At 67.7% G+C, this 54,528-nt stretch carries 58 protein-coding genes and 2 pseudogenes (2 of these 60 cut by a window edge); 36 read left to right on the forward strand and 24 right to left on the reverse strand.

Going from position 1 to position 54,528, the window contains the following annotated elements:
• A protein-coding gene (locus ABL308_10840) for a DUF308 domain-containing protein (protein XBQ15449.1) crosses the window boundary here: on the forward strand, positions 1 to 362 show its 3' portion. It extends 199 nt beyond the left edge of the window; the window shows 362 of its 561 coding nt (coding positions 200-561); its start codon lies beyond the left edge, outside the window; its stop codon occupies positions 360 to 362.
• Between the two features lie 8 nt (positions 363 to 370).
• Here ABL308_10840 and ABL308_10845 read toward each other — a convergent pair whose 3' ends face one another.
• From ABL308_10845 to ABL308_10855, 3 genes are read right to left on the reverse strand one after another with little or no spacing between them, the layout of a single operon-like run.
• Positions 371 to 697 (reverse strand): hypothetical protein, encoded by a 327-nt coding sequence (locus tag ABL308_10845; GenBank protein XBQ15450.1) that lies wholly within the window; start codon positions 695 to 697, stop codon positions 371 to 373.
• 22 nt (positions 698 to 719) lie between these two features.
• The gene (locus tag ABL308_10850) at positions 720 to 2,033 is read right to left on the reverse strand and encodes an aminotransferase class I/II-fold pyridoxal phosphate-dependent enzyme (GenBank protein XBQ15451.1); all 1,314 of its coding nucleotides are present in this window, start codon (positions 2,031 to 2,033) and stop codon (positions 720 to 722) included.
• 3 nt (positions 2,034 to 2,036) lie between these two features.
• The gene (locus tag ABL308_10855; GenBank protein XBQ15452.1) at positions 2,037 to 2,666 is read right to left on the reverse strand and encodes a TetR/AcrR family transcriptional regulator; all 630 of its coding nucleotides are present in this window, start codon (positions 2,664 to 2,666) and stop codon (positions 2,037 to 2,039) included.
• Between the two features lie 253 nt (positions 2,667 to 2,919).
• On the opposite strand from ABL308_10855, the gene ABL308_10860 reads away from it, so the two are divergent.
• The 4 genes from ABL308_10860 to ABL308_10875 all read left to right on the forward strand — a co-directional run bounded on the left by ABL308_10860 (position 2,920) and on the right by ABL308_10875 (position 5,531).
• Positions 2,920 to 3,717, forward strand: a complete 798-nt coding sequence (locus ABL308_10860) for an outer membrane beta-barrel protein (protein XBQ15453.1) — start codon at positions 2,920 to 2,922, stop codon at positions 3,715 to 3,717.
• 117 nt (positions 3,718 to 3,834) lie between these two features.
• A complete protein-coding gene (locus ABL308_10865) occupies positions 3,835 to 4,809 on the forward strand; it encodes an NADPH:quinone oxidoreductase family protein (protein ID XBQ15454.1) in 975 nt (324 codons plus the stop codon).
• 66 nt (positions 4,810 to 4,875) lie between these two features.
• Positions 4,876 to 5,136 (forward strand): type II toxin-antitoxin system prevent-host-death family antitoxin, encoded by a 261-nt coding sequence (locus tag ABL308_10870; protein ID XBQ15455.1) that lies wholly within the window; start codon positions 4,876 to 4,878, stop codon positions 5,134 to 5,136.
• Positions 5,137 to 5,141: 5 nt separating this feature from the next.
• Positions 5,142 to 5,531, forward strand: a complete 390-nt coding sequence (locus tag ABL308_10875) for a type II toxin-antitoxin system VapC family toxin (protein ID XBQ15456.1) — start codon at positions 5,142 to 5,144, stop codon at positions 5,529 to 5,531.
• Here the strand turns inward: ABL308_10875 and ABL308_10880 are convergent.
• A complete protein-coding gene (locus tag ABL308_10880; GenBank protein XBQ15457.1) occupies positions 5,528 to 6,517 on the reverse strand; it encodes a LysR family transcriptional regulator in 990 nt (329 codons plus the stop codon). The genes ABL308_10875 and ABL308_10880 overlap by 4 nt on opposite strands.
• Before the next feature lie 103 nt (positions 6,518 to 6,620).
• On the opposite strand from ABL308_10880, the gene ABL308_10885 reads away from it, so the two are divergent.
• From ABL308_10885 to ABL308_10895, 3 genes are read left to right on the forward strand one after another with little or no spacing between them, the layout of a single operon-like run.
• Entirely contained in the window at positions 6,621 to 7,205 is a 585-nt protein-coding gene (locus ABL308_10885; GenBank protein XBQ15458.1) for a hypothetical protein, read from the forward strand.
• Between the two features lie 3 nt (positions 7,206 to 7,208).
• Positions 7,209 to 7,883: a GNAT family N-acetyltransferase gene (locus tag ABL308_10890; protein XBQ15459.1), complete on the forward strand. Its 675-nt coding sequence runs from the start codon at positions 7,209 to 7,211 to the stop codon at positions 7,881 to 7,883.
• On the forward strand, positions 7,883 to 8,446 hold the full coding sequence (locus tag ABL308_10895) for an isochorismatase family protein (GenBank protein ID XBQ15460.1): 564 nt from the start codon (positions 7,883 to 7,885) through the stop codon (positions 8,444 to 8,446). Before ABL308_10890 ends, ABL308_10895 begins: the two co-directional genes overlap by 1 nt.
• Here ABL308_10895 and ABL308_10900 read toward each other — a convergent pair whose 3' ends face one another.
• Positions 8,447 to 9,190, reverse strand: coding sequence for a hypothetical protein (locus ABL308_10900; protein ID XBQ15461.1), 744 nt, complete (start codon positions 9,188 to 9,190; stop codon positions 8,447 to 8,449).
• 122 nt (positions 9,191 to 9,312) lie between these two features.
• Between ABL308_10900 and ABL308_10905 the strand changes: the two genes are divergently transcribed.
• Positions 9,313 to 10,365, forward strand: a complete 1,053-nt coding sequence (locus tag ABL308_10905; protein XBQ15462.1) for an isoaspartyl peptidase/L-asparaginase — start codon at positions 9,313 to 9,315, stop codon at positions 10,363 to 10,365.
• Positions 10,366 to 10,372: 7 nt separating this feature from the next.
• On the opposite strand, the gene ABL308_10910 is transcribed toward ABL308_10905, so the two are convergent.
• Positions 10,373 to 10,612, reverse strand: coding sequence for a hypothetical protein (locus ABL308_10910; protein XBQ15463.1), 240 nt, complete (start codon positions 10,610 to 10,612; stop codon positions 10,373 to 10,375).
• Between the two features lie 128 nt (positions 10,613 to 10,740).
• Between ABL308_10910 and ABL308_10915 the strand changes: the two genes are divergently transcribed.
• Together ABL308_10915 and ABL308_10920 are read left to right on the forward strand one after the other, a co-directional pair.
• Positions 10,741 to 11,886, forward strand: a complete 1,146-nt coding sequence (locus ABL308_10915; GenBank protein ID XBQ15464.1) for a homogentisate 1,2-dioxygenase — start codon at positions 10,741 to 10,743, stop codon at positions 11,884 to 11,886.
• A 167-nt stretch (positions 11,887 to 12,053) separates the two neighbouring features.
• Complete coding sequence (locus ABL308_10920; GenBank protein ID XBQ15465.1) at positions 12,054 to 13,067, forward strand: fumarylacetoacetate hydrolase family protein; 1,014 nt, start codon at positions 12,054 to 12,056, stop codon at positions 13,065 to 13,067.
• A 23-nt stretch (positions 13,068 to 13,090) separates the two neighbouring features.
• On the opposite strand, the gene ABL308_10925 is transcribed toward ABL308_10920, so the two are convergent.
• A complete protein-coding gene (locus ABL308_10925; protein XBQ15466.1) occupies positions 13,091 to 13,300 on the reverse strand; it encodes a hypothetical protein in 210 nt (69 codons plus the stop codon).
• Positions 13,301 to 13,557: 257 nt separating this feature from the next.
• Positions 13,558 to 13,884 (reverse strand): heat shock protein HspQ, encoded by a 327-nt coding sequence (hspQ, locus tag ABL308_10930; protein XBQ15467.1) that lies wholly within the window; start codon positions 13,882 to 13,884, stop codon positions 13,558 to 13,560.
• Positions 13,885 to 14,104: 220 nt separating this feature from the next.
• On the opposite strand from hspQ, the gene ABL308_10935 reads away from it, so the two are divergent.
• The 3 genes from ABL308_10935 (at position 14,105) to ABL308_10945 (ending at position 19,243) form a co-directional block, all read left to right on the forward strand.
• Positions 14,105 to 15,226, forward strand: coding sequence for a Ppx/GppA phosphatase family protein (locus ABL308_10935; GenBank protein ID XBQ15468.1), 1,122 nt, complete (start codon positions 14,105 to 14,107; stop codon positions 15,224 to 15,226).
• Positions 15,223 to 15,951 (forward strand): RlmE family RNA methyltransferase, encoded by a 729-nt coding sequence (locus ABL308_10940; protein ID XBQ15469.1) that lies wholly within the window; start codon positions 15,223 to 15,225, stop codon positions 15,949 to 15,951. Before ABL308_10935 ends, ABL308_10940 begins: the two co-directional genes overlap by 4 nt.
• A gap of 349 nt (positions 15,952 to 16,300) precedes the next feature.
• Complete coding sequence (locus ABL308_10945; GenBank protein ID XBQ15470.1) at positions 16,301 to 19,243, forward strand: TonB-dependent receptor; 2,943 nt, start codon at positions 16,301 to 16,303, stop codon at positions 19,241 to 19,243.
• Between the two features lie 313 nt (positions 19,244 to 19,556).
• Here the strand turns inward: ABL308_10945 and ABL308_10950 are convergent.
• Positions 19,557 to 19,817 (reverse strand): annotated as a pseudogene (locus tag ABL308_10950) (SH3 domain-containing protein).
• A 171-nt stretch (positions 19,818 to 19,988) separates the two neighbouring features.
• On the opposite strand from ABL308_10950, the gene ABL308_10955 reads away from it, so the two are divergent.
• The 9 genes from ABL308_10955 (at position 19,989) to ABL308_10995 (ending at position 27,185) form a co-directional block, all read left to right on the forward strand.
• Positions 19,989 to 20,753, forward strand: a complete 765-nt coding sequence (locus tag ABL308_10955) for a Coq4 family protein (GenBank protein ID XBQ15471.1) — start codon at positions 19,989 to 19,991, stop codon at positions 20,751 to 20,753.
• A 72-nt stretch (positions 20,754 to 20,825) separates the two neighbouring features.
• On the forward strand, positions 20,826 to 22,298 hold the full coding sequence (gene guaB, locus ABL308_10960) for an IMP dehydrogenase (protein ID XBQ15472.1): 1,473 nt from the start codon (positions 20,826 to 20,828) through the stop codon (positions 22,296 to 22,298).
• Positions 22,299 to 22,314: 16 nt separating this feature from the next.
• Positions 22,315 to 23,631 (forward strand): RsmB/NOP family class I SAM-dependent RNA methyltransferase, encoded by a 1,317-nt coding sequence (locus ABL308_10965; protein ID XBQ15473.1) that lies wholly within the window; start codon positions 22,315 to 22,317, stop codon positions 23,629 to 23,631.
• A 98-nt stretch (positions 23,632 to 23,729) separates the two neighbouring features.
• Positions 23,730 to 25,298 carry a glutamine-hydrolyzing GMP synthase gene (gene guaA, locus ABL308_10970; protein XBQ15474.1) on the forward strand — a complete coding sequence of 523 codons (1,569 nt, stop codon included), beginning with the start codon at positions 23,730 to 23,732 and terminating at the stop codon, positions 25,296 to 25,298.
• A 5-nt stretch (positions 25,299 to 25,303) separates the two neighbouring features.
• Positions 25,304 to 26,227 carry a restriction endonuclease gene (locus tag ABL308_10975; protein ID XBQ15475.1) on the forward strand — a complete coding sequence of 308 codons (924 nt, stop codon included), beginning with the start codon at positions 25,304 to 25,306 and terminating at the stop codon, positions 26,225 to 26,227.
• 109 nt (positions 26,228 to 26,336) lie between these two features.
• Positions 26,337 to 26,570 (forward strand): hypothetical protein, encoded by a 234-nt coding sequence (locus ABL308_10980; GenBank protein ID XBQ15476.1) that lies wholly within the window; start codon positions 26,337 to 26,339, stop codon positions 26,568 to 26,570.
• Positions 26,567 to 26,716, forward strand: a complete 150-nt coding sequence (locus ABL308_10985; protein ID XBQ15477.1) for a hypothetical protein — start codon at positions 26,567 to 26,569, stop codon at positions 26,714 to 26,716. The genes ABL308_10980 and ABL308_10985 overlap by 4 nt, the downstream gene beginning before the upstream one ends.
• Positions 26,717 to 26,956, forward strand: a complete 240-nt coding sequence (locus ABL308_10990; protein ID XBQ15478.1) for a type II toxin-antitoxin system VapC family toxin — start codon at positions 26,717 to 26,719, stop codon at positions 26,954 to 26,956.
• Between the two features lie 19 nt (positions 26,957 to 26,975).
• The gene (locus ABL308_10995) at positions 26,976 to 27,185 is read left to right on the forward strand and encodes a SlyX family protein (protein ID XBQ15479.1); all 210 of its coding nucleotides are present in this window, start codon (positions 26,976 to 26,978) and stop codon (positions 27,183 to 27,185) included.
• Positions 27,186 to 27,189: 4 nt separating this feature from the next.
• On the opposite strand, the gene ABL308_11000 is transcribed toward ABL308_10995, so the two are convergent.
• The 3 genes from ABL308_11000 to ABL308_11010 all read right to left on the reverse strand — a co-directional run bounded on the left by ABL308_11000 (position 27,190) and on the right by ABL308_11010 (position 28,400).
• A complete protein-coding gene (locus tag ABL308_11000; protein XBQ15480.1) occupies positions 27,190 to 27,606 on the reverse strand; it encodes a PIN domain-containing protein in 417 nt (138 codons plus the stop codon).
• Positions 27,603 to 27,857 (reverse strand): Arc family DNA-binding protein, encoded by a 255-nt coding sequence (locus ABL308_11005; protein ID XBQ15481.1) that lies wholly within the window; start codon positions 27,855 to 27,857, stop codon positions 27,603 to 27,605. The genes ABL308_11000 and ABL308_11005 overlap by 4 nt, the downstream gene beginning before the upstream one ends.
• 75 nt (positions 27,858 to 27,932) lie before the next feature.
• A complete protein-coding gene (locus tag ABL308_11010) occupies positions 27,933 to 28,400 on the reverse strand; it encodes a DUF4126 family protein (protein ID XBQ15482.1) in 468 nt (155 codons plus the stop codon).
• Positions 28,401 to 28,539: 139 nt separating this feature from the next.
• Between ABL308_11010 and ABL308_11015 the strand changes: the two genes are divergently transcribed.
• The 4 genes from ABL308_11015 (at position 28,540) to ABL308_11030 (ending at position 32,586) form a co-directional block, all read left to right on the forward strand.
• Complete coding sequence (locus ABL308_11015) at positions 28,540 to 29,784, forward strand: putative DNA modification/repair radical SAM protein (GenBank protein XBQ15483.1); 1,245 nt, start codon at positions 28,540 to 28,542, stop codon at positions 29,782 to 29,784.
• Complete coding sequence (locus tag ABL308_11020) at positions 29,781 to 31,211, forward strand: UdgX family uracil-DNA binding protein (protein XBQ15484.1); 1,431 nt, start codon at positions 29,781 to 29,783, stop codon at positions 31,209 to 31,211. The genes ABL308_11015 and ABL308_11020 overlap by 4 nt, the downstream gene beginning before the upstream one ends.
• 85 nt (positions 31,212 to 31,296) lie before the next feature.
• Positions 31,297 to 31,980 (forward strand): guanitoxin biosynthesis heme-dependent pre-guanitoxin N-hydroxylase GntA, encoded by a 684-nt coding sequence (gntA, locus tag ABL308_11025; protein XBQ15485.1) that lies wholly within the window; start codon positions 31,297 to 31,299, stop codon positions 31,978 to 31,980.
• Positions 31,981 to 31,983: 3 nt separating this feature from the next.
• A complete protein-coding gene (locus tag ABL308_11030) occupies positions 31,984 to 32,586 on the forward strand; it encodes an urea carboxylase-associated family protein (protein ID XBQ15486.1) in 603 nt (200 codons plus the stop codon).
• Here ABL308_11030 and ABL308_11035 read toward each other — a convergent pair whose 3' ends face one another.
• The 4 genes from ABL308_11035 to ABL308_11050 all read right to left on the reverse strand — a co-directional run bounded on the left by ABL308_11035 (position 32,587) and on the right by ABL308_11050 (position 39,828).
• A complete protein-coding gene (locus ABL308_11035; GenBank protein XBQ15487.1) occupies positions 32,587 to 33,495 on the reverse strand; it encodes a sterol desaturase family protein in 909 nt (302 codons plus the stop codon).
• A 56-nt stretch (positions 33,496 to 33,551) separates the two neighbouring features.
• A complete protein-coding gene (gene pyrC / locus ABL308_11040) occupies positions 33,552 to 34,589 on the reverse strand; it encodes a dihydroorotase (GenBank protein XBQ15488.1) in 1,038 nt (345 codons plus the stop codon).
• Positions 34,590 to 35,123: 534 nt separating this feature from the next.
• Positions 35,124 to 37,403 (reverse strand): heavy metal translocating P-type ATPase, encoded by a 2,280-nt coding sequence (locus ABL308_11045; GenBank protein ID XBQ15489.1) that lies wholly within the window; start codon positions 37,401 to 37,403, stop codon positions 35,124 to 35,126.
• A 241-nt stretch (positions 37,404 to 37,644) separates the two neighbouring features.
• Complete coding sequence (locus tag ABL308_11050; GenBank protein ID XBQ15490.1) at positions 37,645 to 39,828, reverse strand: M3 family metallopeptidase; 2,184 nt, start codon at positions 39,826 to 39,828, stop codon at positions 37,645 to 37,647.
• Positions 39,829 to 39,980: 152 nt separating this feature from the next.
• On the opposite strand from ABL308_11050, the gene ABL308_11055 reads away from it, so the two are divergent.
• Positions 39,981 to 40,718, forward strand: a complete 738-nt coding sequence (locus ABL308_11055) for a hypothetical protein (protein XBQ15491.1) — start codon at positions 39,981 to 39,983, stop codon at positions 40,716 to 40,718.
• On the opposite strand, the gene ABL308_11060 is transcribed toward ABL308_11055, so the two are convergent.
• The gene (locus ABL308_11060) at positions 40,715 to 40,972 is read right to left on the reverse strand and encodes a hypothetical protein (GenBank protein XBQ15492.1); all 258 of its coding nucleotides are present in this window, start codon (positions 40,970 to 40,972) and stop codon (positions 40,715 to 40,717) included. The two genes, ABL308_11055 and ABL308_11060, sit on opposite strands and share 4 nt — an antisense overlap.
• Before the next feature lie 110 nt (positions 40,973 to 41,082).
• Between ABL308_11060 and ABL308_11065 the strand changes: the two genes are divergently transcribed.
• The 8 genes and pseudogenes from ABL308_11065 (at position 41,083) to der (ending at position 47,704) form a co-directional block, all read left to right on the forward strand.
• Positions 41,083 to 41,667 (forward strand): NnrU family protein, encoded by a 585-nt coding sequence (locus ABL308_11065; GenBank protein ID XBQ15493.1) that lies wholly within the window; start codon positions 41,083 to 41,085, stop codon positions 41,665 to 41,667.
• A 45-nt stretch (positions 41,668 to 41,712) separates the two neighbouring features.
• The gene (locus ABL308_11070; protein ID XBQ15494.1) at positions 41,713 to 42,111 is read left to right on the forward strand and encodes a DUF6249 domain-containing protein; all 399 of its coding nucleotides are present in this window, start codon (positions 41,713 to 41,715) and stop codon (positions 42,109 to 42,111) included.
• A gap of 64 nt (positions 42,112 to 42,175) precedes the next feature.
• The gene (locus tag ABL308_11075) at positions 42,176 to 42,718 is read left to right on the forward strand and encodes an RNA polymerase sigma factor (protein ID XBQ15495.1); all 543 of its coding nucleotides are present in this window, start codon (positions 42,176 to 42,178) and stop codon (positions 42,716 to 42,718) included.
• Complete coding sequence (locus tag ABL308_11080; GenBank protein XBQ15496.1) at positions 42,715 to 43,086, forward strand: hypothetical protein; 372 nt, start codon at positions 42,715 to 42,717, stop codon at positions 43,084 to 43,086. The genes ABL308_11075 and ABL308_11080 overlap by 4 nt, the downstream gene beginning before the upstream one ends.
• Positions 43,087 to 43,167: 81 nt before the next feature.
• Positions 43,168 to 43,992 (forward strand): 3-methyl-2-oxobutanoate hydroxymethyltransferase, encoded by an 825-nt coding sequence (gene panB, locus ABL308_11085; GenBank protein XBQ15497.1) that lies wholly within the window; start codon positions 43,168 to 43,170, stop codon positions 43,990 to 43,992.
• Positions 43,993 to 44,070: 78 nt separating this feature from the next.
• Complete coding sequence (locus ABL308_11090) at positions 44,071 to 44,832, forward strand: tetratricopeptide repeat protein (GenBank protein XBQ15498.1); 762 nt, start codon at positions 44,071 to 44,073, stop codon at positions 44,830 to 44,832.
• Positions 44,832 to 46,232, forward strand: coding sequence for a PQQ-binding-like beta-propeller repeat protein (locus ABL308_11095; protein ID XBQ15499.1), 1,401 nt, complete (start codon positions 44,832 to 44,834; stop codon positions 46,230 to 46,232). Before ABL308_11090 ends, ABL308_11095 begins: the two co-directional genes overlap by 1 nt.
• Positions 46,233 to 46,315: 83 nt before the next feature.
• Positions 46,316 to 47,704: pseudogene (der, locus tag ABL308_11100) on the forward strand (ribosome biogenesis GTPase Der).
• A gap of 11 nt (positions 47,705 to 47,715) precedes the next feature.
• Here the strand turns inward: der and ABL308_11105 are convergent.
• The 7 genes from ABL308_11105 to alr form a co-directional block, all read right to left on the reverse strand.
• Positions 47,716 to 48,402: an SDR family NAD(P)-dependent oxidoreductase gene (locus ABL308_11105; protein ID XBQ15500.1), complete on the reverse strand. Its 687-nt coding sequence runs from the start codon at positions 48,400 to 48,402 to the stop codon at positions 47,716 to 47,718.
• A 26-nt stretch (positions 48,403 to 48,428) separates the two neighbouring features.
• The gene (gene purF / locus ABL308_11110; GenBank protein XBQ15501.1) at positions 48,429 to 49,895 is read right to left on the reverse strand and encodes an amidophosphoribosyltransferase; all 1,467 of its coding nucleotides are present in this window, start codon (positions 49,893 to 49,895) and stop codon (positions 48,429 to 48,431) included.
• A complete protein-coding gene (locus ABL308_11115; protein ID XBQ15502.1) occupies positions 49,892 to 50,476 on the reverse strand; it encodes a CvpA family protein in 585 nt (194 codons plus the stop codon). The genes purF and ABL308_11115 overlap by 4 nt, the downstream gene beginning before the upstream one ends.
• A gap of 27 nt (positions 50,477 to 50,503) precedes the next feature.
• Positions 50,504 to 51,871, reverse strand: a complete 1,368-nt coding sequence (gene radA / locus ABL308_11120; GenBank protein XBQ15503.1) for a DNA repair protein RadA — start codon at positions 51,869 to 51,871, stop codon at positions 50,504 to 50,506.
• Between the two features lie 399 nt (positions 51,872 to 52,270).
• The gene (locus tag ABL308_11125; protein ID XBQ15504.1) at positions 52,271 to 53,017 is read right to left on the reverse strand and encodes an ATP-binding cassette domain-containing protein; all 747 of its coding nucleotides are present in this window, start codon (positions 53,015 to 53,017) and stop codon (positions 52,271 to 52,273) included.
• Positions 53,018 to 53,021: 4 nt separating this feature from the next.
• A complete protein-coding gene (locus ABL308_11130; protein XBQ15505.1) occupies positions 53,022 to 53,789 on the reverse strand; it encodes an ABC transporter permease in 768 nt (255 codons plus the stop codon).
• A protein-coding gene (gene alr, locus ABL308_11135) for an alanine racemase (protein ID XBQ15506.1) crosses the window boundary here: on the reverse strand, positions 53,786 to 54,528 show its 3' portion. 349 nt of this gene lie beyond the right edge of the window; only the last 743 of its 1,092 coding nucleotides appear in the window; its start codon lies beyond the right edge, outside the window; it ends in the stop codon at positions 53,786 to 53,788. Before alr ends, ABL308_11130 begins: the two co-directional genes overlap by 4 nt.

Consider the following 54,528-nt stretch of genomic DNA (forward strand, 5'->3'; position numbering starts at 1 on the left):
GCTTCCGCCGCCGCGGTTCGGGCGACGCCCTGCCGGAGGCGCTGTTCGGCGTGCTGGGCGTGTTCGCGGGCGTTCTGATCCTGGTCTCGCCGGGCGTGGGGGCGCTCTCGCTCACCGTCGTGCTGGCGGTCTATTTCGCGATCGATGCGATCACGCGGACCGGCTTCGCCTTTCGCGGCCGCTCGTCAGGCCGGAGGGGCTGGCTGATCGGTGGGGCGATCCTCAGCGCGCTGCTGGCGCTGATCATCCTTGCAGGCCTTCCCGGCAGCGCGGCCTTCGTAATCGGCCTGCTGTTCGGCGCGCACGCCCTGTTCGCCGGCGCGGTGCTCCTGGTCACCGGATTTTCGGGACGCGCGCGCTAGCGCCGCGCTCAGCCGCCGTTGATCTCGCGCCAGATCAGGATGATGATCGCGCCCTGAACGAACAGGCCGAGCGCGAACCCGCCTGCGCCGACTGCAGAGGCGGCGACATGGGCCATGACCCTGAGCGGGATCTTGCTGAGCGTGTCGAAGCGCTCGCGCGGCGTGGCGTAGCGGCTGCGAGCGACCTCGAACAGGTCCTCGAACCCGCCGCGGCTCAATGAGAAGAACACCCAGGCCCAGAGCGCCAGGAAGCCCCAGACGCAGATCCGCATCCAGGTGGCGAATTCCGGACCGGTGAAGATCCGGACCCAGAAGTCCTCGCCGGTGAAGTCCATGGCGCGCCTCGCTCTCGCGCGCTCAGCTCTCCGCCCAGCGCGCCATCGCCTCGATCCCCTCGATCACCCTCGGACAATGCCGTCTCAGGAAGGCTTCGTCGAGCGGCTGGGACTGGTGCAGGCCTGAAAGCGCGGCCTCGCCGTCGAAATCGACGAAGGCCAGTCGCAGCGACAATTCGTGCGGCGGCCGGCCGAAGGCCGAGCCGGGCAGGGTGGCCACGCCCGTCTCCTCCAGCAGGCGGGTGCACAGCTCGGCGCTGGTCTCGATCCCGCGCGCAGCGAATTTCGCGGCCATCGGATCGAAATTGGGAAAGGCGTAGAACCCGCCCTTGATCGGGTTCACCACTGCGCCCGCTTCGCTCAGCCGGGCGTGGACATGATCGGCGAGCGCCTTGAGGATCGCCCGGCTGCGGTCGAGATAGAGCTCCATCTCCGGGCCGCCTTCGAAGGCGGCGATCGCGGCGTGCTGTATGGGTGCGGAGACCGAGGTGTAGGTCTCGCTCGCCGCGGCGGCGACGGCCTTTCTGAGCCAGGCCAGCGATTTGGGAAAGGCGAAGAAGCCCAGCCGCCAGCCGCCCGCGCCGGCCCATTTCGAAATCCCGTCGGAAATGATCGTCCCGCCGCGGTAAAACCGCGCCATCGACGTGTGCCGGCCGTCGAACTGCACCCCGCCGTATATCTCGTCTGACAGAAGCAGCATGCGGCAGTCGCGCGCCACCTCGGCGACCTCGCGCAGATGCTCGACAGTGTAGGCGGTGCCGGTGGGGTTGCCGGGCGAATTGAGGATCAGAAGACGCGGGCGCATCGGATCGTCGCCGCACACCTTGTGAAGCGCCTTGGCGGTGACGCCCAGGCCGGTTTCAGGCTCGGTCGGAAGCCAGGTGATAGGCCGGCCCAGGATCTGCGCCTGGGGCGCATAACTCACCCAGCTGGGCGTCGGGATCACCAGATCGCCGTAATAGACCAGCTGGACCAGGAACATCAGCTCCTTCGTGCCCGGCCCGATCAGGATGTCCTCGGCGTCGAAATTGAGCCCCTGGGTGCGGTTGAGATATCCGCAGATCGCCTCGCGCAGCGCCCGGAGGCCCTGAACGGGCAGGTAATCCTTCTGATGGGTGTTCTCCGCCAGACGGCGCTGCATGATGTCGGGCACGGGGAAGGGCGACTGGCCCAGCCCGAGCTTCGACACCGCGCGGCCCTGCGCGATCAGCTCGGCGGAGCGCTCGTTGATCTCCAGCGTGGCCGAAAGACCGAGGCCGCGAATGTTCAGATTGAGCTGAACCGAGGGGCAGAACGCCTGAAGCTCGTCCTGCGGGGCGGGTGTGGGATCATCCATGGATCAGGTCTCGTCCGGCCGGGTCAGCCCGGAGGTGAACAACCGGGTGAGGTCCTCGAAAAACCGGTCCATGCTGAGCGGACGGGTGTCTTCGCCCGCCAGAAGCCGCTGATGCAGCACCGCCACAAGAACCGGAGCGTAAAGGAAAATCGCGCCGTGACGGACGCGTTCCGGATTGGACCCAGCTGGATCCACGCCCGGTCCGAGCCGCGCTTCGAGCGCGGTCAGCGACGGCTCCACGATCAGTTCGAGATAGGCCCTGGCCACCTCGCGGTCGTGAATGGACTCCACGAAGGCGAAGGCGTGCGCCTGGGCGAAGAAATCGCTGCGCGCGCCGTCCATGGCGAGCGCGCCATATTCCTTGACCGACGCCTCGAGCGTGGCGGCCGGCTCTGCGGAACGGGCGAGCCAGGCGCGTGCGCCCTCGGCGAAATGGCCGATGATGGCGATCACCACCCCGCGCCGGTCTGTGAAGTAGTGGCGCAAGGTGGGTTCGGACACGCCCGCCTTGATCGCGAACTGGCGCAGGCTCACCGGCGCGCTGCGCTCGGCGATGGCCGTGCGGGCGAGGATGTCGAGAAGTTCGCGTTTGCGATCCGTCGCCGGTCCGCGCGCCTCAGCCGTGCTGCTCATCGATCTCCAACGTCCCCATTGCGTGGACCGGCCCGGCTGCGCCCGCGCCGCCGACTCGATCCGTTCACCATAACCCCGTCCGCCGCAGACGGAAGCCGCGCGGCGGCGATCCGGTCCAGCCGTCCTGCGCGCCTGCGCAGGCCTCCGAACGCCTGCTCGCGCCCTGCGCCTTGATCAGACTTTGTACTATCGTATATACGATACGCGATAGCGCCGGGCAGGCCGGCGCCGTCGCAACACGGGAGTTTTCACAATGAGCCTCATTACGCGTCTCGCCGCCGGCGCTGCGCTTGCGGCCTTCGCCGCCGCGCCGGGCTTCGCCCAGCAGTACGTGTCCGCTTCCGCCGGGCTGAACATGCAGTCCGACAGCGACAATTCGGGCCGCTTCACCAGCGACTTCACCACCGGCGACGGCGTCGCCGTCCCGCCGGGCACGGTGCTGCCTTCGGGCACGTCGCTGGGCTGGACGACCGAGTTCGACTCCGGGCTCTTCCTGTCGGCGGCCTATGGCTATCGTTTCCAGACCGACATGGCCTATGGCGGCGCGTTCCGGATCGAAGGCGAAATCAGCTACGCCAACTCCGACGTGGACACTCACACCGGCGTGACCGCGGGCGGCAATCCGCTCGGCGCGGCGGACGCGGCGGTTCTGATCACCGGCTCGGCGCCGCTGGGCGTCACCGTCGCCGATCTGGTCGCCGACGGTCAGGGCGAAATCAAGTCGGTGGGTTACGCGATCAACGGGTATTACGACCTGCCGATCCAGGACACGCCCTTCACCGCCTACGCCGGGCTCGGCGTCGGCCTGATGGAGGTCGACATCGATTACAGCCCGTCGAACACGCCGATCATCGACGACTCCGATACGGTGGGCTTCTACCAGGTGATGCTCGGCGGCTCGTACGCCTTCGCCGAAAGCACCGAACTGTTCGCCGGCTATCGCTGGCGGCAGAGCGGGGATCTCGAGACCGAGTCCGTGCTGGTTCCGGCGAGCCTGGATATCGAGAACAAGTCCCACGTGCTCGAGCTGGGCGTGCGCTACAGCTTCTAGCGCCCGCACGACTCCCTCACCGAAAGGCCTCGCGTCGCAGGGCGCGGGGCCTTTCTTGTGTCACGGCGCGAACCTCTTATCGTGGCGCGCAATTCATCGCATCGCACGGAGACTTCAATGCGCGCTCTCGTCTGTCAGGACTTCGCCCCCTACGACCAGCTCAAGGTCGAGGACGTGCCCGAGCCCCAGCTCGGCGAAGGCATGGTGATGATCGACGTGAAGGCGGCCGGGGTGAACTTCCCCGACATCCTTCTGGTCGAGGGCAAGTATCAGATGAAGCCGCCCACCCCGTTCGTGCCCGGGATGGAGGCCGCCGGCGTCGTCTCCGCGATCGGGGAGGGCGTTCAGGGCGTCAAGGAGGGCGAACGCGTCATCGTCGCGACGATGCTGGGCGCCTTCGCCGAGAAAGTGCCCGCCCATTTCACGCAGCTCGTGCCGATGCCGAAGACGATGACCTTCGAGCAGGGCGCGGCCCTGACCACGATCTACGGCACCAGCTACCACGCTCTGAAGGACCGCGCGCAGCTCAAGGCGGGCGAGACCGTGCTCGTGCTCGGCGCGGCCGGCGGGGTCGGGATCGCCACGGTCCAGCTCGCCAAGGCGATGGGCGCGAAAGTGATCGCGGCCGCCTCCAGCGACGAAAAGCTTAAATTCGCCAAGGACAACGGCGCTGACGAGACGGTGAACTACACCACCGAGGACCTCAAGGCGAAGGTCAAGGAGCTGACCGGCGGCAAGGGCGTGGACGTGGTCTACGATCCTGTCGGCGGGGAGTTTTCCGAGCCCGCCCTGCGCGCCTCGGGCTGGAACGCGCGCTATCTCGTGATCGGCTTCGCTTCGGGCCCGATCCCGAAGATTCCGCTCAATCTCGCGCTTCTGAACAGCCGCAACATCATGGGCGTGTTCTGGGGCGCCTGGGTGGGCCGGGAGCCGCGGGCGAACGCGCAGAACCTCAAGGAAATCTTCGACTTCTTCGAAGCGGGCAAGATCGATCCGCAAGTCAGCGCCAGCTATCCGCTGGAGGAATACACGAAGGCTTTCGAGGACCTGATGGGCCGCCGCGTCAAAGGCAAGGTCGTCCTTACGCCCTAGGTCTTCGCCTCACGGCGGGCTTGCCTGTATGATGCGCGCCGAGCCCGCCGCGAGGGAGACCGCCGAATGAAGATCGATCTGTCCGACGCCGAAGGCCGGCTGCTCGACCTCGTCCGCCGCGCCGAAGCCGGCGAAGATGTGCTCCTGACCCGCGACGGCGCCGTCGTCGCACGCATCAGCGTCGGCGAACCGCCGGCGAAATCGCCTGAAGAGCGGCGCGCGCTGATCAAGCGGGTGCAGGAAAGCGCGAGACGCCACGCCCTGGAGGGGCCGGACGCCGCGCGTAGCCAGGACTTCCTCTACGATGAGGACGGGCTGCCGAAGTGATCGTAGTGGACACTTCCGCGCTGGTCGCCGTGGCTCTCGAAGAACCTGAAAGCGTGGCCTGCACCGAGGTGCTGACGGGCGCGGCGCATCTTGCGATCTCGGCCGGGACGTTCGCCGAAGCGATGATCCTGTCGGGACGGCGGGGTTTCAGTCGCGACATGAAGACGCTGATCGACGGTCTTGCGCTCGAGATCGTACCCGTCGACGCGAATTTCGCGGAAGAAGTCGCCGACGCCTACGCGCAATGGGGCAAGGGCGTGCATCCCGCCCGGCTTAATTTCGGCGACTGTTTCGCTTACGCCCTGGCGCAGCGGCGGAACTGCCCGCTTCTGTTCGTCGGGCGCGACTTTGCTCAGACCGATGTCAGACGCGCGCTCGACGCGCCGGCGCCCTAGACCGGCTTGGGCTTGGGCCGTTCGCCGCGGACCTGCACGGTTTCGGTGCCGGCGAAGTCGGCGGGCGGGACGTAGTCGCGGCGGAACCAGGGATAGCGCGCGCTGTCGAAGATCTCCCGCAGCCAGTCGAGCGCCTTCCTCACCCGCGTCACCCGGCGCTGGTCGGGGTGGTAGACCATCCACAGCGTGATCGGCACGGTCAGGCCGATGTCGACATGCACCAGGCCGGGCTCCACCTCGGCGGCGTAGGTCGGCATCACCGTGATGCAGGCGCCGGCCTTGGTGGCTTCAGTGAGCACCACCGAGCTGTCGGTGTTCAGCGAGGCCTTCATCATCTGCTTGATGGCGCCGGCTTCCTTCGGCCAGTGATCCTGCTGCTGGCGGAAGCTGGAAAGATCGCCGATGCGGTGATTGAGCACGTCGGCGAGCCCCTTGGGCGGGCCGTACGTGTCCAGATAGCGCCGCGCGGCGAAGGGCACGTAGTGCAACGTGGCGAGCTCGTTCGCCACATGGCTCATCCGTTTTGATTCAAGCATCTGCAGCGAGATGTCGACGCTGTCGGGCGGCGCTTCGCCCTCGACCTGGGTCAGGATTTCGAGGTTGATGTTCGGGTTCGCCTCGACAAAGCCGGGCAGGTGCCGGCCGATCCAGTAGCCCGCGATCCCCTCCGGCGCGGCCAGGCGCACCGTGCCCGCATCCGCCCGGTCGGCCTGGTGGGCGACGCGTTCGATGTCCACGGCGGTGGACTGCATGATCTGCACCTGGGTCCAGATCCGCTCGCCTACGTCGGTGAGCTCCACCCCGTCCGCCCCGCGGGTGACCAGGCGCGCGCCGATCCGGCCTTCCAGCGACTCCAGGCGCCGACTCACGGTGGGCTGTCCGATACCCAGCCGCCGCGCCGCCCCGCTCATCGAGCCTGCGGAGACGAGAGCATGGAAGATTCTGAGGTCGTCCCAGTCGAAGACCTGGGGTTTGGAGGGCGTCATCGGGCGGGCTCTGACGATTTTCGCATAGGGGTCATTCCAACATCGCTGAGGCGTGGGAGGCCCCGGGAAAGTAAACAAATTCCTAACGTTGCGTGGGGCTGAGATGTACGACCATAGTCTGCAGGACCCGTCCGTCACGCCCGAAAGCGTCCGGACCGGAAAACTCCGTGAAATTCTAGCCCGTAGAGGGTTTGTCTCGTCAAGCGAAGCTGACGATATCGCCGAGGCGCTCGCGCTCGGCGAGAGTGCGCTGGGCGGCGGTCTTGTACCGCAGAACGTTGTTCAGGCATGTGAAAATCGCACTGGGCGATGCTTTTTCATCCGCCGCGCCGAAACCGGCGAGGCGGAGGGCTTCATCGCGCTTCTGTATCTCAACAAGGCCGGATACGAGGCGCTGATGTGGGGCCGGTTCCGGCCCGAGGCGCCGGATCTCGACCATCTGACGGTTCCCGGCGAGCGCGCGACGGCCATCTATGTCTGGTGCCTGGCGGGCTCGACCGACGAGGCGCGCTTCGCCTGCGTGCGCGCAGTGACCGAGGCGCGGCGCAAGGCTTTCCCCGACATCGCCCTGTTCGCCCGGCCGATGAGCCGGGAAGGGCGGATGATGACCGCCGCACTCGACGCCCCCGGCGCCGGCGCGGCCTGGCTGGGCTGGGTGCCTGTTCAATCCGGTGAAGAGGAGGGCTGAGCGATGGACGGCGCCCGGCTCGACGAGTTCGAACCGCGCATTGAAGTGCGCGTCGCCCGGACCCTGGACGATCTTCAGCGCGTCGCCGTGGTGCGTGCGCTCGTCTACATGTCCGAACAGGACTGCCCCTACGAAGAAGAATACGACGGCAACGATTTCGCCGGCGCCACTCATCTGATCGTCGAGATCGGCGGCGAGCCGGCCGGCTGCCTGCGCCTGCGCTGGTTTGCGGGCTTCGCCAAGGTCGAACGGGTCTGCGTGCGCAAGGGCGCGCGCTCGGGCCGCGCGGCGCGGGCGATGATGACCCACGCCATCGAGATCATCCGGCGCAAGGGCTACACCCGCTTCATCGGCCAGGTGCAGGAGCATCTGATCCCCTACTGGAAGCGCTACGGCTTCATCCATCGCGCCGAGCGCGGCGTCTTCGTGTTCTCTGATCGCGCCTATGCGGAGATGGAGGCTCGGCCCGAGCCCCATCCGCGCGCGCTGACCATGGACACAGATCCGCTTGTGCTCGACCGGCCCGAAGGCGACTGGGACCGGCCCGGCCCGCTCGACCGGTCGGTGTTGCGCGGCGCCTCGCCGACCCAGTTCGATCGGGTGCGCGAGCAGGCGGCGAAAACCGAACGACCCACAGAACAAGAACAGCCCGAACGGGCGGTGGAGGAGACGCGCTGATGCTGCTTGGTATACCGGTCCTCGTCTGCATGGACCTTCAGATGGAGTTCGTCGCCCCCGGCCGGCCCTTCGCCGACCCCGACGGCGAGGAGATCGCGGCGCTTTGCGCGGACCTGATGGTGCGGGCCCGGGAGGCCGGCTGGTCGCTGGTCCACGCCCATCAGCACCAGGGCGGCGCCTTGATGCCGGGCATGGGGCTGAGCCAGCCCGCTCCGGGCTGCGAGCCGCGTCCTGGTGAAGTCCTGCTGCGACGCGCCGGGGTTTCAGCCTACGCCCACCCCGATCTCGACGGCATTCTTGAAGGCTCGATGGATGCCGGCGCCTATCTGATCGGCTTCTCCGCGCCGACCTCGCTCACCACCACGCTTTACGACGCGCAGGATCGCGGCCATCGCCTGACCCTGATCGAAGAAGCGATCGGCGGCGCCGACGTCGGTGAATGGTCTGCCGAGCACACGCGCGCGCTGTGCGTGGACTCCGCTCGGAAGATGGGCCGTTCGGCCGGGATCGAGACGGTCCCCGGGCTCGCTACGCGGTGGCCAGCGGCCGCCGCTCACGGCTGATCATTTCCGCGCCCGGAAGCGGCGGGCGTAGACGCTTTCGACGGTGTGCTTGAGCCGGGTGTGCTCGGCTTCTTCGGCGCGCTCGCTGTCGCGGGCGGCGCGGATCTCGGCTTTCAGCGACAGCCCGTCCCGGCTCAGCGGCACGATCTGGGCGATCGGCGTGCCGGCGGGCAGCACGAACCGTCCCGCGCCGCCGCGCCAGACGAAGGGCACGTTGACGCGCGCGGCGAAGCGGTCGGCGTCCACCAGCCCTGTGAAGTTCTGGAACGGCAGTTCGAAATGGTTGAACGGCTGGGTGAACAGAAGCGACACGCCGGCCGGCGCGGCGACCCGCCAGGGCAGGGTCCATTTCAGCGGATGGGCGTAGCCGAAGGGCGGGTTCGGTCCGCCGATCTGGCCGGGATGATGCCGCGTGACCTGCTCGAACCCCGCGGACGGATCGTCCTGATAGAGCACCTGTCCGTGCGCGTCGGCCTCGATGAAGACGTTCGCGGCGAGCGGCACGATCCACCCGGCGGCGAACGCGTCGGTCACCGGCATGCAGGCCTTCACCGTCAACGCGGGCAGGCCGTCAGCGCCCGGCATCCCCATCTCGCGCGGCAGGTTGCGCATCCAGTCGGGCAGGAAGCGCCCGGCGGGCTGGGGTTTGGGCAGGCGCGCCTCGTCTTCGGCGGCGCACAGAAAGCGGACCACGCCCGCGCCGTCTTCTAGGTCCGCCTCGCCCGTTTCGGTTTCAGCCGTCATGCGCCGCCTCCCTTTTCCGGGGGCATTTAGCGCAGGCGCGCACGCCGAAGTCGAGGGGAGAAGGGCTTGCATCGCGGCGCTGATCGCGGTCCCATCCCGTTCAAACGGAAGGGAGACCCGCCATGATCCGCACCGCCGCCGCCCTGATGCTCGCGCTCGCCGCAACCGCAACCGCCAACGCTCAGGACGGCGAACGGCCGCGCTGGTCGATCGTGGTGCATGGCGGCGCCGGCGTGATCGAGCGCGGCGCGCTGGATGCTGCGACCGAGGCGGCCTATCGCGCCGCGATGCAGGACGCGGTGGTCGCCGGGGGCGAGATCCTCGAAGCGGGCGGCGACGCGATGGACGCGGTCGAGGCGGTGATCCGCGTGCTCGAGGACGACGAGAAATTCAACGCCGGGCGCGGGGCGGTCTTCACCTCCGAAGGCCGGATCGAGCACGACGCCTCGATCATGCGCGGCTCGGACCTGCAGGCCGGCGCGGTGGCCGGGGTCACCGGCGTACGACACCCGATCAGCCTGGCGCGCGCGGTGATGGAGCACAGCCCGCACGTCATGCTGCAGGGCGCCGGGGCGGAGAGCTTCGCCGACGAACAGGGCCTGGAGCGCGTGCCGGAAAGCTATTTCTTCACCGAGCGGCGCTGGGCCTCGATGGAGCGGGCGAACATGCGCATGGGCCTGGACGTGCCGCCCCGGCCCGAAGGCGCGCCGGAAGCGGAGCCAGTCAATGAAGGCGCGCTCGACCTGATGGAGCGCGAACACGCCTTCGGCACGGTGGGCGTGGTCGCCATGGACGGGACCGGCGCGATCGTGGCCGGCACCTCCACCGGCGGCACGACGTCGAAACGCTGGGGCCGGGTGGGCGACAGCCCGATCATCGGGGCGGGCACCTACGCCACGCCGGTCTGCGGGGTCTCGGCGACCGGCACGGGGGAGTACTTCATCCGGCTGAACGTCGCAGCGCGCATCTGCACCTATGTCGAGGCGGGGCTGGACACCGAAGAAGCGCTCGAGCGCGTGATCATGGCCGAGCTGACCGCGCTGGGCGGAGACGGCGGGGTGGTTATGCTCGCGCACGGCTATCCGGCCTGGAGCTTCAACACGCCGGGCATGTACCGCGCCGCGCTGGTCGCCGGCGGCGAGCCGAAAGTGGCGATCTTCGACGACGAGGAATAGGGGCCGCTCAGTCGCCGCCGTCGCCGCCGCCGTCCGTGCCGGCCTCGATCTCGCCGCCCTTGCCGCGCCGCCCGGCGCCGGCGCCGATCACGCCGCCGACGATGGCGAAGAAGAAGGCGAGGGCGAAATTGTCGAACACGATCCAGACGAAGAGAAACGCGATCACCGCGCCGCCTATCGAAAAGCCTGCGGTTCTGGCGGCGCCCGAGCCCCCGCCGTCGCCGCTTCGCTTCGTGTCCTTGGTCATCGTCAGCGCCTCCCCGCTTCGATTGTCGCCGTGGTGCTGCGGCGGTCAAGCGCGGCAGGTCCGGCCTTCCATTTAGTTTCAAATGTAACTAAATTCCTGTCCGACACCCCGCCTCAGGAGACGCTCCCATGGCCCGCAAGTGGATCTATTCCAGCCGCGTCGAGGGCGACGCCTCGCGCCAGGCTCACGCCGACTTTCCCAAGGACGCGCCGTATGAGCGCGAGATGAGCAAGGAAGGGTTCTTCGGCCCGGCCGCCTTCCTGCATCACAAGCGCCCGCCGACCGGCTGGACGAAGTTCGACGGTCCGCTGAAGCCGCGCGCGTTCGATTTGGCGCGTCTGAACATCGCGGAAAGTTCGCCCTGGGGCGCGGCGCGGGTGCTCTACAACAGCGCCACCGACATCCGCTTCTGGAAGCTCGACAAGCCGATGAACACGCTGGCGCGCAACGGCGACGGCGATCAGCTGCTTTTCATCCATCAGGGGAAAGGGTCGCTGTTCTGCGATTTCGGCCATCTTCAGTATGCGGCCGGGGACTACATCGTGCTGCCGCGCGGCACGATGTGGCGGCTTTCGCCCACCGAGCCGACCGCGGTTCTGACGGTCGAGGCGACGAACACGCACTACACGCTGCCCGATCGCGGGCTCGCCGGTCCGCACGCCGTGTTCGACCCCGCGATCCTGGACGTGCCGGCCATGGACGAGGCGTTCAGGGCCCAGCAGGCCGACGAGGACCATGAGTGGACCGTCGAGGTGAAGAAGCGCGGTCAGGTCTCCACCATCACCTATCCGTTCAATCCGCTCGACGCGGTCGGCTGGCACGGCGAGCTGCATCCGGTGCGGCTGAACGTGAAGGACATCCGCCCGCTGATGAGCCACCGCTACCACCTGCCGCCCAGCGCGCACACCACCTTCCTGTCGGACAGATTCGTCGTCTGCACCTTCGCCCCGCGCCCGTTCGAGACCGACCCCGGAGCGCTTAAGGTGCCGTTTTTCCACAACAACGACGATTACGACGAAGTGCTGTTCTACCACGCCGGGGACTTCTTCAGCCGCGACAAAATCGATGCGGGGATGATGACCTTCCATCCGTCGGGCTTCACCCACGGCCCGCACCCCAAGGCGCTGGGCAACATGATGGAGCAGAAAAAGCCCGCCACCGACGAGTACGCCGTGATGATCGACACCCGAGACCCGCTGGAAGTCGGCGAGGGCGCGGCCAGCGTCGAGAACCCCGACTATGTCGACAGCTGGAAGCCGAAGGCGGCGGAGTAGTAGGGTGTCTCCCCCCGCTTGCGGGGGGAGTGGCCCGAAGGGCCGAGGGGGGCGGCGGTGCTCCAGGCGCTAGCGTAGCCCCCCGTCAGCTTCGCTGACACCTCCCCCGCAGGCGGGGGAGGACACCGCGCCCAGGCATTTGAACCAGTCATAGAGAGGACCTCCCCATGAAACTCGCCACCCTCAAGAACGGAACGCGTGACGGCCGGCTCGTCGTGGTCAGCAAGGATCTGGCCTGGTGTGCGGACGCCTCGCGCGTCACGCCGACGCTTCAGGCCGCGCTGGACGACTGGGAGCGCTGCGAGCCCGCGCTGCGCAGCCTGGCGCAGGAGCTCGAGCGTGAATCCATCCCGCGCGAGCGCTTCCATGAGCGCGAGGCGCTGTCCCCGCTGCCGCGGGCGTATCAGTGGGCGGACGGCTCGGCCTATGTGAACCATGTCGAACTCGTGCGGAAGGCGCGCGGCGCGGAGATGCCCGAGAGCTTCTGGGAAGACCCGCTGATGTATCAGGGCGGCTCGGACAAGTTCCTCGCCCCCCGCGAGGACATTCCGCTAGGCGACGACAGCTGGGGCTGCGACTTCGAGGCCGAAGTGGCCGTGATCACCGGCGACGGTCCGCAGGGCCTGTCCACCGAGGACGCTGAAAAGCAGATCCGCCTCCTGATGCTCGTCAACGACGTGAGCTTGCGCGGCCTCATCCCCGGCGAGCTGGCCAAGGGGTTCGGCTTCTTCCAGTCCAAGCCGCCCACGGCCTTCTCCCCGGTCGCTGTGACGCCTGACGAGCTGGGCGATCACTGGGACGGCAAGCGCGTTTCGCTGCCGCTTCATTCCTGGCTTAACGGCGAGAAGTTCGGCGAGCCCGACTGCGATGTCGACATGACCTTCGACTTCCCGCGCCTGGTTGCGCACGCGGCCAAGACGCGGCCGCTGACGGCGGGCTCTATCGTGGGCTCGGGCACGATCTCCAACAAGCTCGACGGCGGGCCGGGCAAGCCGGTCAGCGAAGGCGGGAAGGGCTATTCCTGCATCGCGGAGATCCGCATGATCGAGACGATCTACGACGGCGCGCCGAAGACGAAGTTCATGACGCCCGGCGATACGATCCGCATCGAGATGCTCGACGATCACGGCAAGTCGATCTTCGGCGCGATTGAACAGACCGTCGTGCGCTACGAGCCTTAGGCGCAGCGGCTTCTATCCAGCGATCACGAAGCGCCGTCGGACTCGTCCGGCGGCGTTTTCGTTTTGCCGGCGAAGAAGAGCGACACGACCAGGCCCGCCATCATCCCGATGCCCGGAAACAGGCCGTAAGACAACGCGATCTCACCGGTCAGCGCGAAGACGATCGAAGCGAGAAAGCCCCCGCCGACAAGGCCGAACGCGATGCCGTAGGTCATCGCTTTTTCCTGTGTCATGGGGCGTTTCCTCTCAGCGCGTACGCACGCTAGCACGGCCCAGCCCGGCGGCCTAACCGGCCTTGGCGGTTACAGCGTCACGGGAACAAGCGGGGCGTTTCAGGGGCTGTCCTGTCAGAGGCGCGCGAGCGCCGACAGCGACCTGAAGGAGACACGCCCATGTCCCGCATTCTTCGCACCGCGATGAAGTTTCTGCCGCAAATCCTGCGCAAGGTCCGCGGCGGTTCGTCCGGCCGCCGAAGCGCCCCGCGCCGGCGCTAGTTCGCCCGGCCTCTGGCCTTGAGCACGTAGCGCTCTCCGTCGAAACCTTCGAACAGCTCGACGCATTCGGGATGGCCGACCGCGCCGTTATGCGCGTCGGGCAACAGGTTCTGTTCGGACACGTAGGCGGGGTAGTAGTTCGCCTTGTTCTCCGCGAGCAGATGGTAGAAGGGCTGGTCCTTGGCCGGCCTGATCTGCTCGGGGATGGCGAGCCACCACTCCTCGGTGTTCGCGAACTCCGGGTCGACGTCGTAGATCACGCCGCGAAACGGGAAGAGCCGGTGGCGGACGACGTCGCCGATGGAGAATTTCGCCTGTTTCATCGGTCCTGGCGGGTCTGCGGGCGTAGGTTTCGCCGTGAATATAGGCGCTTCGGCCGCCTCTTGCAGGCCGCGCCGCTGCGCTTCGGATCGCTTTCACTTCCTCGCATGCGTGTTATGATCGTGGCGACACGATGACATGACCGTCCGTATCGGACCGGCAGGGCCGGCGCTCCCTGGCGCGCCCGCCGGCCGCAGGGACGGCGCAGGAAGGACCTGACCCATGGCGAAGGACGCAGCCGGAGAGGATCCGGCGCGGCCGCGCCCGAATCAGAGCCGCCGCAAGGGCGGGGACGGCCCGGTTTACGGCGCCATCGATTTGGGCACGAACAACTGCCGGATGCTGCTGGCCCGCCGCGCCAGGAGCGGTTTCCGCGTGATCGACGCGTATTCCCGCATCGTCAAGCTGGGCGAGGGGCTCGCCGCCAGCGGCGCGCTCTCCGACGCCGCGATGGATCGCGCGATCGAGGCGCTGTCGGTCTGCGCCGAGCGCATGAAGCGGCGCAACGTCACCCGCATGCGCTGCATCGCGACCGAAGCCTGCCGCGCCGCCTCCAACGGTCAGGCCTTCATCGACCGGGCGCGCGAGGTCACCGGCCTGCCGCTCGAGCTGATCACCGCGGAAGAAGAAGCCCGGCTCGCCGTTCACGGCAGTCTCGACCTCATGAGCGAGGATCACGAGGCCGCCCTGGTGCTCGACATAGGCGGTGGGTCGACCGAGCTATGCTGGGTCGATCTCGCCGAATGGCGCGAGCGCGGCGGGCTCGCCAGCGGCGGACGGCCGCCCTTGCGCGGCTGGTCGACCATGCCTCTGGGCGTGGTGACCCTGTCTGAGCGCTTCCCCGAGCCTGAGGGCGATGAGGCGCGCGCGGCCTGGTATCAGGAGATGAAGGCCTTCGCGGCCGCCCATCTCAAGCCCCCGCGCGGGGCGCGCCGCCTGAAGCCGCTTTTCAACGAGGACCGGGCGCACCTGATCGGCACCTCGGGCACGGTGACCTCGGTCGCCGGGGTGCATCTCAATCTGCCCCGCTATGTCCGCGACAAGGTGGACGGGCTCTGGATGACGGCGGAGGAAGCGCGCACCGCCTGCCAGCGGCTCGCCTCGCGCGATCGCGACGGCCGCGCGCTGGAAGGCTGTATCGGCCAGGAGCGCGCCGATCTCGTGCTCGCCGGCTGCGCCATCTACGAAGCCGTGCTCGACGCCTGGCCGTGCACTCAGGTGCGCATCGGCGATCGCGGGCTTCGCGAGGGCATGCTTCTGAACCTGATGCGGCCCCGCCGCCGGCGCGGCAAGCGCGGCGGATCGGGCGGGCGGCGCGCGCGCCAGAAGAAAGACCCGTCATGAGCGGCGATGACGAAAGCGGTGAGGGCGAACGCCGCCGGCGGCGCTCAGGCCCTGTGAAGAAGGGCGGGGACGCGCGCGCGGCCAAGCAGTTCCACACCCGCGTGAAGACTGCGCGCGGCCGGAAGATGTCCTCCAAGCTCTGGCTCGAACGCCAGCTCAACGATCCCTACGTGGCGCGCGCCAAGCAGGAAGGCTATCGCAGCCGCGCCGCCTACAAGCTCCTCGAGCTCGACGAGAAATTCCACCTGATCAAGCCGGGCATGCGCATCGCCGATCTGGGCGCGGCGCCGGGCGGCTGGACGCAGGTCGCGCTCAAGCGCGGCGCCTCGCACGTGGCCGGGATCGATCTTCTGGAGATCGAGCAGATCCCCGGCGCCATCCTGCTCGAACTCGACTTCACAGAGCCGGGGGCCGACCAGACGCTGAAACAGGCGCTGGGCGGACCGGCCGATCTGGTGCTGTCCGATCTCGCGCCCTGGACCACCGGGCACAAGGCGACCGATCACCTGAGGATCGTCGCGCTGGTCGAGGCGGCGGCGCACTTCGCCCTGGACGTCCTCAAGCCCGGCGGCGGGTTCGTCGCCAAGGTCTTCCAGGGCGGCGCTACGGGCGAGCTCCTCGAGCTTCTCAAGCACCGCTTCGAGAAGGTCCGCCATTACAAGCCGCCGGCCAGCCGCGCAGAGAGCGCGGAAACCTTCCTCATCGCGACAGGCTTCAAGGGCTGAAAGCCGGGCTTCGCCGGACCGCAGGCGCACGGCGAAGGCCACGCGCCGTGCGCCGGCGTGCGCTCGAATCTCTCCGTACAAAGACGCTTCGTTCCGCAGCGCAGCGCAGCGGAGTTTGCAAATTAACGAACCTATGTCGAAATATGATGATGCGCATAGATGAATTACAAGTCATTATTTTTACTTAAATAATCACATTTGCGCCATAATGCGTGACGGTTTTATCACACACGAAAATGCGACAGCAGTGATTGCGCGATCGAGCGCAGCGCGAGCGATTGTGCGGCGCGAAAACCCTGCGCAGGTTCCGTCTCATCACTTCAAAAAGACACGTGAGGAGACTGCCCGTATGCGCGATCTCAGATCCCGCCTCGCACGTACCACCATGCTCGCCGGTCTGGCCGGCGTGGCGCTTTCCGGCGCCGCTTTCGCTCAGGACGCCGACGCCGAGCAGACTGAAGCCCAGCCCGAAGTCACCGACGTCATCTCGGTGACCGGTTCGCGGATCGTCCGCGACGACTTCACCGCCTCCAACCCCGTCGTGTCGGTCGACGCGGAGAACATCGAGTACTCCGGCGCGACCAACCTGACGAACTTCCTTCAGGACTTCCCGGCCCTGGTGAACTCGTTCGACAGCCAGGACAGCGCGGACACGGCGAATTCCGGTTCGGCGGGCCTGAACCTTCTGAACCTGCGCAACCTCGGCACCCAGCGCACCCTGGTGCTGGTCGACGGCCGGCGTCACGTGGCCCAGTCCGAAGGCTCTTCGGCGGTCGACGTGAACACCATCCCGGTCGGCCTGGTCGAGCGCGTGGAAGTGCTCACCGGCGGCGCCTCGGCGATCTACGGCGCGGACGGCGTGTCCGGCGTGGTGAACTTCGTGCTGCGCGACGATTTCGTCGGCAACCAGGTCCGCGCTCAGGTCGGCACGACCGAAGCGGGCGGAGCGGACAATCTGTTCCTCAGCGCGCTCACCGGCCGTGATTTCCTGGACGGCAAGCTGAACCTCACCCTCGCGGCGGAATACGCGATGGACCAGGGGCTCGCCGCTTCGGAACGCGACTTCACCTCGGCCGGCAAGCGCTGGACGCTGGTTCAGAACCCTGACGATCGCGCCGTCGACGATCCGAACGTGCCCGACCGCATCTTCGTGCGCGACGCGCGCTATATCGACACCGGCCGCGGCGGCACGGTGACCTTCTCGCCGTTCGGCTCCCCCGAATTCGAGGGCGACGGCGACGTGTGGGACATCGGCACCTATGCGGGCGGTTTCGTCACGATCGGGGGCTCCGGCACGCGTCTGGACGACTTCGTCGACGAGCTGCTGCCCGATAACGAGCGCTTCGTGCTCAACTCCACCCAGCGCTATGATCTGGGCGGCGGGCACGCCCTGTTCGGCGAGCTGAAATACGTCGAGACCCATACCGGTTTCCAGGCGCAGCCGACCTTCGACTTCGCCATTCCGGTCATGACCGACGTCGCCTTCGTGCCGCAGAGCGTGCGTGACGCGGCGCCGGGCGGCACGATCTATCTCAACCGGGACAATTTCGACCTGGGCTACACCGGCACCGACATCGAACGGCGCACCTTCCGCGGCGTCGCCGGGATCGAAGGCGCGTTCGACGTGCTAGGCGGGGTGAATTACGAGGCGTCCTACACCTACGGCCGCACCCAGTCCGACACCGAGTATTACGGCGACCGGCTGAACGACCGCTTCTTCGCGGCGATCGACTCCGTTGTCGATCCCGTCTCCGGCGAGATCGTCTGCCGTTCGGATCTCGATCCGACCGCCGTGCCGGGCGGTCTCGACCCGGCCGTGTTCGGCCAGACCTTCACCCCGGGCGCGAACTCGGGCTGCGTGCCCGCCGACGTGTTCGGCGAGGACATCTCGGCTGAAGCGCGGGCGTGGATCACCGACACCCAGTCCTACTCCGACGAGATCGAACAGTCCGTGGTGCAGGCCTTCGTGTCCGGCGACACCGACACCTTCTTCTCCCTGCCGGGCGGCCCGATCGCCTGGGTGCTCGGCGCGGAATACCGCGAGGAGGAGTCCAGCTCCTTCGCCTCGGACATCGAAGAGCAGTCCGCCGCCATCGGGTCGGACATCAGCTGGATCGGCCAGCGGACGGACTCTTCGGGTTCGTTCGACGTGACCGAATTCTTCGGCGAGGTCGAAGCCCCGCTTCTGGTCGATCTGCCCTTCATCCAGGAGCTGACCGTGGACGCGGCCTATCGCTGGTCGGACTATTCCACGGCCGGTCAGACCGACACCTGGAAGGTCGGCGGCCTGTGGCGGGTCAACGATCAGGTCATGTTCCGCGGCACGGTCGCCCAGGCGGTCCGCGCGCCGAACATCACCAACCTGTTCCTGCCGCAAACCCAGACCTTCGCGTTCATCGACGATCCGTGCGACCAGCTCAACGTCGATGCGGGGTCTGACCTGCGCTACGAGAACTGCCAGGCCGATCTCGGGTTCGATCCGAACACCTACACCGACACCACCTCCTCTTCGATCGAGGGCCTGGTGGGCGGCAACCCGGATCTGCTGCCGGAGACCGCCGATACGGTGACCTACGGCGTGGTGCTGACCCCGAGCTTCATCGACGGTCTGCAGCTCGCGGTGGACTATTACGACATCGAACTGGCCGACGCGATCCTCAGCGTCGACCCGCAGACCATCGCCGAACAGTGCGTGGACCTGCCGCGTCCCAACCAGTTCTGTGACCTGGTCGAACGTAACCCGGCCGACGGCACGATCGAGTTCTTCCGCCAGTACTTCGTCAACGTGGGCGCCTACACCACGTCCGGCGTCGACTTCTCGGCGCGGTACCTGATCGATCCGGCCGATTTCGGGCTCGAGCGTGATATCGGCACCTTCGCGGTGACGCTCGCGGGCTCGCACCTGGAAAGCCTGACCTTCCAGGACCTGCCCGACGCAGAGCCCGACGAGCAGGCCGGCGATCCGGGCGCTCCTGAGTGGCAGGCCACGCTGGACGTGACCTGGAACATGGACCGCTGGACGGTGAACTACGGCACCAACTGGTACGACGAGACCCGCCGGGTTTCGGTCGAGCGTCTCGAAGCCGATCCGGATTTCGTCGCGCCCGAGTACATCATGTTCGACCAGCGCTGGACCCACGATCTCCAGGTGCGCTACGGCTTCACCGACGAGATCCAGCTCTACGCCGGCGTGAACAATCTCGGTAACCAGCTGCCCGACATCGGCTCGACCTCGACGCCGGTGGGCGTGCAGGGCCGGTCCTTCTACGCCGGGATCAGCGCCGAGTTCTAAACCACGACCCCGATTGCAAACCGACTGGGCCGGGGAGGGCGACCTCCCCGGCCTTTTTTTATCGCCCGCGATAGCGCGCGATCATCTCTGGCGTGACGTCGTTGCGATAGCAGAGCGGGGCGTGTCCGCCGGGCCTGGAATAGGCCGACCGGCGGCCGCATCGCGACCCGTTCCGCGCGGTGGTGTAGGGGCAGGGGCAGGCGCCGGGATAGTTCGCGATGCTCCGCCGGATCAGGATGTCGGCGATCTGATCGTCGCTTGGCGCGGGCTGTGCGGCGCGCGGCGGCGTGCAGGTCCGGGTGAGATAGCGCGCCGCGACATGGCCCGAGCGACCTGTCGCGGGAACCTGCACCGCCGCCCAGCCTCCGCTCGCGTCCTCGCTGGCCTCTTGGGTTTCGACGCGCGTCCCGGACGGCAGAACCGCGAGGACCGGCGCGGTTTCGGACGGCGCGGCTCTGAGCCGCAGCTCGGTCGTGGTGAACCGCGTGGTTTCGGGCTGAGGCTGCGGACAGTCGGCCGCGAGCGCCGCCGGGGCGGCGAGGATGAGCGAGAAAAGAACAAGAACGCCGCGCATGACGCCTCCAGACCGGGATGGAAGACGTCATGCTCCTATGGGTTGCTATACGCCCATATGTGACCAAAGGTGGCGCCATGTGAGGAGAAATCGCGGAACCGATACGCCCCTTGACGCGATTAGTGAACAATGTTCACTTTTTTGCCGTGAAGCAACGAAGCAAGGCCCGCCATGGCCCGGACCCCGCCGCGCTATCCCTACCGACCCGTAAGGCCGCTCAAGGCGCTTCAGGCGTTTTACGGGCTGACGCAGGACCGTGACGACACGCGCTATGTCTTCGCCTTCTTCGAAGCGGTGAACGGCCGGTCGCAGGAAGACTGGTTCGATCGCTTTTTCGCCTCGGACTACGGCCAGTCCGTCGTCGCCGATCATGAGCGCATCGGCCGGGTCCTGACCGACCGCAAGACGCTTGAAAGCTACGGCGAGGGCACGTTCGCGGCGGCGTATCTGCACTATCTCGACAGCGAAGGGCTGCACCCGACGGGCGTGCATGACGCCCACTGGGCCCAGGCGCCGCAGGACATGGCGACCCTGCAGGAGCGCTACCCGCACATGTACGCGCTGACCTACATGATGGCGCTCACCCACGATCTCTATCACGTGCTGACCGGATACGGCCGCGATCCGCTGGGCGAGGCGCTGTTGCTGGTTTTCACCGGCTGCCAGACCGGCTCGCGCGGTTCGCGGCTCTTGGGCGCGATGGCCGGCCTCAGGATCCGCGCGGAGATCCCGTCCTGGCCGGTGGGTAAGATGATGAACGAGGCGGTGGCCCTGTCGCGCGGCGCGAAAACCTTCGCCTCCCTCGATCTTCTCGAGCTTCTGCCCCTGAAGCTGGACGACGCCCGCAAGCGGCTCGATCTGGGCCGCCCGGAACTCTACATCGCCACCCGCGAAGCCTGGACCGGCCCCGAACCGGTGACCGCGAAGGCGGCGTGAACCGCCCGGCCCTCTTGCCCCGTTCCTGAATCCTGCTAAAGCGGCCCCGCAAGAGAGAAGGAGGCCCGCCCGATGCAGATCACTGAGGGGCTCACCTTCGACGACGTGCTCTTGCAGCCCGGTTCGTCGGAAGTGCTGCCAGCCGACGCCGACGTGAAAACCCGGCTCACCCCGCAGATCGCCCTGAACCTGCCGATCCTGTCCGCCGCCATGGACACGGTCACGGAGTCCCGGCTGGCCATCGCCATGGCCCAGGCCGGCGGCGTGGGGGTCATCCACCGCAATCTCGACATCGCCGAGCAGGCCGAGGAGGTCCGCCGGGTCAAGCGCTATGAAAGCGGCATGGTGGTCAATCCGATCACCATCGGTCCGGACGCGCCGCTCTCCGCCCTCAAGGAGATCATGGACGCGAACGGCATCTCCGGCATTCCGGTGGTCGAGCAGAACGGCGGCCCCACGGGGCGGCTGGTGGGCATCATCACCAACCGCGACGTGCGCTTCGCCGACGATCTGAGCCAGCCGGTCAGCACGCTGATGACCCGGGAGAACCTGGTCACCGTCCAGCCCGGCGTGAACCAGGCCGAAGCGCGGCGGCTGCTGCACAAGCACCGGATCGAGCGGCTGCTGGTGGTGGACTCCGAAGGCCATTGCGTGGGCCTGATGACCGTCAAGGACATGATGAAGGCCGAAGCCCATCCCAACGCGGCCAAGGACGATCAGGGCCGGCTGCGCGTGGCGGCGGCCACCACGGTGGGCGATGCGGGCTATGAGCGCGCCGAGGCGCTTATGGACGCCGGCGTCGACGTCGTCGTCATCGACACCGCCCACGGCATGAGCGCGAGCGTGCTCGAACAGGTCCGCCGCATCAAGAAGGCCTCCAACGCCACCCAGGTCGTCGCCGGCAACGTCGCCACTTACGACGGCGCGCGCGCGCTGTTCGACGCGGGCGCGGACACGGTGAAGGTGGGCATCGGGCCGGGCTCGATCTGCACCACCCGGATCGTGGCGGGCGTGGGCGTGCCCCAGCTGACCGCCATCATGGAATGCGCGCGCGCCAAGGAGGGCTTTAACGGCGCGATCATCGCCGACGGCGGCATCAAGTATTCCGGCGACATGGCCAAGGCGATCGCGGCGGGCGCGGACTGCGTGATGATGGGCTCGATGCTTGCGGGTACTGAAGAAGCGCCCGGCGAGGTCTTCCTTTATCAGGGCCGCTCCTACAAGGCGTATCGCGGCATGGGCAGCGTCGGCGCCATGGCGCGCGGCTCGGCGGACCGGTATTTCCAGAAGGAAGTCACCGACCGGATGAAGCTGGTGCCAGAAGGCATCGAGGGCCAGGTGCCCTATAAAGGCCCGATCGGCCCGATCCTGCACCAGATGGTCGGCGGGCTGCGCGCCGCGATGGGATACACCGGGGCGAAATCCATCCCCGAGTTCCAGGACAAGGCGACTTTCGTGCGGATCACCAATGCGGGCCTGCGCGAAAGCCATGTCCACGACGTGGCGATCACCCGCGAGGCGCCGAACTACCCCACGCCGAACTAGGCGGGAAAGAAGACCCATGAAGGAAGGCGCACGCGTCGCCGGTGCGATCGAGGTGCTCGACCTCGTGCTGAACCGTCACCAGCCGGTGAAGGAGGCGCTGCGCGACTGGGGCAAGCAGCGCCGCTTCGCAGGCTCGAAGGACCGCGCCTGGATTTCCGGCCTGGTGCTGGACGCGCTGCGCCGCCGGGCCTCGATCCGCGACGCCATGGCCTCCGACGATCCGCGCGCGCTGGCGCTGGGCGCGCTGCACGTCGCCTGGGGGATGAGCGCGGACGAGATCGCCGCAATGTTCGAGGGCGACGATCACGCGCCCGAACCCCTGACCGCGGCCGAACGCGGCGGGCTGATCCGGTCGGGCGACGGCGAGGCGCCGCTGCATGTCGCCGCGGAAATTCCCGAATGGCTCGAGCTCGCCTTCAAGAAGGCCTTCGGCGCGGAAGCCGCCGCCGAAGGCCTCGCCATGGCCGGGCGCGCGCCGGTCGATCTGCGCGTGAACACGCTGAAGACCGACTACGCCCGCGCGCTCAAGGAAGTCCGCTCGAAGCTTGCCGCCGTCGAGGAGAGCGATCTCGTCACCGGCGCGCTGCGCATCCCCGAGACCGACCCGCGCGCCAAGGCGCCCGGCGCGGAAGCCATTCCCGCTTATGGAAAAGGCTGGATCGAGGTGCAGGATCTGGGCTCTCAGATCGCCGCGCTCGCCGCCGGCGATGCGGCCGGCAAGCAGGTGCTCGACTATTGCGCCGGGGCCGGCGGCAAGACGCTGGCGCTCTCCGCCCTGATGGACAATTCAGGCCAGGTCTACGCCTGGGACGTGGACGGACGGCGGCTGAAGGCGATCTGGCCGCGCCTTCAGCGCTCGGGCGCACGCAACGTGCAGGTCCGTGACGGCAAGGAGGCCGAGACGCTGGGCGATCTCGCAGGATCGATGGATCTCGTGTTCATCGACGCGCCCTGCACCGGCTCGGGCACCTGGCGGCGCCGGCCGGACAGCAAGTGGAAGCTGAAGTCTGAAGCTCTGAAACGCCGCATGGCCGAACAGGACGAGGTGCTGGAAAAAGCCTCCGTCTACGTCAAACCCGGCGGGCGCATGGTCTACGTGACATGCTCGGTCCTGCCCGAGGAGAACGAGGAGCGCGTCAGCGCCTTCCTCGAAGGCCGCACCGACTTCACCCCTGTGCCCGCCAGCGAGGCGATCGCCGCATCCGGCCGCCTCGCCCAAGGCGCGAAAGAACGCCTCGCCGCTCTGGAAGGCCGCTGGGGCGCGATCCAGCTCACCCCGCTCCGGACCGGCACGGACGGATTTTACGTGTGCGTGCTGGAGAAGGCGGGGTAGGGGCGTGCTCGCAGTCCGGGCGCTGCATGCTGATCTGAAGGCGCAGGGACGGCTGGAACCGGCTTCGCAAAACGCCTGATCCGCGCTATGCGCTGATCATGACCGAGATTCCCGCCCATCATGAAAAAGCGCTGGTGATCGACTTCGGCAGTCAGGTCACCCAGCTCATCGCCCGCCGGCTTCGCGAAAGCGGGGTCTATTGCGAGGTTCACCCCTTCAACCGGGTCGACGACGCGTTTCTGGACAGGTTCGCGCCCAGGGCGGTTATCCTGTCCGGCGGGCCGGCGAGCGTGCACGGCGAAGGCACCCCGCGCGCCGCGCAGAAAGTCTTCGAGCTGGGCGTGCCGGTGCTGGGCATCTGCTATGGCGAGCAGACCATGTGCGCCCAGCTGGGCGGCAGCGTCGAGGCCGCCGAGGAGCGCGAGTTCGGCCGCGCCGATATCGAGATCACCGCCGACAGCCCGCTGTTCGACGGGCTGGGCTCTGTCGGCCATCTCGAGCGGGTCTGGATGAGCCATGGCGACCGGGTGAACGCGATCCCGCAGGGCTTCCACCCGATCGCGGCGACCACGCACGCCCCCTTCGCCGCCATCGCCGACGAGGCCCGGCGCTTTTACGGCGTTCAGTTCCACCCCGAGGTCGTGAACACGCCGCGCGGCGCGCTGATCCTCAGAAACTTCACCCACGAGATCGCGGGGATGAAGGGCGACTGGACGATGGCCGCCTTCAAGGAGGAGGCGATCGCGAAGATCCGCGAGCAGGTCGGCTCGGGCAAGGTGATCTGCGGGCTTTCGGGCGGGGTGGACAGCTCGGTCGCCGCGGTGCTGATCCACGAGGCGATCGGCGACCAGCTGACCTGCGTGTTCGTGGACACGGGCCTCATGCGCGCAGGCGAGGCCGAGCAGGTCGTCACCCTGTTCCGCGAGCATTACAACATCCCGCTGGTGCACGCCGACGAGGAGGAGCGCTTCCTCACCGCGCTCGCCGGCGAAACAGACCCTGAGACCAAGCGCAAGACCATCGGAAAGCTCTTCATCGACGTCTTCGAGGAGCACGCCAGATCTGTCGGCGGCGCGGACTTCCTGGCCCAGGGTACGCTCTACCCCGACGTGATCGAATCCGTCTCCTTCGACGGCGGCCCTTCGGTGACGATCAAGTCCCACCACAATGTCGGCGGCCTGCCCGAGCGCATGAACATGAAGCTCGTCGAGCCCCTGCGCGAGCTTTTCAAGGACGAGGTGAGGGCGCTGGGCCGCGAGCTCGGCCTGCCCGACGCTTTCGTCGGCCGCCACCCTTTCCCGGGGCCGGGCCTGGCCATCCGCATTCCCGGCGCGGTCAGCAAGGAGAAGGCGGACGTGCTGAGGAAGGCCGACGCGATCTATATCGAGGAGATCAAAAAGGCTGGCCTCTACGACTCCATCTGGCAGGCCTTCGCCGTGCTTCTGCCCGTGCAGACCGTCGGCGTGATGGGCGATGCGCGCACCTACGACAACGTGCTGGCCCTGCGCGCCGTGACCTCCACCGACGGCATGACCGCAGACTACTTCCCCTTCGACCACGACTTCCTCGGCCGCGTCGCGACCCGCATCATCAACGAAGTGCGCGGCGTGAACCGGGTCGTCTACGACGTGACCAGCAAGCCGCCGGGCACGATCGAGTGGGAGTAGGGGGCATGATCCTAGACTTCAAAGAAATACCGTCACCCACAGCCAAAGAGCACTCCAACGACGAGTTCGAGGAATTTGCACAAGAGGTTCTCGCTGCGCTTGGTTATAGTATCGAACGTGGTGTTAGCCGCGGGGCTGATGGTGGCAAAGATTTAATTGTTGTAGAGGCGCGCGGAGGTGTTTCTGGTGTAACGAGAATAAAGTGGCTCGTAAGCTGTAAACATTTTGCTCACTCGAATAGGGCAGTCGGGGTTGCTCACGAGGCTGATATTCGAGAAAGGGTTGAGCAGCACGGTTGCGATGGATTTATCGGCTTCTACAGCTCAAATCCTTCTAGTTCACTTGAGGAACGGTTAGACGCGTTGAAAATCCCAACGCAAATTCTCGCTCCAGCACAAATCGAGCGAATTTGCCTGTCAGACGCCAAGTCTCAATTTGTCGCTCAGAGGTATTTCCCAAGGTCGTACGCGTCATGGGCGCGCGAAAACCCCGAGCCGGCAAAGATATTTCATGAAAAATTTAACCTTGAGTGTGAAGTGTGTAGAAATGATCTGTTAAATGAGCGGTCCGCTGGAATTTATGTCGTCTATGTCAAATATGATGACGACACCGGGAAGTCACATAATCGAGCTGTGCATTTTGTATGTAAAGGTAGGTGTGATCGTGTGATGGAGCAGCGCGATCTCCGCAAAGGAGAGATTGATGGGTGGGAAGATATTCCTGATTTGAAAAATCCTACAATCTGGATGCGGAAGATGTTTGGGGTGCAGAATGCGCTTCGGGATGGAGAGACTTGGGAAGACGATGCGTATGTCAAGTTTCGGACCTTTATGTGCGGAATGGCGCAATTCGCACTGCGGTCTCCAACCACCGCTGAGAGGCAAGAAGTGGAAAGCTTGCTCGCGCTTTGGGATTCCGGGCTAGGCTAAATTACTTCGTTACGTTTCCGTCGACTGTTTCAGAATGCGTGCCCACGTAGCTAGCCGGAGCGTCTTGTTGCACGTAGACACCCGCCCCACATGAAAACATGTTCAGCACATGAACAAGCAAATCCAGATCCGCGAGGTCCCTGACGAGACGCACCGTGCGCTGAAGGCGCGGGCGGCGTCCGAAGGGATGAGCATGAGCGAGTATCTCAAGCGGATGATCGAGCGTGAGCTGCAGCGCCCGGACTGGGCGTCGATCAAGCGCCGCCGGGCGCAGATGGAGCCGCTGGACATCACGAGTGATGAGATCGTGGCGATGATCCGCGAAGAGCGTGACAGCCGGTGATCGTGATCGACGCCTCGCTGGCGGTCGCGCTCATGATCAATCCGGCGGACGGCGAGGCGCTGAGCGACCGCATCGAGGCCGAGGGCGGGGCGCTCGCCGCCCCCGAGCTTCTGGACCTCGAAGTCGTCCAGGTGATGCGCCGGTAGGTGCGCCACGGCGGCGACCGGCAGCGTGTCGAACGCGGGTTTCAGACCCTCGACGACCTACGCATAGAGCGCTTCTCCCACGCGCCGCTTCGCGAGCGCATCTGGCAGCTCCGCGACAATCTCACCGCCTATGACGCGGCCTATTTCGCGCTGGCCGAAGCGCTGGACGTGCCGCTCTGGACGCGCGATGCGAAGCTTGCGGACGCGCCCGGCGCGAGCGTCCGCGTCGAAATCATTTGAGCCTTCAGGAATCCGCCCCATGACCACCGACCGTCTCGACCGTCTCGACCGTCTTGAAATGCATGTCGCTCAGCAGGACCAGGTGATTGAGGATCTGTCCGAGGCGCTGGCGCTGCAGCAGAAGGATATCGAGCGGCTGAAAGCCCGGCTTCTGGCGTCCGACGCGCGCATCGCCGAGCTCGAAGCCGGTCTGCCGCAGACGCCGGTGGAAAAGCCGCCGCATTATTGAGCGGTCACCCGCGCCAGGGGTCGATCACGTCGAGCCTCGCCGCCGCGAACGCCGTGGCGTCCCGGCTTGCAACAGCGAACCCGCGCGCGGCGGCGATCGCCGCGATATAACCGTCCGGTACAGGAAAACCGGCGCCGGCCGCTCTGGCTCGCGCCGCCAGCGCCCCATAATGGCGCGCCGCGTCCACGCCGAAGGCCAGCGTGCGCGGCTCGAACAGGGCCAGCACGCCTTCCAGCACGGCGCCGAGCGCCGCCTTGCGCTGTCCGTCGGGCAAGGCCGCGATCCCGAAGCTCAGCTCGGCCACGGTCACCGACGAGATGAACAGCGTTTCGGCGGCTTGGGCGTCGAGCCAGTTGCGCACCTGCGGGGCGGGGTCCGGCTTCATCGCTTCGGACACCACGTTCGTGTCGAGCAGGATCATTCGAAGCGCAGCGGCTCTGCAGGGCGGCGCTGCTTATCTTTCTCCAGCGCCTCCACGTCGGCGTTGGAAAGCCCGGCCTCACGGCTCAGGGCCGCGAGCGCGGCGCCCAGCCTGACCCGGCCCTCGGGTTTGACCGCAGCCTCGAGAATGGCGCGCATCTCCGCTTCCGCGCTGCGATTATTCTTCGCGGCGCGGAGCTTCAGCGCGCGGCGGACCTCTTCAGGCAGGTTGCGGATGGTCACGGCGGCCATGATTGCGTGCCCTGGATAACGATAGCGGTGCTATCAAAATACAAAATTGATAGCAATGCGCAATCCGCCGGGCGATTAAACCGCCGCGATCAGCGCGTAGACCAGCCCCGCCGACAGCAGCACCGTCACCGCGTCCTCGACCGCGCCGGCGATCCTGTTTCCTCCGATCCTCGCGCTCATCCGGCTGCGGGCGGCCTGACCGGCGTGGGCGCCGGCAAAGGCGCCGAGCGCGCCGAGCACCGCGCCGAACAGGCCCGCGCCGGCGAAGGAGGCCGCCAGGGTCCCGACCGCGGCGCCGGCGATCAGCCGAGCGCCGAGGGCGAGCCTGCTGGTGCGCGGCGGGGCGGTCGCCGCCTTGTCGCCGGCGAACTCGGCCAGCGCGAGCAGGGCGAGCACCAGGAACGCCCAGATCGAGCCCAGCCAGGCGAATCCCGCCTGCAGCGTCAGTCCGGTGAACACCACAAATCCGCTGAACACGGCGAGCGGCGTGAAGGTGCGAAGCCCGCTGGCGAAACCGAGCCCGAGGGCGATGAGCAGAAGCATGGCGGCGATCCTTTCAGCCTCTCCCAACGCGTAGGCGCCGCAGGACGATGCGCCGCACCGCCCGCTCGCAGCCTCCCGCTTTGACCTCCGCCCTGTTTGTACTAGTTTTGTTCCACGCGCAGCGTGCGGACGATCCCTCATGGCCAAGACCCTCATCCAGAAGCTCTCCATCCTCGCGGACGCGGCGAAATACGACGCCTCCTGCGCCTCGTCGGGGACGAGCAAGCGTCATTCGCTGGGCACGGGCGGGATCGGGTCGACCGAGGGCATGGGCATCTGCCACGCCTATGCGCCGGACGGGCGCTGCATCTCGCTTCTGAAGATCCTTCTGACCAATTTCTGCATTTTCGACTGCCGGTACTGCATCAACCGGTCGAGTTCGAACGTCGAGCGGGCGCGCTTCACCCCGGACGAAGTCGTCCGGCTGGTGCTCGATTTCTACAAGCGGAACTATATCGAGGGCCTGTTCCTGTCCTCAGGGATCATCCGCTCGCCGGACTATACGATGGAGCAGCTGACCGAGGTTGCCCGCTGCTTGCGCGAGGATCACGGCTTTCGCGGCTATATCCATCTTAAGACCATCGCCGAAGCCGATCCCGAACTGATCGAACAGGCCGGCCGCTACGCCGACCGGCTGAGCGTGAATATCGAGCTGCCCAGCGAAACGAGCCTCAGACAGTACGCGCCCGAAAAGACCGAGACGACCATCCGCAAGGCGATGGCCGACGTGCGCGCGCGCATCGACACCTTCGAGGGCGAGCGCGCGGAAAAGCGCCGCAAGGCGCAGCCGAAACGCTTCGCGCCGGGCGGGCAGTCCACCCAGATGATCGTGGGTGCGGACACGACCACCGATGTCGGCATCATCCGCAAAAGCGCCGATCTCTATGCGTCTTACCGGCTGAAGCGGGTGTACTTCTCCGCCTACAGCCCGATCCCGGACGCCTCGTCCGCCCTGCCGCCGGTCAAGCCGCCGCTGATGCGCGAGCACCGGCTCTACCAAGCCGACTGGATGGTGCGGTTTTACGGCTTCGACGCCGAGGAGGTCGCCGGCGCCACCAAAGACGGCATGCTCGATCTCGACATCGATCCCAAGCTCGCCTGGGCGCTGGCGAACCGGGCGCTGTTCCCGCTCGACGTCAATCGCGCCGACCGCGAGACCCTGCTGCGCGTGCCGGGGCTGGGGCCCAAATCGGTGGACCGGATCATCGCCGCGCGCCGGCACGGGCGGCTGCGGCTGGACGGGCTGTCCTCCATCGTCCGCTCGATGAAGCCGGTCCTGCCCTTCGTCACAGCGGCTGATTACAGCCCCGGCCGGACGCTTGACGCGGCCGATCTGCGGGCCCGCTTCGCGCCGCCGCCCAAACAGGGCGAGCTCTTCGCGTGATCGAGATCCCGCTCGCCTCCGAGACCGATTTCGAAGGCTGGCGCGCAGCCGCGCGATCGCTGTGCCTCACCGGCGCGGCGCCCGCGGACGTGGTCTGGCGTACGCCGTCCGCTCCGGCGAGCCTTCTGGCCGGCGCCCCGCCGCCAGAGGCTCCGGCGGGGAAGATCCGCGCCTCGAACCGCTTCATCGACATGGCGCGCAAGGCCGCCCACCACCGCGATCCCGAGCGTTTCGCCCGGCTCTACGCGCTTGTGGTCAAGCTGCAGGACCGGCCGCACCTTCTGGACGACCCGACCGACGCGGACGCCGTCTGGCTCGCCCGGGTCAACAAGGCGATCGGGCGCGACCTTCACAAGATGCACGCCTTCGTGCGCTTCAAGGCCGCCGGGCTGAGCGAGACCGGGCGCGAGCGCTTCGCCGCCTGGTTCGAGCCTGAACATCGCATCGTGCAGCTCGCCGCGCCCTTCTTCATGCGCCGTTTCACCGGCATGGACTGGGTGATCGTCACCCCCGACGGCACGGCGCGCTGGGACGGAGAGGCGCTGCGTTTCGGCCCGCCGGGCACGCGCAGCGACGTACCGGCCGAGGACGCAGTGGAGGATCAGTGGAAGACGTACTTCCAGTCGATCTTCAATCCCGCCCGGCTGAAGGTGTCCGCGATGACCGCGGAGATGCCGAAGAAATACTGGAAGAACCTGCCCGAAGCCGCGCTCATCCCGCAGATGATCGCCTCGGCCGAAGCGCGCGCCCGCGGCATGCAGGAAGCCGCGCCCTCTCAGCCCAACCCGCTCGCCTCGACGCTGGCTGCACGCAGGCCCGGCGACCGCGCCGGCCCGACCCTGGAGACGCTCGACGACGTGCGCCGCGCCGCCGCGCGCTGTCAACGCTGCCCGCTTCACGCCTGCGCGTCCCAGACCGTGTTCGGGGAGGGGCCGGCTGACGCCCGGCTGATGATCGTCGGCGAACAGCCCGGCGACCGGGAAGACATCGAAGGCCGGCCCTTCGTCGGCCCGGCCGGCCAGATGCTCGATCGATCTCTGGAAGCGGCGGGGCTCGATCGATCAGCGGCTTACCTGACGAACGCGGTCAAGCACTTCAAGTACGAACGGCGCGGCAAGCGGCGCATCCATCAGCGCCCCACCTCGGGCGAGATCGATCATTGCCGCTGGTGGCTCGATCTCGAGCGTGATCTGGTCGACCCTGAAGTGACGATCGCGCTCGGCGCCAGCGCGGCGCGCGGGCTCTTTGGTAAAAGCGTAAAAGTTTCAGAGCTTCGCGGCGAAATCCTCGATCTGAACGGCAAGCCGGCGCTGATCACCGTCCACCCCTCCTATCTCTTGCGCCTGCCCGACCCCGCGCGACGCGCCGAAGAGGAGGCGCGGTTCGTCGACGATCTGACCAAGGCGAGGGCGCTGCTCGCGGCGTGAGGCGACCACAGCGCGGCGGGCAACCGCCGCGCCAGCCGCTGCGTTTCATCGCCCCGGGCGGGGCGGCGGAGTGCGGAGCTTTCATTTGACCAGACCAGACCGGCGGGCGGCCTTCGAGGCCTTTCTGACTTCGGACGACTTTCCCTGCGTCGGCGCCAGGGCGGCCCTGTCGCAGGACCAGCTCAGGGTGATCGAGGCCGGCGCGCTCGACCGGGCGCGCCACGATGTCGATATCCGCGCCGCGATCGGCGCCTTCATCGAAGAACTCGACCGTGACGGCCCCCAGCTTCAGACGCTGGTGGTGCTGTTCGACGGTCCGGACGGGCTCGACGAGGTCGGGTTCGAGGCCGCGCTGTGGAACCGGCTCCAGGCGCTGCGCAACATGGACGTCGCCGCAGGCGAGCCCTGGGCGAAGGACGTGTCGGACGATCCGGGCTCGGCGCAGTTCTCGCTATCGCTGCGCGGGGAGCCCTTTTTCGTGGTGGGGCTTCATCCGGCCGCCTCGCGGCCTGCGCGGCGGCTGGGCTTTCCGGCCATGGCGCTGAACGCGCACCGCCAGTTCGAGGCGCTGCGGGCTGACGGCCGCTACGAGCAGATGAAGCAGATCATCCGCGAGCGCGAGGAGGCCGGAACCGGCTCGATCAATCCCATGCTGGCCGATTTCGGCGAGGGCAGCGAGGCCGCCCAGTACTCGGGCCGCGCCGTGGGCGAGGACTGGACCGCGCCCTTCGATCCGAAAACCGAAGCGACCAGAAACACCGGGAGCTGATCCATGCCGCGCATTCCCGCCCGTTCGGGGACCGCCTTCCGCCTGCCGAAAGGCGCGGTTCTGACCGTCACCGATCCCGAGGGCGAGCAGGTCGCCGATCTCGTCGCGTTCGCCGCGGACGATACGCGCGAGTATCTTAGCTCCGGCCGGTCGATCGACTTCGCCGAGCGGATGTTCCTCACCACCGGCGACACGCTTTATTCCAACCGCTCCAACCCGATGCTGGAAATCATCGAGGACGAGGTGGGCCGGCACGATTTCACCCTGACGCCGTGCTCGAAGGCGACCTTCGAGCGGCTCTACGACGATCATCCGATCCTGCCCGGCTGCCAGGGCAATCTGGAGTCCGCGCTGGCGCCCTATGGTGTGGGACCCGACCAGATCCCCATCGCCTTCAACGTCTTCATGAACGTCGCCTACGACCCCGACACCGGCGCCTGCTCGGTGCTGCCGCCGAAATCAAAGCCCGGCCAGTCGATCAGGCTCAGGGCCGCGACCGACCTCGTCATCGGCCTCACCGCCTGCTCGGCGGACGGCTCGAACAATGGCGATTGCACGCCGATCGACTGGGAGATCGCAGAAGAGAGCGCCCTCGCCGCGGAGTGATCACTCCGCAGGCGGCAGGGCGGGGGCGGCGTATTTCGGACAGACGCCTCGGCACACGCCGTCATGGCTCCATTCGGGCGGCATGACGAGATAGGCGAGCCGGTCGGTGAGCCGGTCTGCGGTCTTCATCTTCGCCCAGAGCTGCCGGAATCCGGCGAACTGCGCGGTCAGCGGATTGTTGTCGTGCACCGGCTCGACCAGGCCCACGACCGGCGGCTCGGCGTCGTCATAGGGCTCGAAGCTTTTGAAGATGCGGTCCCAAACGCTCAGCACCTGGGAGTAGTTCTTGTCGATATAGCGCGGCTGGTTGGCGTGATGGACCTTGTGGATCCGCGGCGTGGCGAACACGCGCTCCATCCAGCCCAGATGACCGACATAGCTGGCATGGTTCCAGACGCCGTAAATCGACTTCAGCGCCATGACCGCGAAGTACACTACCGGACCGACGCCGATCAGCGCGGCGACAAGGCCGAACAGGCCCTGCAGCTTGCCGTCCAGGAAAAAGCCGCGCGCCGCCGTGGTGTGGTTGAACTCGTTCGAGGAGTGATGGATCGCGTGAAACGCCCACAGCAGTCCGACGCGGTGCGACATCCGGTGTTCGGCGTAATAGGCCAGCTCATGAATGACGAAGGCGAGCGGGATGGCGAGCCACAGGCTGTCGAGGGTGAAGATCCGGGCGTGCTCGTAGATCACGATGTAGAACGCCAGCGGCAGAAGCCCGGCGAGCACGATGCCGAGCACCGAGTTCATCAGGTTGAGCCCGATCGAGCACAGCGCGTCGGCATTGTCGTATCGCGCGCCGCTGATCGCCGCCCAGACGCGTTCGCCCAGCACCAGCGAGAAATAGCCTCCGGCCAACCACCAGACGCCGTTCGGTCCGCCGAGCGTCTCAAGCACGGTTTCAAGCATGCGCGCCTCCTGCAGCGGCCAGCATGCGGGCGGCGATGCATGAGTTCAAGACCGAGCTAGCTGATCATCGTCCAGTTCAGCCGTTCGCCGGCGTGAAACGGCGTCACGGCGAGCCCGCCTTCGTCGATCATGGCGGGGACGTTCTGGCCGGAGCGCTTCAGCGTCACGGTCCCTTCATTGAGCGGCAGGCCGTAGAAGCGCGGCCCGTGAAGGCTCGCAAAGCCTTCCAGCTTGTCCAGCGCATCCATCTCCTCGAAGGTCTGCGCATAGCTTTCAAGCGCGGTCGGCGCGGAGAAGATGCCCGCGCAGCCGCAGGCGCTTTCCTTGGCGTGGCGCTCATGGGGCGCGGTGTCGGTGCCGAGGAAGAATTTCTCGCTGCCGGTGGTGATGATCTGCCTGAGCGCGTGCTTGTGCCTGGCGCGCTTGGCCACCGGCAGGCAGTACATGTGCGGCCTTATCCCGCCCACCAGCATGTCGTTACGGTCGATGCGCAGGTGATGGGCGGTGATGGTGGCCGCAACGGTGTCCGGCGCGCCGGACACGAACTGAACGCTGTCTTCGGTGGTGATGTGCTCGAGCACGATCTTCAGCGTGGGGAAAGTCTGAACGATCTTCGACAGAATCCGGTCGATGAAGACTTTTTCCCGGTCGAAGATGTCGATGTCGGGGCTGACCACCTCGCCGTGGATCAGGAGCGGCATGCCGATCTCGGCCATGGTCTCGAAGACCGGGTAGACGTTCTCGACATTGGTCACCCCGCTCGCCGAGTTCGTCGTCGCGCCGGCAGGGTAGAGCTTGGCCGCGGTGAACACGCCCTCGGCGTGACCGCGCGCAAGCTCGCCCGCGTCGATCGTATCGGTGAGATAGGCCGTCATCAGCGGCTCGAAATCAGGGGTGGCGCTGGCGGCCGCGCGGATCCGGTCGCGGTATTCAGAAGCCTGCTTCACCGTGGTGATCGGCGGGACCAGGTTGGGCATGACGATCGCCCGTCGGAACTGGCGCGCGGTGTAGGGCGCGACGAGCTTCAGCATCTCGCCGTCGCGCAGGTGCACGTGCCAGTCGTCGGGACGGCGGATCGTCAGGGTCTCGGTCATCAAAGGCTCCGGCGAGGGGTGTCGGGCGGTGTTTAACCGGTTTCGCCGGGTTTGGCAGCGGGGCCGGGCGCCGCAGGGGGGGCTTCGTGCGCTGAGGTTCTAGGAAGCGCGCGTCGGGGCCCACTTCTCTCCCTCCCCCTCCGGGGGAGGGCCGGGGTGGGGGCGCGTCCTTTCAGAAGCTCCGCCTGCGGCTCCACCCCACCCCGACCCTCCCCTCAAGGGGAGGGAGGGCGCAAACTCCTGAAAACAAGAAGGCTTCGGTCAAACCTTCCCCGTCAATCCATGCTGGAAGGTCCCGCAAGGCGGTCGGGGCGCGTCAAGGTTCGCCAGCTGGGCTGGCGACCGCTTCGCGGCGCGCTCGAAGAGCGCGACCTTGACCCGCCCCGGCGCTTGCGAAAAGGGCCGCCATGAATCGACGGGGCGCCGGGGTCGTCTGCTTCGGCTCATGGCGCGTCGGCCTCCTCATCCCTCCCTCCCCTCAAGGGGAGGGAGGGCGGAAGCGCGACTGGAGAACGTGGGCGGGAAGGCCTGCGCTCAGCCCGCAGCCTTGAACCGTCTCAACCGCAGCGCATTGAGCACGACGCAGACGCTGGATGCGGCCATGGCGGCGCCGGCGAGCACGGGGCTCAGAAGCGGGCCGCCGAACGGGACGAGCGCGCCCATCGCGACGGGGATCAGAACCACGTTGTAGCCAAACGCCCAGACGAGGTTCTGCTTGATGTTTGAAAGCGTGGCGCGCGAAAGGGCCGCCGCGTCGGCGACCCGGCTCAGATCGTCCGAACTCAGCACCACGTCTGCGGCTTCGATGGCGATGTCGGTGCCGGCGCCCATCGCGATGCCGACATCGGCTTCGGCGAGGGCGGGCGCGTCGTTCACCCCGTCCCCGGCGAAGGCGGCCGGGCCGGCTGCGGCCCTGAGCGCCTTGATCTCCTCGGCCTTGTCGGCGGGCAGGGTTTCGGCGCGGACCCGGTCCACGCCCAACTCGGCGGCCACCGAATCTGCAGGGGATTGCGCGTCGCCCGTGATCATCGCGGTCTGAAGCCCCAGCGCGTGAAGGGCGTCGATCGCGGCGCGCGCGCCGGGCTTGATCGGATCGGAGACGGCGAGAAGGGCGGCGGGTTTCCCGTCGACGGCGAGGAAGAGCGGGGCGCGGCCCTCCTGCGCCAGCTTTTCGGCGCGCTCGGCGAAGTTCGCGACGTCCACGCCGAGCTTGTCCATGTAACGCGCCGCGCCGGTCGCGGCGGTGCGGCCTTCCACCGTCCCGGAGACGCCGTAACCGGTTTCTGCAGTGAACTCGGTCGCCTCGGGCACGGTCAGGGACTTGTTCGCCGCCGCGTCGACGACGGCCCTGGCGATCGGGTGTTCGGACCGCGCCTCCAGCGCTGCGGCGAGGGCGAGAGCGGCGTCCTCGTCCATGCCGAGGGCGTGAAGATCGGTGAGGGCGGGCTTGCCTTGCGTCAGCGTGCCGGTCTTGTCGAAGGCGATCGTCTTCACCCGGGCCAGCGTCTGAAGCGCGTCGCCGCGCCGGAACAGAACGCCCAACTCCGCCGCCCGGCCCGTGCCGGTCATGATCGAGACCGGCGTGGCGAGTCCCATCGCGCAGGGACATGCGATGATCAGCACCGAGACCGAGGCGACCAGCGCCAGCGAGACCGCGCCGCTTACAATCAGCCAGACCGCGAAGGTCAGGACCGCCAGCGCGATCACCACCGGCACGAAAACGCTCGTGACCCGGTCGACCAGCTGCTGAATCGGCAGCTTGGCTCCCTGGGCTTCCTCCACCATGGCGACGATGCGTGCGAGCACCGTATCCGCGCCCACCGCGGTCGCCTCCATGTCCAGCACGCCGGTCCCGTTGACCGTGCCGCCGGTGACGGTGTCGCTCTGGGTCTTTTCCGCCGGAACCGGTTCGCCGGTCAGCATGCTCTCGTCGACATAAGACCGGCCTGCGGTGACGCGCCCGTCCACCGGAACGCGCTCGCCGGGCCGGATCTCGATCACGTCGCCGGGAAGCACGTCCTCGACGGCGAGTTCGACCACCTTGTCGCCGCGCCGCACGCGGGCAGTCTTCGCCTGCAGCGACAGAAGCTTGCGGATGGCGTCGCCGGTGCGGCCGCGAGCGCGCGCCTCCAGAAACCGGCCCAGCAGGATCAGCGTCACCACCATGGCGCTGGCTTCGAAATAGACATGCGCCTGACCCTCGGGAAACAGCCCCGGCGCGATCGTGGCCAGCGCCGAATAGCCGTAAGCGGCGCTGGTGCCGAGCATGACGAGCGTATTCATCTCCGGCGCGACGCGCAGCAGCGCAGGCAGGCCGTGGCGGTAGAAGATCCGGCCCGGCCCGAACTGCACGATCCCGGCCAGCACCAGGAAAACCCAGTTCAGGGTCGTCCGCCCCGGCCCCTCCATCGTCACCGCGTGAAGCGCCGGGACGAGGTGCCCGCCCATCTCGATCAGGAAGATCGGCAGGGTCAGCAAACCGGCGAGCCAGAGCTGGCCGCGCGAGACTTCGCCGTGATCGTGGGCGCCGTGGGCGTCCGCGTCGTGGGCCGCCTGGGCGCGCTCGGCGAAGCCTTTCACCGGCGCGCCGTCATAGCCGGCCTGTTTCAGCGCTTCGATGACGGTGGAGGCCTCGGTTCCCGGCTCCACCAGCAGATCGGCCCGCCGGGCAGCGAAATTCACGTTCGCCTCGATCACGCCCGGCGCGGCGCTCAGCGCCGTCTCCACCCGGCGCGCACACCCCCCGCAGGTCATGCCGGTCACATCCAGAGCGATGCGGGCGGGGCGGGGAGAGGTGCTGTGATCGTCGGCCATGGGGATTGAATGCATCAGGAGCGGCGATGGGGCCATGCGGCCAAACGCCGGGGTCAGGGAAGAAATAACGATCCGTACCCTTTATCGTCGCACCCGCGAACGCGGGGACCCAGTTCTGCCTCGCCATCGCGATTCGATCGCTGGGTTCCCGCGTTCGCGGGAATGACGTGGGGAGGGGGCGAACGAAAAACGGGCGGCGCATCGCTGCGCCGCCCGCTCGTTACGCCTTGAGGCCTTGGTCTTAATCGGTCTCGGTCTCTTCACCGGGGACCGGGAAGCCGCGGTCGCGCATCAGCGGCTCGACGGTGGCGTCGCGGCCGCGGAAATTGCGGTAGGCCTCGGCCGGGTCGACCGCGTTGCGCGGGGCGAACAGGTGCTCGACCATGCGCGCGGCCAGATCGGCGTCGTAGAACCCGCCCGGCGCCTCGGCGAAGGCTTCCGCCGCGTCCGAGGTCAGAACGTCGGCCCACATGTAGCCGTAATAGCCCGCCGAATAGCCTTCGCCGGAGAAGATATGGCCGAAATGCGGGCTGCGGTGACGCATGGGCAGCTCTTCGGGCATGCCCAGCCGCTCCAGCGTCTCGCGTTCGAAGGCGTCGGGATCGATGCCTTCGGGATCGGTGGTGTGGTAGTACATGTCCACCAGCGCGCTCGCCAGATATTCGGTCGTCGCGAAGCCCTGGTTGAAGGTCGAGGCGGCGCGGATCTTTTGCACCAGCTCGTCGGGCATCGGCTCGCCGGTTTCGGCGTGGCGCAGATAGTTCTCGATCACCTCGTCGGTGAGCACCCAGCGCTCGAGAAGCTGGCTCTGGAACTCGGTGTAGTCGCGCACCCCGCCGTTCAGCGTCGGGTAGGCGACGTTCGAGGCGAGGGCGTGAAGGGCGTGCCCCATCTCATGGAAGAAGGTCGTCGCGTCGGAGAAGCTGATCAGGACCGGCTCGCCGGGCGCACCCTTGATGAAGTTCGAGTTGTTCGAGCTCAGCACGGTTTCCTGGCCGTCGAACGTCGTGTGACCGCGATAGCTGGTCGCCCAGGCGCCCGAGCGCTTGCCCGGACGGGCGAAGGGATCGAGATACCACAGGCCGATATGCTCGCCGGTCTCACGATCGGTCACGTCCCAGACGCGCACGTCCGCGTGGAAGACCGGGACCGAGCCGTCGGTGATCTCCTCGAAGGCGAAGCCGAACAGCTCGCCGGAGACGAAGAACATCGCCTCGCGCAGGTTCTCGATATTGAAGTACTGCTTCACTTCCTCGGAGTTGAGGTCGTACTCGGCCTGGCGGACCTTCTCCATGTAGTAGCGGTAGTCCCAGGGCATGATCTGGTCGATGTCATGGCCTTCCCGGGCGGCCAGGGCGGTCATCATCTCGACCTCTTCCTCGACCCGGGCGATGGCGGCCGGCCAGACCGTCTCCATCAGCTCCAGCGCGCGCTCGGGCGTGCCGGCCATGCGGTCTTCAAGCCGCCACTGGGCGTAGTTGTCGTAGCCCAGAAGCTCGACCCGCTCGTCGCGCAGATTGAGGATCTCGGCGATCACCGCGTTGTTGTCGAACTCGTCGGCGTTGTCGCCGCGCGAATAGTAGGTCTCCCAGACGTCTTTGCGCAGCTCGCGCTCGTCGGAATAGGTCAGGAACGGATCCATCGAGGAGCGGGTGTTGAGGATCGCGTACTCGCCCTCGCGCCCGCGCTCGGCGGCGGCTGCGGCCGCAGCGCTGACAAGCCTCTCGGGCAGGCCGGAGAGCTGGTCTTCGCTGAGCCAGGTGACGTAGTTTTCTTCGTCGGCCAGCACGTTGTTGGAGAACTGGGTGTGCAGCTCGGCCAGGCGCGACTGGATCTCGGCGTAGCGCTCGGCGGCCTCGCCTTCGAGAGTCGCGCCGTTGCGGGCGAACCCGTCATAGGTCAGCTGCACGAGGCGCTGCTGGTCGGGGCGCAGGGTCTCGACTTCGTCGCTCTCATGCACGGCGCGCACGCGGGCGAACAGGTCCTTGTTCTGGTTGATCTCGGAATAGAACGCGCTGATCCGCGGCGCCATGCGGCCCTGGATCTCACGGAATTCCGGCGAGGAGAGGTTCGACGACCAGATGCCGTAATAGGTGAACACACGGCCCAGATCCTCGCCGGCGCGCTCGAGCTCGACGATGGTGTTTTCAAACGTCGGCGCGTCGGGATTGGTCGCGATCGCGTCGATCTCGGCGCGGTAGCGCGCCATGCCTTCCTCGAGCGCGGGCTCGAGATACTGAAGGTCCATCTGGTCGAACGCCGGAACGCCGCCATAGGGGCCGGTCCATTCGGCCAGCAGCGGGTTGGCGCTTTGGGCTTCGGCCTGGGCGGCCTCGGCGGCCTGGGCCTGAACGGCGAGGGCGGCGGAGGCCACGCCTCCGGTCAGCGCGGCGGCCCCGGCCGCTGCGAGCAGAAACTTGCGCATAGGTCTTACCTCTTGAAAGATCGTCTGAATGCGATGGCGCGTTCATACCGCGCGCGCGAACTTGGCGAAAAGTAACCTTTCCGTCATGAATGTGGGTTGAGCGCGGTGCAGTGTGAAGCGCTACAGGCGCAGCGCCTGAAAGCGGAGGCCGCATGACCGCCGCGGCGATCACCATCCACGGCAGCTTCAGGTTCGGCCCCCGCGCGCTGGGCCTTCTCGGCGCGTGCCTGGCGCATGTCGTTCTGGCCGCAGTGTTTCTCGTCCTCGCCACGACGCCGCACTCGGTACGCCCGCCCGCCGCCGAGCCGGTCTCGGTCGTCTTCGTCGAGCCGGTGATCGACGCGCAGCCCGAGCCGGCCGCCGCGCCGCGCCCCGTTGAAATACCCCCGCCGCCGGTCGCGCAGGCGCGGCCCGACACGCCGCCCGTGACAGCCGCTGCCGCACCTGAAGCCGCGCCCGACGCCGTTCCGCCCGCGCCTGTCTCATCAGAAGCGCCGCAAGTGCTCGCCACGACCGGCGCGGACCCGGCGGCCGAGCGCGCGCCTGAGGCTGGCGCTTTCGTCTGGCCCGAGCCTGCAGCGTCCGGCGGCGCCCTGCGAAGCCTGGCCTGCGCGCAGGGGCTCGGCCGGGACGCGCTGGAGGCGTGCGGCGAGGCCGGAGGCGCGTTCGATTACGCCGGCCTCGACCCGCAGGCGGTCGAGCAGGTCGCCGCGTTCGAACAGTCCCGCCTCGCCGGGCTGGGCTTTGTGAGCATCTGGGCGAGCGGGGGCCGGTTCGAGGGCGCGAACGGCGCGCAGACCCTGGCCCCGCCCGCCCGCAATCTGTCTGCCGCCGACGGGATGCGCGACCGGCTGCCCCCGATGGTCCCCGACCCCGCTTTCGGCGACTAATCCTCGTCGGGCGGCGCGGTGGGATCGTCCTTGCGGCTGGGCGGAAACATCACCGCGATCCCCATCTGCGCGCTCGCGAACGTCGAGCCGATGAAGAACACCGTCAGCAGCCGCACCCCGGTCCCCGTGGCCGTGCCTTCGGTCATCGTGCGGATGTTTCCCACGTCGAAGACCAGCAGCAGCGCGGTGAACGCCACGCCGATCGCCGCGCCGATCAGCGCATGACGGATGAGGAAGCGGATGAGGTCGGGCATGAGGGCCTCCGTGACCGTCCAATCTAGTCGCGCGAAAGCCTGTGGCGAACACGATGGCCCCGCGGCGCAGAGTCGCTCTATGGTCGTTTGCATAACGAGGGAGGGCGCTCATGGGCGTGTTGATCACCGGGCTCGTGATCTTTCTGGGCACGCATCTGACCCGTGTGCTGGGCATAAAGCGCGTGGTCGTCTCGGTCATCGGCGAGGCGCTTTTCGCGGTGTTCTATTCGGTGCTGTCCGCGGTCGGCCTCGCGCTGATCGTCTACGGCCACATCCTCGCCCATCCGTCAGAAAGCGTGTGGAGCCCGCCTGAATGGACGCGCACGCTGGCGCTGGTCGCCGTGCCGGTCTCGCTCGTCCTGCTGATCGCGGCCTATCTGCCAAGCCATATCCGTTCGATCACCAAGCATCCCATGACGCTGGGCGTGTTCCTGTGGTCGGGCAGCCATCTGCTGGCCAACGGCGAGATCGCCTCGATCGTCCTGTTCGGCGCGTTTTTCGCCTGGTCGACCCTTTTGCTGATCGAAGGCTACGCGGTCGGCGGCCGGTTCGAGCGGCCAGGCAAATGGAGCGCCGACATCGCCGCGATCGTCATCGGGCTCGGCGCCGCAGCCCTGCTGGCGATCTTCCACATGCAGCTTTTCGGCGTCGCCGTGATCGGGTTTGCATCCGAACCCGGAGCGCCGGGCATCTGATGGGTGAAGGCGCCCGAGGCCGGGCGCCGGTGAGGAGACATCGACATGGAAGACATTCTCATCCCGCTCGGCGCGTTCACCATGGTGGTGCTGATCGTCGCGCTCAATGTCTGGGCGGGCGCCTCGCGCCGCAAACAGGTCATGGAGACCGTTCGCGACGCCATCCGCTCGGGCCAGAATCTCGACGCCGACACGGTCCGGGCGCTGGGCGCGGAAGGTCCCAAGAAAGAGGGCGGGGACCTCAAGGCGGGGCTGATCCTGATCGCGGTCGCCGCCGCGCTGGTCGTATTCGGCTATGCGGTCGGGTCGGCCGACGTGTCCGATACGCCTGAAGTCGTGGCCATCTTCTCCGCGATCGCCGCCTTCCCGGGCTTCATCGGGGTGGTGCTGGTGCTGTTCGGCCTGGCGAACGCGGCCAAACGCAAGAACGACGACGCGGCCTAGCGTGTCCGGTTGATCGAGCGGCGCGCGGCGGGGACCGGCGCGCCGGCAGGAAAGGGGACCAAGGGTGCAGGCCAGCGACGCCGAACTTGTCGCGCTGGTGATCGCGGGGAAGGACAAGCGCGCTTACGGCGCGCTCGTCACCCGCCACCAGCAGGCCGTGCGCGCGGTCCTGATGCGGCTGTGCCGGAACGCCGCGCTTGCGGACGACCTGGCCCAGGACACGTTCGTGAAGGCCTGGGACAAGATCGCAACCTGGTCGGGCTCGGGGTCTTTGAAAGGCTGGCTCTGCCGGATCGCCTACACCGAGTTCCTGATGAGCGCGCGCAAGCGCAAGGCGGCCGACCGCGCGCTCGACAGGCTGCAGGCCGAACCGGGCGAGGACCACGTCTCGCCCGGACCTGCGGGCGCCCGGCTCGATCTCGACCGGGCGCTGGCGACTCTGGGCGAGGATGAACGCACCTGCGTGGTCCTGTGTTACGCCGGGGGTATGAGTCATGCCGAGGCGGCCGAGGTCACCGGGCTTCCCCTCGGCACGGTGAAGAGCCATGTTAACCGCGGACGGGCCAGGCTGAAGGCCTGGTTCGACGCCAGGGAGGCGGCCGCATGACGCGCTCAGATCAGGACGACCGCGACCTCGACGGGTTCGAACCGGATGCTGCGTTCGACGCCGAGCTTTCGGCGATGTTCCAGGACGCCGCGCCGCGAGAGGCCGATCCCGCCTTCACCGCCCAGGTGCTCGCTCGTGTGGACGGCGCGAACCGCAACCGCTTCATCGCGCTCGGCGGCGCGGGAGCGACCGGGGCGGCGATCGCCGGGACGCAGATCGAGCGGCTGCTCGATTTCACCGTCACCGCAGGCGACGGCCTCCTCGCTCAGGCGCTGAGCTATGTCGGCCCCGAAGCGATCGTAACCGCCGGCTTCGCCGCCGTCGCCGTGGCGTTCTCGCGCCTTCTGCCGGGCGTGCGCTTCGCCTGATCCGGCGCGCGCGGGCGCCTGCGTTGTGCGCTTGCGAAATCGGGCTATGGTACGGACAAATTTACTGACCGGAGCCCGTCCATGTCCGCCCAGACCAAGGCCGCCAAGCGGCTGACCCCGCCAGACATCCGCGCGCGCAAGGGCGGCGAGCCGCTGGTCTGCCTGACCGCTTATGACGCGCCGACCGCGCGCCTGCTCGATCCGCATTGCGACTTCCTTCTGGTCGGCGACTCGGTGGGCATGGTCGTGCACGGGCTTCCAAACACCATTCCCGTCACCCTCGAAATGATGATCCTTCACGGCCAGGCCGTGATGCGCGGATCGGACCGGGCGCTGGTGTGCGTGGACATGCCGTTCTCCACCTATGAAAAGAGCAAGGAGCAGGCGTTCGAGAACGCCGCCCGGGTGCTGCGCGAGACCGGCTGCCAGGCGATCAAGGTCGAAAGCGGGGTCTATATCGCTGACACGATCCGCTATCTCGCCGAGCGCGCCGTGCCCGTCGTCGGTCATGTCGGCCTTCGTCCGCAGGCTGCGCTCGCCGAAGGCGGGTTCAAGGCCAAGGGCCGCGACGAGGCGTCCCGCCGCAAGGTGATCGACGAGGCGGTCGCCGCCGACGAGGCGGGCGCCTTCGCCATCGTCATCGAAGGCGTCGCCGAAGACCTCGCCGAGGAGATCACCGAGCGGGTCAAGGCGCCGACCATCGGCATCGGCGCGTCGGCCAAATGCGACGGGCAGATCCTGGTCACCCAGGACATGCTCGGCCTGTTTGACTGGACCCCGCGTTTCGTCAAGCGCTACGCCGACCTCAAGGCGCTGACCGAAGAGGGTGTGAAGGCCTACGCCGAAGAGGTGAGGGCGCGCAGCTTCCCCGGTCCCGATCAGGTCTACGCGCCCAGGAAGAGCTGATACAGCAAGGCTGTATTGCCCGCACCGGTCAGCGCGGCTAGGGTCCGCGCGGACAGGGGTGGAAGAAAGGCCTTACGCGTGGTCGACGTTTTCGACGAAGTCGAGGAAGAGCTCCGGCGCGAGCGCTATCAGGCGCTGCTGCGCCAGTGGGGACCGTGGGTCGGCGCAGCCGCCGCGGTGATCGTGCTCGGCGTGGCCGGCTACCAGTTCATCGACTGGCGCAGCGAGAGCACCGCGGCCGCCGCGTCCGACCGCTACATGGCCGCCGCCGACCTCATCGCCGAGGGTGACCTCTCCGCCGCCGACGCCGCGTTTGAAGACCTCGCCGAGGACGGCCCGCGCGGCTACGCCACCCTGGCGCTGATGCGCCGCGGGGAGATCGCGCTGGAGCAGGGTGACGCGGCCGAAGCGGCCCGCTTTTTCACCTCCGCCGCCGAGCGCGCGCCGGAGCCTCTGACGCGCGATCTTGCGCGCTACAAGGCCGCGCTCGCGCAGTTCGACACGTTGTCCTACGACGACCTTTCGGTCCGCCTCGAACCGCTGACCGAAGGCGAGGCGCGCTTCGGCACGCTCGCCCGCGAGCTGATCGCCGCCGCCGCGCTGCGCGAGGAACGCTGGGCGCAGGCGCGCTCGCGCTACGAGCTTCTTTCTGTGGCGCTGGACGCCCCGCCGGGCGTCACCCGCCGGGCGGCCGAAGCGCTCGCCTATATCGAACAGAACGCCCCGCAGACGGCCGAACCCGCCGCCGCCGAGGCGGCGCCGGTCGAAACTGCGCCGGCCGAGGCCGCGCCCGCTGCGGCCGAACCGGCCGAAACCCAGCCTGAGGAGGACGGCCGCTGATGTCGATCCGCGCTTTCGCTCTCGCCTTGACCGCCGTTTCCAGCCTCGTTCTGACCGGGTGCGGCGCCGGCGAACGGCTGGCCCAGCTCAACCCGTTCGGCGGGGAAGAGACCGACGATCCGAACGCGCCGGCCGACTCCGATCGGGTGTCGGTTCTGGAGCTTGAAGAGCAGCTCTCCTCCAGTCTGGACGCTGGCCCGGTCCGCCTGCCGCGCGCCTATGTGAACCAGTCCTGGCCGCAGCCGGACGGCTACGCCACCCACGCCATGCAGCACACCGCGGCCTCCGGTCCGCTGACGCGCATCTGGCGCGAACGCGCCGGCGCGGGGTCCAGCCGCGACCGCCGTCTGAACGCGCGGCCCGTGATCGCCGAAGGCGTCGTCTTCGCCGTGGACGCCCAGGCTCGCGTGACCGCCCGGTCGCTCGAGGATGGTGACGAGATCTGGGCGACCCGCCTGCGCGAGCAGAGCCGGGAAGGCGGGGGCGACAGCTGGATTCCCTTCGTCGGCGGCGGCGACCAGGTTCTGCGCTTCGGCGGCGGCGTCGCCTATGACAGCGGCCGCATCTTCGCGCATGGCGGTGGGATGACGCTGTTCGCGCTGGACGCCGAGACCGGCGCGGAAGTCTGGCGCGCCGAAGCGCTGACGCCGTTCCACTCCGCGCCCACCGCGGCGGACGGACGCGTTTACGCGACCACCGACGACAACGAACTTCTGGCGATCGATATCGCCACCGGAGAGATCCTCTGGACTCACCGCTCCATCGCCGAGACCGCGCGGCTTCTGACCGCGCCGAGCCCGGCGGTTCTGGGCGACGTCGTCATCGCGCCGTTCACCTCCGGCGAGGTGGTCGCCCTGCGTGCGCAGACCGGCACGGTGCTGTGGTCGGACTCCCTGACCCGGACCGGCGGCCTGACCCCGCTGAGCTCGATCAACGACATCGCGGCGAGCCCGATCATCATCGGCGACAACGTCTATGCGATGAGCCATTCGGGCATTCTCGCCTCGTTCGATCTGAGGACCGGCGAGCGGGTCTGGACGCTGCCTGCGGGCGGTCTGCATGCGCCGTATCTGGCCGGGGACTATCTGTTCCTTGTGACCACCGAAGCGGAGGTCGCAGCGATCGACCGGCGCTCCGGGGCGGTGCGCTGGATCACCCAGCTGCCCGCCTTCAGAAACCCGCGTAATCGCAGCGATCGCGTCAGCTGGGCCGGGCCGATCCTGGCCGGAGACCGGCTCGTGCTCGCCTCCTCCCGCGGCGAGCTCGTCTTCCTCGACCCGCAGTCTGGCGACCGGCTGGAAGACCGCAGCGTCAACGCGCCGGTCTTCATCGCTCCGGTCATCGCCGAGGAGACCGTGGTGGTGTTCGACGACGAAGGCCGCTTGATCGCCTACCGTTAAAAGCGCATTTGAAAGAGACCGGCCTTGCGCGCCGCGGAGCCGCCGCTCCGCGGCGCCGTCGTTTTGTCTGAACGGAGCCATTCGTGAAACGCCTCCCCGCCCTCGCCATCGTCGGCCGGCCCAACGTGGGCAAGTCCACGCTGTTCAACCGGCTCGCCGGCAAACCGCTGGCGATCGTCGACGACCGGCCCGGGGTGACCCGCGACCGCCGGCAGGCGCGCGGCCGGATCGGCGATCTCGACCTGCGGCTCATCGACACCGCCGGCTATGAAGACGAGAAGACCGGCGTCGAAGCGCGCATGCGCGCCCAGACCGAAGCCGCGCTCGAAGAGGCCGATGTTTGCGTCTTCCTCATCGACGGCCGCGAAGGCGTGACCGCGCTGGACGAGCGCTTCGCCGAGGTGCTGAGAAAATCCGACAAGCCGGTGATCCTGGCGGTCAACAAGTGCGAAGGCGCCAAGGGCGACACCGGCGCGCTGGAAGCCTGGAACATGGGCCTGGGCGAACCCGTCCCGGTCTCCGCCGCGCACGGCGAGGGGATGGGCGATCTCTATGCCCGCCTCATCGCCGCGCTTGAGACCGACGGGCCCGAGCGCGCTGATGATGAAGCGGCCTCTTTTGAAGATGACGACGCCGAAACAGACGATGAAAGCGACGAAGAGGGCGCGCCGCTGCGCATCGCCGTGGTGGGCCGTCCGAACGTGGGTAAGTCCACGCTCGTCAACGCGCTTTTAGGCGAAGAGCGCCTGATCACCGGCCCTGAAGCCGGGCTCACGCGCGACGCCATCGCGGTGCAGTGGGAGTGGGAGGGGCGGCGCGTCCGGCTGCACGACACCGCCGGTCTCAGAAAGCGCGGCAAGGTCGACGACCGGCTCGAACGGATGAGCGCGGCGGACACGCTGCGCGCCATCAAGTTCGCCGAAGTCGTTCTTTTGCTTGTGGATTCAGAGCGGCCCTTCGAAAAACAGGACCTCACCATCGCCGACCGGATCGTCGAGGAGGGCCGCGGACTGATCGTTCTGATCAGCAAGTGGGACCTCGTCGAAGACAAGCAGGCCAAGCTCGCCGAACTGCGCGAGGAATTCGAACGGCTGCTGCCCCAAGTGAAGGGCGCCCCGCTGATTCCGGTCTCGGGACTCACCGAGCGGGGGCTGGACAAGATCATGCCCGCCGTCGCCGCCTTGCACCGCAACTGGTCGGCCAAGGTGAAGACGCGCGATCTCAACGACTGGCTCGCCGAGATGATCCAGCGCCACCCGCCGCCCGCGGTGGACGGCCGCCGGGTCAAGCCGCGCTACATCTCCCAGACCAAGGCGCGCCCGCCCACCTTCGTTCTGATGGCGAGCCGGGCGGCCTACCTGCCCGAAGCCTACAAGCGCTATCTGATCAACGGCATACGCGAAGCCTTCGAGCTTCCCGGCGTGCCGATCCGCCTGATCGTCAAGGGCCAGAAGAACCCGTACGCGAAGGGCTAGGCCGGCCCCTACTGCGCGCTGACGATTTCGCCGTTGCGGGTTTCTTCGGGCAGGCAGAGCTGGACGAAAACCGGCGCGATTTCATCAGGATGGGGCAGGCTCATCGGGTCTTCGCCCGGGACCGCCTTGGCGCGCATGCGGGTGCGCACCGCGCCGGGGCTGACCAGATTGGCGCGGACCTTGGTGTCGGCGAGTTCGCGCGCCCAGGACTGCACCAGATTGTCGAGCCCGGCCTTGGACGCGCCATACGCCGCCCAGTACGCCTTCGCCCGCTGCGAGCCGACCCCTGAGGTGGTGAACACCGCCCGGCCGGCGTCCGAGGCTTTCAGAAGCGCTTCGAACGCGCGGATGAAACGGGCCGGCGCCAGCAGGTTCACCGCCAGCACCTCGTTCCAGGTCTTGGCGGTGATCTGCGCAGCCGGCGTGATCACGCCGAGCACGCCGGCGTTGACCACCAGCGCGTCGAGCTTGCCCCAGCGCTTGCCGACCGCCTCGGCGAGCTTCTCGATGCCGTCGCCGCTCAGAAGATCCATCGGCACGAGCGTCGCCGTGCCGCCGGCCGCGGCGATCGCGTCGTCGAGCTCTTCGAGCGCGGCCTTGGTGCGCGCGGTCGCGATCACGTGCGCGCCGGCTTCGGCCAGTTTCAGAGCGATGGAATAGCCGAGACCGCGCGAGGCGCCGGTCACCAGCGCCACGCGGCCCTCCAGGGGCTTTGAGTTCGTCATGCGTCGACCAGGAGAGAGAGTTGGGTGTCCTTGTCGCTCATCGCGCGGTCGCGGTCGACAAGGCGGGTGGGATAATCGCCGGTGAAATAGTGGTCGGCGAGCTGCGGACGGTCAGGATTGCGCGTCTCGCCGCGCACCGCCCAGTAGAGGCCTTCGACCGAAAGGAAGCCCAGGCTGTCGGCTTCGAGCATCTCGCGCATGCGTTCGGGCTGGTGGCTTGCGGCCATCAGCTCCTCGCGCATCGGCATGTCGATGCCGTAGAAGTCCGGATGGGTGATCGGCGGACAGGCGGAGCGGAAATGCACTTCCGTGGCGCCGGCCTCGCGCACCATGCGCACGATCTTTTTCGAGGTCGTGCCGCGCACGATCGAGTCGTCGATCAGCAGCACCCGCTTGCCCTTGAGGACCGACGGGTTCGCCGAGTGCTTGCGGCGCACGCCGAGATCGCGCTTGGCCTGGGTGGGCTGGATGAAGGTCCGGCCCACGAAGTGGCTGCGGATGATCCCCAGATCGAAGGGCTTGCCGATCTCCTCGGCGTAGCCGAGCGCGGCGGCCATGCCGGAATCGGGCACAGGCACCACGACGTCGATGTCCGCCGGGGTCTCCTGCGCCAGGCGCGCGCCCATGCGCTTGCGCGCCTCATAGACGGAGATGCCGTCGATCACCGAATCCGGCCGGGCGAAATAGATGTACTCGAACGCGCAGGGCCGTGCGGGCCGCGCCGGGGCGTAGCGGCGGGTCTCGATGCCGGTGTCCGAGGCGATCACGACCTCGCCGGGCTCGATCTCGCGGATGAATTTCGCGCCGATCATGTCGAGCGCGCAGGTCTCCGAGGCGAAGATCACCGCACCTTCCAGCTCGCCCATCACCAGCGGGCGGATGCCCATCGGATCGCGCGCGCCGATCAGCTTGTCGTTGGTCATCGCCACCAGCGCGAACGCCCCCTCGACCTGGGTCAGCGCAGCGATGATGCGGTCCACCGCCTTGGTCTTCTTCGAGCGCGCGGCGAGCTGCAGGATCACTTCGGTGTCGGAGGTGGACTGGAAGATCGACCCGCCGTTCGTGAGGTCCTCGCGCAGGGCCCGCGCGTTGGTCAGATTGCCGTTATGGGCCAGCGCCACGCCGCCGCCGCGCACGTCGGCGTAGAGCGGCTGCACGTTCCTCAGAACCGTGCCGCCGGAGGTGGAATAGCGCACATGGCCGATCGCCATCGAGCCGGCCAGGCTCTTCAGCGTCTCGGGGTTCGTGAAGTGCTCGCCCACCAGGCCGAGATGGCGTTCGGAGTGGAACCGCCCCTCGTTGTAGCTGGTGATGCCGCACGCCTCCTGGCCGCGATGCTGCAGCGCGTGGAGGCCGAAGGCGCAAAGCACGGAAGCTTCCGCCGCGCCGCGCACGCCGAACACGCCGCACTCTTCCTGAGGGCGGTCGGTCGCGGCGTCGTATGTCAGGGTGGGGAGGGTCATCCGTCCTCGTCCTCGGCTGTGCGCTCGATAAGGCGACCGATCGGGTCGTCGTCAATGTCCGTGTTCGAACCGTCTGCAGCGGCGCCGTCCGCCCAGCTGCCTTCCGGCGCCAGCTGTTGCAGCAAATCCGCCGTCGCGTCGACCAGCGGGTAGATCTGCGCGTCGGTGAGCCAGGCGGGCTGGGCGCCGGGCATGGCGTTGTTGAACACCAGCACCAGAAGGCCCAGCAGGACCAGGCCGCGCACCACGCCGAAAGCGAAGCCCAGCGTGCGGTCCACGGTGGGCACGTCCTCGCCGGACTTCACGTTTTTCTGCAGCGACTGGGTGATGAAGCTGACGGCCAGATAGACCAGCACGAACACCACCGCCATCGAGATGAGATTCGCCGTGAGCGGCCCGCCGATCGCGCCCTCGAGGATCCCGGCGAAGACCGGCCGGGTCCACAGTGCGGCCAGCGCTGCGGCGACGAAAGCGGTGACGGTCAGCGCCTCGCGGACGAAGCCGCGCATCAGCGCCATCACGCCGGAGGTGAAGAGCACGAGGAGGGCGAAAAGGTCGAAGGCTGAAAACATCGCGTCCATGTCCGGTCTCCCTTTTCGCCGCCCGCCTCAGGCCTGGTCCTGGCCGAGGCGGCGGACGAGCGCCTGTACGGTGTCCACCGAGGCGACGGTCATGCCGCGCGCCTCGACGCCCGCGGGCGCGAGCGCGCGTGTAAATCCCAGTTTGAAGGCTTCTTTGAGGCGGGCGTCCGAGCGGCCCACCGGGCGCACGTCGCCGGACAGGGCGATCTCGCCGAAGCAGACCCCGTCATGGGGCAGGGGGGAATCCAGGTAGGAGGAGATCAAGGCTGCAGCCACCGCCAGGTCCGCTGCGGGTTCAGAGATTTTCAGCCCGCCTGCGACGTTCAGATAAACGTCGCGGCCGCCGAATCCAAGCCCGCATCTCGCCTCCAGCACGGCGAGCACCATGGCGAGCCGACCTGAATCCCAGCCCACGACAGCCCGGCGCGGCGTGCCGAAGGCGGCCGGGGCCACCAGCGCCTGGATTTCGGTCAGCACGGGGCGCGAGCCCTCCATCCCGGCGAAGACCGCCGCGCCCGAGGCCGCTTCGCCCCGGCCGTCCAGAAACAGGGCCGACGGGTTGGCGACTTCGGCGAGGCCTGCGTCGGCCATCTCGAACACGCCGATCTCGTCGGTCGGGCCGAAGCGGTTCTTCACCGCCCTGAGGATACGGAACTGGTGGCTGCGCTCGCCTTCGAAATAGAGCACCGCGTCGACCATGTGCTCGACCACGCGCGGCCCCGCGATCTGGCCGTCCTTGGTGACGTGGCCCACCAGGATCACCGCCGTGTTGCGCTTTTTCGCAAACCTGACGAGTTCCTGCGCGCAGGCGCGCACCTGGGCGACCGTGCCGGGCGCGGCGGCGAGCTGATCGGACCAGAGAGTCTGCACCGAATCGATCACCGCGATGTCCGGCGTCTCTTTCTTCAGACCGTCGAGAATGACCTCGAGCGAGGTTTCCGCGGCCAGCGCCACCGGCGCATCGGCGAGGCCCAGCCGGCGGGCGCGCCGGCGCACCTGATCGGCCGCCTCCTCGCCGGAGACATAGACCGCCTTGGCTCCGGCCTTGGCGAGGTTCGCGACGGCCTGCAGAAGCAGGGTGGACTTGCCGATCCCCGGATCGCCGCCGACCAGCACGGCCGAGCCTGGCACCAGCCCGCCGCCGGCCACGCGATCAAGCTCGGCGATGCCGGTCTCGAAGCGGGCGGGGTCTTCGGTCTCGCTGCCCAGATCGACCAGCTCCAGCCGCGAACGCCGGGTCTTCGCCACGGCCTTCGCCGCAGAGCCCATGGGCGCGCGCTGGTCGGTCTCCTCCTGCAGCGTGTTCCACGACCCGCACGCATCGCACCGCCCCGCCCACTTGGCGTGAACGCTGCCGCAGGACTGGCAGACATAGACGGTGTCGGAACGGGGCATGGACGGTCCTTGAGGCGCACTCGCGGGCGAAGGATAGCGGAAACGGGGCGATTCGGGGGCGCAGAGTGCGCAGACGCAGAGTGCGCAGACAAAGATGTCCTCCCCCGCGTGCGGGGGAGGTGTCCGCGAAGCGGACGGAGGGGGCGGCGCTTTCAGCTGTCTTTGGAGCTCGCCTGGGACTTCACCCCACCCCGACCCTCCCCTCAAGGGGAGGGAGGGGCGCTAGGTCTGCCAGGTCCAGCATAGCGCGTGCCATCTGGAGAAATCGGCTGCAAATGGAGCCCTCCCACCCCCCTCGGGGGAGGGCCGGGGTGGGGGGCGCGAGATGATGAGACGACGCCTTAGTCCGATTTGGCTGAAGGCTGCTGCATGAAAGGGATACGGCGGAGCGTACCATTCTCACGCCTCTTCGCTGCGCCCTTGCACGAACCGGCAGACCTCGGCGTTGTCGCAGGCGTCCACGCCGTCCAGCGGGCCGCGCCAGAGGATCTTGCCGTTTTTGATCATCGCCACGTCGTCCGCGATCATGTGCATCGAGGCCATGTCGTGGGTGATCGAGACCGCCGTGGCGCCCAGATGCTTCACCTGCCTGAGGATGAGCTTATTGATCACGTCGGCGGTGACCGGATCGAGGCCGGTGGTGGGCTCGTCGAAGAACAGGATTTTCGGCTTGCCGACGATGGCGCGGGCCAGCGCCGCGCGCTTGAGCATGCCGCCCGACAGCGAGCCGGGGCGCTTGTCGGCGTTGTCGCGATTGAGATCGACCTGATCGAGCGCTTCGAGCGCGCGCTCGCGGGCGACGTCCGGATCGCAGTGCTCGGCGTGCAGCAGTCGGAAGGCGACGTTCTTCCAGACCGGCAGGGAATCAAACAGCGCGCCGGATTGAAACAGCATCCCGATCTGGGCCACGCCGGGATCGTTTTCCTTGTTGAAGGCGACCTTGCGGCCGTCGATCAGCACCTGTCCCGCATTGGGCTTGATCAGCCCCAGAGCGGTCTTGATCGTCACCGACTTGCCGGTGCCCGATCCGCCGATGACCACCAGCGAGCGGCCCTCGTGCGCCTCGAGGTTCAGCCGGTCGAGCACGGTCTTGGTTCCGAACCGGACCGTGACGTCTTTCCAGGCGATTTTCACGCGTTCGGCCATCAGGTCACACGAAGAGCGAGGTGAGAAGGAAGTTCGCCGCGATGATCAGCACCGAGGCGGACACCATGGCGTTGGTCGCCGCCCGGCCGACGCCCTGAGCGCCGCCCTCGGCGTGAAAGCCGTGAAAACAGCCCATCAGCGTCAGCAGGAAGCCGAACACGGCCGCCTTGATGAGGCCGGAGACCACGTCCCAGCGTTCCAGGATGTCCACGGTGTTTCTGACATAGACCGTGGCGTCGAAATCAAGGCTCTGCACCGAGACGAGAAACCCGCCGAGCACGCCGATGACGTCTGCGATCGCGACCAGAAGCGGCAGCACGATCACCCCCGCGAGGATGCGCGGAGCGATCAGATAGCGCATCGGATCGGTGGACAGGGTGTGCAGCGCGTCGATCTGCTCGGTCGCGCGCATGGCGCCGATCTCAGCCGCGATGCCCGAGCTGACCCGGCCGGCGACCATGATCGCGGCGATGACGGGGCCCAGCTCGCGCACGATGCCGAGCGCGACGATGTTGGGCACGAAGCTCTCCGCGTTGAAACGAGAGCCGCCGGTGTAGATGTTCAGCGCCAGCGCCGCGCCGGTGAACAGCGCCGTCAGCCCCACCACGGGCAGGGACAGGAACCCGATCCGGAACAGCTGGGCGAGGAGCTGGCCGCCGAAATAGGGCGGACGCACCGCGGCGATGATCGCCTCCAGCGCGAAGCGGGTCACCGCGCCGGCGCTGTGCAGCAGGGCCAGAAGCCCCGCGCCTATGGCGCGGACCGGGTTCACACCCAGCCCTCGTAGGAGCGGCTGGCGCGCGAGCCCAGGCCGGTGAGGATCTCATAGGGCAGGGTGCTTGCGATCTCCGCGACGGCGTCCAGGTCCTCGCCCAGGAACACCGCAGGCGCGCCTGCGCGTGCGGCGCTTTCGCAATCGGTCACGTCCAGCACGATCAGATCCATCGATACCCGGCCCAGTATGGGCGCCTTCACCCCGTCTATGCGGGCGTATCCTGAGCCTGAGAGCGCGCGCGGCAACCCGTCCGCGTAGCCTGCGGCCACAGTCGCGGCCAGCCGTGGCCGGTCCGCCACATAGGCCGCGCCGTAGCCGACCGGATCGCCGGGCTCCAGCGCGCGCAGCTGCAGGATCGGCGCTTCGAGCCTGACGACCGGTTTCAGGCCGTGCTCTTCGCCGGGCGTCGCAGTCGCGCCGTAAAGCCCGATCCCGGGCCGGGTGAGATCGAAATGATAGGCCTCCCCCAGCCGCACGCCGCCGGTGTTCGACAGGCTGCGGCGCACGCCGGGGAATCGCGCTGAAATCTCGGCGAAAGCGTCGCGCTGGCGGGCGTTCATGTCCGTGCCGGCGTCTTCAGAGCAGGACAGATGGCTCATCACCAGGCGCAGGTCGAGCGCGTCGATCTGCGCGGCGGTGAGCGCTGCGGCGGCTTCTGGGTCGACGCCCAGCCGGTTCATCCCGGTGTCGATATGAAGCGCGCAAGGACCGGAGGGATCGGGCGCGAACTCGGCGA

Source organism: Oceanicaulis sp. (assembly GCA_040112665.1).
In the GTDB taxonomy this organism is placed as follows: domain Bacteria; phylum Pseudomonadota; class Alphaproteobacteria; order Caulobacterales; family Maricaulaceae; genus Oceanicaulis.

Excerpts from the sequence above, each read along its gene's own strand:
- ABL308_11015 (XBQ15483.1), top strand. The coding sequence starts at position 28,540 with ATGGCCAAGACCCTCATCCAGAAGCTCTCCATCCTCGCGGACGCGGCG.
- ABL308_10975 (XBQ15475.1), top strand. The coding sequence starts at position 25,304 with ATGATCCTAGACTTCAAAGAAATACCGTCACCCACAGCCAAAGAGCAC.
- ABL308_10935 (XBQ15468.1), top strand. The coding sequence starts at position 14,105 with ATGGCGAAGGACGCAGCCGGAGAGGATCCGGCGCGGCCGCGCCCGAAT.
- purF (XBQ15501.1), bottom strand. The coding sequence starts at position 49,895 with ATGACCCTCCCCACCCTGACATACGACGCCGCGACCGACCGCCCTCAG.
- ABL308_11035 (XBQ15487.1), bottom strand. The coding sequence starts at position 33,495 with ATGCTTGAAACCGTGCTTGAGACGCTCGGCGGACCGAACGGCGTCTGG.
- ABL308_10900 (XBQ15461.1), bottom strand. The coding sequence starts at position 9,190 with ATGACGGCTGAAACCGAAACGGGCGAGGCGGACCTAGAAGACGGCGCG.
- ABL308_10880 (XBQ15457.1), bottom strand. The coding sequence starts at position 6,517 with ATGACGCCCTCCAAACCCCAGGTCTTCGACTGGGACGACCTCAGAATC.
- ABL308_10965 (XBQ15473.1), top strand. The coding sequence starts at position 22,315 with ATGAAGGAAGGCGCACGCGTCGCCGGTGCGATCGAGGTGCTCGACCTC.
- ABL308_11115 (XBQ15502.1), bottom strand. The coding sequence starts at position 50,476 with ATGGACGCGATGTTTTCAGCCTTCGACCTTTTCGCCCTCCTCGTGCTC.
- ABL308_11065 (XBQ15493.1), top strand. The coding sequence starts at position 41,083 with ATGGGCGTGTTGATCACCGGGCTCGTGATCTTTCTGGGCACGCATCTG.
- ABL308_10945 (XBQ15470.1), top strand. The coding sequence starts at position 16,301 with ATGCGCGATCTCAGATCCCGCCTCGCACGTACCACCATGCTCGCCGGT.
- ABL308_10995 (XBQ15479.1), top strand. The coding sequence starts at position 26,976 with ATGACCACCGACCGTCTCGACCGTCTCGACCGTCTTGAAATGCATGTC.
- ABL308_11070 (XBQ15494.1), top strand. The coding sequence starts at position 41,713 with ATGGAAGACATTCTCATCCCGCTCGGCGCGTTCACCATGGTGGTGCTG.
- ABL308_10955 (XBQ15471.1), top strand. The coding sequence starts at position 19,989 with ATGGCCCGGACCCCGCCGCGCTATCCCTACCGACCCGTAAGGCCGCTC.
- hspQ (XBQ15467.1), bottom strand. The coding sequence starts at position 13,884 with ATGAAACAGGCGAAATTCTCCATCGGCGACGTCGTCCGCCACCGGCTC.
- ABL308_10895 (XBQ15460.1), top strand. The coding sequence starts at position 7,883 with ATGCTGCTTGGTATACCGGTCCTCGTCTGCATGGACCTTCAGATGGAG.
- ABL308_11005 (XBQ15481.1), bottom strand. The coding sequence starts at position 27,857 with ATGGCCGCCGTGACCATCCGCAACCTGCCTGAAGAGGTCCGCCGCGCG.
- guaA (XBQ15474.1), top strand. The coding sequence starts at position 23,730 with ATGACCGAGATTCCCGCCCATCATGAAAAAGCGCTGGTGATCGACTTC.
- ABL308_10915 (XBQ15464.1), top strand. The coding sequence starts at position 10,741 with ATGGCCCGCAAGTGGATCTATTCCAGCCGCGTCGAGGGCGACGCCTCG.
- ABL308_11000 (XBQ15480.1), bottom strand. The coding sequence starts at position 27,606 with ATGATCCTGCTCGACACGAACGTGGTGTCCGAAGCGATGAAGCCGGAC.
- ABL308_10910 (XBQ15463.1), bottom strand. The coding sequence starts at position 10,612 with ATGACCAAGGACACGAAGCGAAGCGGCGACGGCGGGGGCTCGGGCGCC.
- ABL308_10850 (XBQ15451.1), bottom strand. The coding sequence starts at position 2,033 with ATGGATGATCCCACACCCGCCCCGCAGGACGAGCTTCAGGCGTTCTGC.
- ABL308_10925 (XBQ15466.1), bottom strand. The coding sequence starts at position 13,300 with ATGACACAGGAAAAAGCGATGACCTACGGCATCGCGTTCGGCCTTGTC.
- ABL308_10940 (XBQ15469.1), top strand. The coding sequence starts at position 15,223 with ATGAGCGGCGATGACGAAAGCGGTGAGGGCGAACGCCGCCGGCGGCGC.
- ABL308_11060 (XBQ15492.1), bottom strand. The coding sequence starts at position 40,972 with ATGCCCGACCTCATCCGCTTCCTCATCCGTCATGCGCTGATCGGCGCG.
- panB (XBQ15497.1), top strand. The coding sequence starts at position 43,168 with ATGTCCGCCCAGACCAAGGCCGCCAAGCGGCTGACCCCGCCAGACATC.
- ABL308_10870 (XBQ15455.1), top strand. The coding sequence starts at position 4,876 with ATGAAGATCGATCTGTCCGACGCCGAAGGCCGGCTGCTCGACCTCGTC.
- ABL308_10855 (XBQ15452.1), bottom strand. The coding sequence starts at position 2,666 with ATGAGCAGCACGGCTGAGGCGCGCGGACCGGCGACGGATCGCAAACGC.
- ABL308_11055 (XBQ15491.1), top strand. The coding sequence starts at position 39,981 with ATGACCGCCGCGGCGATCACCATCCACGGCAGCTTCAGGTTCGGCCCC.
- ABL308_10905 (XBQ15462.1), top strand. The coding sequence starts at position 9,313 with ATGATCCGCACCGCCGCCGCCCTGATGCTCGCGCTCGCCGCAACCGCA.
- ABL308_11125 (XBQ15504.1), bottom strand. The coding sequence starts at position 53,017 with ATGGCCGAACGCGTGAAAATCGCCTGGAAAGACGTCACGGTCCGGTTC.
- ABL308_10920 (XBQ15465.1), top strand. The coding sequence starts at position 12,054 with ATGAAACTCGCCACCCTCAAGAACGGAACGCGTGACGGCCGGCTCGTC.
- ABL308_10860 (XBQ15453.1), top strand. The coding sequence starts at position 2,920 with ATGAGCCTCATTACGCGTCTCGCCGCCGGCGCTGCGCTTGCGGCCTTC.
- ABL308_10885 (XBQ15458.1), top strand. The coding sequence starts at position 6,621 with ATGTACGACCATAGTCTGCAGGACCCGTCCGTCACGCCCGAAAGCGTC.
- ABL308_11010 (XBQ15482.1), bottom strand. The coding sequence starts at position 28,400 with ATGCTTCTGCTCATCGCCCTCGGGCTCGGTTTCGCCAGCGGGCTTCGC.
- ABL308_11095 (XBQ15499.1), top strand. The coding sequence starts at position 44,832 with ATGTCGATCCGCGCTTTCGCTCTCGCCTTGACCGCCGTTTCCAGCCTC.
- pyrC (XBQ15488.1), bottom strand. The coding sequence starts at position 34,589 with ATGACCGAGACCCTGACGATCCGCCGTCCCGACGACTGGCACGTGCAC.
- ABL308_11030 (XBQ15486.1), top strand. The coding sequence starts at position 31,984 with ATGCCGCGCATTCCCGCCCGTTCGGGGACCGCCTTCCGCCTGCCGAAA.
- ABL308_10980 (XBQ15476.1), top strand. The coding sequence starts at position 26,337 with ATGAACAAGCAAATCCAGATCCGCGAGGTCCCTGACGAGACGCACCGT.
- ABL308_11045 (XBQ15489.1), bottom strand. The coding sequence starts at position 37,403 with ATGGCCGACGATCACAGCACCTCTCCCCGCCCCGCCCGCATCGCTCTG.
- ABL308_11080 (XBQ15496.1), top strand. The coding sequence starts at position 42,715 with ATGACGCGCTCAGATCAGGACGACCGCGACCTCGACGGGTTCGAACCG.
- guaB (XBQ15472.1), top strand. The coding sequence starts at position 20,826 with ATGCAGATCACTGAGGGGCTCACCTTCGACGACGTGCTCTTGCAGCCC.
- radA (XBQ15503.1), bottom strand. The coding sequence starts at position 51,871 with ATGCCCCGTTCCGACACCGTCTATGTCTGCCAGTCCTGCGGCAGCGTT.
- ABL308_10865 (XBQ15454.1), top strand. The coding sequence starts at position 3,835 with ATGCGCGCTCTCGTCTGTCAGGACTTCGCCCCCTACGACCAGCTCAAG.
- ABL308_10890 (XBQ15459.1), top strand. The coding sequence starts at position 7,209 with ATGGACGGCGCCCGGCTCGACGAGTTCGAACCGCGCATTGAAGTGCGC.
- ABL308_10845 (XBQ15450.1), bottom strand. The coding sequence starts at position 697 with ATGGACTTCACCGGCGAGGACTTCTGGGTCCGGATCTTCACCGGTCCG.
- ABL308_11050 (XBQ15490.1), bottom strand. The coding sequence starts at position 39,828 with ATGCGCAAGTTTCTGCTCGCAGCGGCCGGGGCCGCCGCGCTGACCGGA.